This window comes from Reinekea sp., assembly GCF_982785585.1.
In genome coordinates, this window is the sequence record NZ_CEYAVF010000033.1 from 1 (window position 1) to 43,028 (window position 43,028).

41 protein-coding genes are annotated in these 43,028 nt (G+C 54.9%); 14 read left to right on the top strand and 27 right to left on the bottom strand.

The window, feature by feature from the left end:
- The 5 genes from AC4FIC_RS12450 to cysM all read right to left on the bottom strand — a co-directional run.
- The coding region (locus AC4FIC_RS12450) for a hypothetical protein (protein ID WP_476195046.1) at positions 1-245 on the bottom strand (245 nt) is incomplete at its 3' end.
- A gap of 174 nt (positions 246-419) precedes the next feature.
- Positions 420-1,229 carry a nucleoside triphosphate pyrophosphohydrolase gene (gene mazG, locus AC4FIC_RS12455; protein ID WP_100257615.1) on the bottom strand — a complete coding sequence of 270 codons (810 nt, stop codon included), beginning with the start codon at positions 1,227-1,229 and terminating at the stop codon, positions 420-422.
- A 14-nt stretch (positions 1,230-1,243) separates the two neighbouring features.
- Entirely contained in the window at positions 1,244-3,487 is a 2,244-nt protein-coding gene (relA, locus tag AC4FIC_RS12460) for a GTP diphosphokinase (protein ID WP_193437341.1), read from the bottom strand.
- A complete protein-coding gene (locus AC4FIC_RS12465; RefSeq protein ID WP_100257617.1) occupies positions 3,481-4,746 on the bottom strand; it encodes a class I SAM-dependent RNA methyltransferase in 1,266 nt (421 codons plus the stop codon). The genes relA and AC4FIC_RS12465 overlap by 7 nt, the downstream gene beginning before the upstream one ends.
- Positions 4,743-5,636 (bottom strand): cysteine synthase CysM, encoded by an 894-nt coding sequence (gene cysM / locus AC4FIC_RS12470; protein ID WP_100257618.1) that lies wholly within the window; start codon positions 5,634-5,636, stop codon positions 4,743-4,745. Before cysM ends, AC4FIC_RS12465 begins: the two co-directional genes overlap by 4 nt.
- A gap of 285 nt (positions 5,637-5,921) precedes the next feature.
- Here cysM and AC4FIC_RS12475 point away from each other — a divergent pair, with 285 nt between their 5' ends.
- On the top strand, positions 5,922-8,777 hold the full coding sequence (locus tag AC4FIC_RS12475; RefSeq protein WP_476195048.1) for a response regulator: 2,856 nt from the start codon (positions 5,922-5,924) through the stop codon (positions 8,775-8,777).
- Positions 8,778-8,834: 57 nt separating this feature from the next.
- Here the strand turns inward: AC4FIC_RS12475 and acpS are convergent, their stop codons facing one another.
- The 9 genes from acpS to AC4FIC_RS12520 form a co-directional block, all read right to left on the bottom strand.
- On the bottom strand, positions 8,835-9,206 hold the full coding sequence (acpS, locus tag AC4FIC_RS12480; RefSeq protein WP_100257620.1) for a holo-ACP synthase: 372 nt from the start codon (positions 9,204-9,206) through the stop codon (positions 8,835-8,837).
- Positions 9,203-9,895 carry a DNA repair protein RecO gene (recO, locus tag AC4FIC_RS12485; protein WP_100257621.1) on the bottom strand — a complete coding sequence of 231 codons (693 nt, stop codon included), beginning with the start codon at positions 9,893-9,895 and terminating at the stop codon, positions 9,203-9,205. The genes acpS and recO overlap by 4 nt, the downstream gene beginning before the upstream one ends.
- Before the next feature lie 2 nt (positions 9,896-9,897).
- Positions 9,898-10,806 carry a GTPase Era gene (gene era, locus AC4FIC_RS12490; RefSeq protein ID WP_100257622.1) on the bottom strand — a complete coding sequence of 303 codons (909 nt, stop codon included), beginning with the start codon at positions 10,804-10,806 and terminating at the stop codon, positions 9,898-9,900.
- A gap of 1 nt (position 10,807) precedes the next feature.
- The gene (gene rnc / locus AC4FIC_RS12495; protein ID WP_100257623.1) at positions 10,808-11,488 is read right to left on the bottom strand and encodes a ribonuclease III; all 681 of its coding nucleotides are present in this window, start codon (positions 11,486-11,488) and stop codon (positions 10,808-10,810) included.
- A gap of 2 nt (positions 11,489-11,490) precedes the next feature.
- On the bottom strand, positions 11,491-11,856 hold the full coding sequence (locus AC4FIC_RS12500) for a DUF4845 domain-containing protein (RefSeq protein WP_100257624.1): 366 nt from the start codon (positions 11,854-11,856) through the stop codon (positions 11,491-11,493).
- Positions 11,857-11,884: 28 nt separating this feature from the next.
- Entirely contained in the window at positions 11,885-12,988 is a 1,104-nt protein-coding gene (gene lepB, locus AC4FIC_RS12505; protein ID WP_227003662.1) for a signal peptidase I, read from the bottom strand.
- 189 nt (positions 12,989-13,177) lie between these two features.
- Complete coding sequence (lepA, locus tag AC4FIC_RS12510; RefSeq protein ID WP_100257625.1) at positions 13,178-14,980, bottom strand: translation elongation factor 4; 1,803 nt, start codon at positions 14,978-14,980, stop codon at positions 13,178-13,180.
- A gap of 197 nt (positions 14,981-15,177) precedes the next feature.
- Positions 15,178-16,560 carry a Do family serine endopeptidase gene (locus AC4FIC_RS12515; protein ID WP_476194276.1) on the bottom strand — a complete coding sequence of 461 codons (1,383 nt, stop codon included), beginning with the start codon at positions 16,558-16,560 and terminating at the stop codon, positions 15,178-15,180.
- Between the two features lie 87 nt (positions 16,561-16,647).
- Entirely contained in the window at positions 16,648-17,127 is a 480-nt protein-coding gene (locus AC4FIC_RS12520) for a SoxR reducing system RseC family protein (protein ID WP_100257626.1), read from the bottom strand.
- A gap of 202 nt (positions 17,128-17,329) precedes the next feature.
- Between AC4FIC_RS12520 and nadB the strand changes: the two genes are divergently transcribed.
- Complete coding sequence (gene nadB / locus AC4FIC_RS12525; RefSeq protein ID WP_273285166.1) at positions 17,330-18,931, top strand: L-aspartate oxidase; 1,602 nt, start codon at positions 17,330-17,332, stop codon at positions 18,929-18,931.
- Here nadB and AC4FIC_RS12530 read toward each other — a convergent pair.
- Entirely contained in the window at positions 18,918-19,376 is a 459-nt protein-coding gene (locus tag AC4FIC_RS12530) for a protein YgfX (protein WP_100257628.1), read from the bottom strand. The genes nadB and AC4FIC_RS12530 overlap by 14 nt on opposite strands.
- Positions 19,360-19,626, bottom strand: coding sequence for an FAD assembly factor SdhE (locus tag AC4FIC_RS12535; protein ID WP_452595865.1), 267 nt, complete (start codon positions 19,624-19,626; stop codon positions 19,360-19,362). Before AC4FIC_RS12535 ends, AC4FIC_RS12530 begins: the two co-directional genes overlap by 17 nt.
- A 69-nt stretch (positions 19,627-19,695) precedes the next feature.
- Here AC4FIC_RS12535 and ygfZ point away from each other — a divergent pair, with 69 nt between their 5' ends.
- Together ygfZ and AC4FIC_RS12545 are read left to right on the top strand one after the other, a co-directional pair.
- Entirely contained in the window at positions 19,696-20,574 is an 879-nt protein-coding gene (gene ygfZ, locus AC4FIC_RS12540; protein ID WP_100257629.1) for a CAF17-like 4Fe-4S cluster assembly/insertion protein YgfZ, read from the top strand.
- A gap of 33 nt (positions 20,575-20,607) precedes the next feature.
- On the top strand, positions 20,608-21,444 hold the full coding sequence (locus tag AC4FIC_RS12545; protein ID WP_100257630.1) for an HDOD domain-containing protein: 837 nt from the start codon (positions 20,608-20,610) through the stop codon (positions 21,442-21,444).
- Here AC4FIC_RS12545 and AC4FIC_RS12550 read toward each other — a convergent pair.
- A complete protein-coding gene (locus tag AC4FIC_RS12550; protein ID WP_337957395.1) occupies positions 21,430-21,744 on the bottom strand; it encodes a YkgJ family cysteine cluster protein in 315 nt (104 codons plus the stop codon). The two genes, AC4FIC_RS12545 and AC4FIC_RS12550, sit on opposite strands and share 15 nt — an antisense overlap.
- A 250-nt stretch (positions 21,745-21,994) precedes the next feature.
- Here AC4FIC_RS12550 and AC4FIC_RS12555 point away from each other — a divergent pair, with 250 nt between their 5' ends.
- Positions 21,995-22,765 (top strand): alpha/beta fold hydrolase, encoded by a 771-nt coding sequence (locus AC4FIC_RS12555; RefSeq protein WP_100257631.1) that lies wholly within the window; start codon positions 21,995-21,997, stop codon positions 22,763-22,765.
- Between the two features lie 125 nt (positions 22,766-22,890).
- Here AC4FIC_RS12555 and AC4FIC_RS12560 read toward each other — a convergent pair whose 3' ends face one another.
- Positions 22,891-25,023, bottom strand: coding sequence for a substrate-binding domain-containing protein (locus AC4FIC_RS12560; protein ID WP_100257632.1), 2,133 nt, complete (start codon positions 25,021-25,023; stop codon positions 22,891-22,893).
- A gap of 619 nt (positions 25,024-25,642) precedes the next feature.
- Between AC4FIC_RS12560 and AC4FIC_RS12565 the strand changes: the two genes are divergently transcribed.
- The 6 genes from AC4FIC_RS12565 to AC4FIC_RS12590 all read left to right on the top strand — a co-directional run bounded on the left by AC4FIC_RS12565 (position 25,643) and on the right by AC4FIC_RS12590 (position 33,894).
- A complete protein-coding gene (locus tag AC4FIC_RS12565; RefSeq protein WP_145980288.1) occupies positions 25,643-26,863 on the top strand; it encodes an NAD(P)/FAD-dependent oxidoreductase in 1,221 nt (406 codons plus the stop codon).
- A gap of 10 nt (positions 26,864-26,873) precedes the next feature.
- The gene (gene nirB, locus AC4FIC_RS12570; RefSeq protein WP_476194277.1) at positions 26,874-29,417 is read left to right on the top strand and encodes a nitrite reductase large subunit NirB; all 2,544 of its coding nucleotides are present in this window, start codon (positions 26,874-26,876) and stop codon (positions 29,415-29,417) included.
- Positions 29,418-29,448: 31 nt separating this feature from the next.
- Positions 29,449-29,790, top strand: a complete 342-nt coding sequence (gene nirD, locus AC4FIC_RS12575; RefSeq protein WP_100257635.1) for a nitrite reductase small subunit NirD — start codon at positions 29,449-29,451, stop codon at positions 29,788-29,790.
- Positions 29,791-29,805: 15 nt separating this feature from the next.
- A complete protein-coding gene (locus AC4FIC_RS12580) occupies positions 29,806-32,481 on the top strand; it encodes a nitrate reductase (protein WP_476195050.1) in 2,676 nt (891 codons plus the stop codon).
- 221 nt (positions 32,482-32,702) lie between these two features.
- On the top strand, positions 32,703-33,161 hold the full coding sequence (locus AC4FIC_RS12585; RefSeq protein ID WP_100257637.1) for a hypothetical protein: 459 nt from the start codon (positions 32,703-32,705) through the stop codon (positions 33,159-33,161).
- Positions 33,162-33,333: 172 nt separating this feature from the next.
- Positions 33,334-33,894, top strand: coding sequence for a hypothetical protein (locus AC4FIC_RS12590; RefSeq protein WP_476195052.1), 561 nt, complete (start codon positions 33,334-33,336; stop codon positions 33,892-33,894).
- Positions 33,895-33,936: 42 nt separating this feature from the next.
- Here the strand turns inward: AC4FIC_RS12590 and AC4FIC_RS12595 are convergent, their stop codons facing one another.
- Both AC4FIC_RS12595 and AC4FIC_RS12600 read right to left on the bottom strand, forming a co-directional pair.
- The gene (locus tag AC4FIC_RS12595) at positions 33,937-34,248 is read right to left on the bottom strand and encodes a YqcC family protein (RefSeq protein WP_100257639.1); all 312 of its coding nucleotides are present in this window, start codon (positions 34,246-34,248) and stop codon (positions 33,937-33,939) included.
- Between the two features lie 34 nt (positions 34,249-34,282).
- Positions 34,283-34,888 carry a MarC family protein gene (locus AC4FIC_RS12600; protein ID WP_100257640.1) on the bottom strand — a complete coding sequence of 202 codons (606 nt, stop codon included), beginning with the start codon at positions 34,886-34,888 and terminating at the stop codon, positions 34,283-34,285.
- 198 nt (positions 34,889-35,086) lie between these two features.
- Here AC4FIC_RS12600 and AC4FIC_RS12605 point away from each other — a divergent pair, with 198 nt between their 5' ends.
- The 3 genes from AC4FIC_RS12605 to AC4FIC_RS12615 all read left to right on the top strand — a co-directional run bounded on the left by AC4FIC_RS12605 (position 35,087) and on the right by AC4FIC_RS12615 (position 37,416).
- Positions 35,087-35,908, top strand: a complete 822-nt coding sequence (locus AC4FIC_RS12605) for a sterol desaturase family protein (RefSeq protein WP_227003665.1) — start codon at positions 35,087-35,089, stop codon at positions 35,906-35,908.
- 112 nt (positions 35,909-36,020) lie between these two features.
- Positions 36,021-37,049: a DUF3549 family protein gene (locus tag AC4FIC_RS12610; protein ID WP_273285190.1), complete on the top strand. Its 1,029-nt coding sequence runs from the start codon at positions 36,021-36,023 to the stop codon at positions 37,047-37,049.
- Positions 37,036-37,416, top strand: a complete 381-nt coding sequence (locus AC4FIC_RS12615; RefSeq protein ID WP_273285192.1) for a YchJ family protein — start codon at positions 37,036-37,038, stop codon at positions 37,414-37,416. The genes AC4FIC_RS12610 and AC4FIC_RS12615 overlap by 14 nt, the downstream gene beginning before the upstream one ends.
- Positions 37,417-37,448: 32 nt before the next feature.
- Here AC4FIC_RS12615 and AC4FIC_RS12620 read toward each other — a convergent pair whose 3' ends face one another.
- The 7 genes from AC4FIC_RS12620 to AC4FIC_RS12650 form a co-directional block, all read right to left on the bottom strand.
- Entirely contained in the window at positions 37,449-38,165 is a 717-nt protein-coding gene (locus AC4FIC_RS12620) for an SDR family NAD(P)-dependent oxidoreductase (RefSeq protein ID WP_100257643.1), read from the bottom strand.
- A 249-nt stretch (positions 38,166-38,414) separates the two neighbouring features.
- Positions 38,415-39,002: a cytochrome c3 family protein gene (locus AC4FIC_RS12625; RefSeq protein WP_100258763.1), complete on the bottom strand. Its 588-nt coding sequence runs from the start codon at positions 39,000-39,002 to the stop codon at positions 38,415-38,417.
- Between the two features lie 25 nt (positions 39,003-39,027).
- Positions 39,028-39,480 (bottom strand): nitrate reductase cytochrome c-type subunit, encoded by a 453-nt coding sequence (locus tag AC4FIC_RS12630; protein ID WP_100257644.1) that lies wholly within the window; start codon positions 39,478-39,480, stop codon positions 39,028-39,030.
- A gap of 9 nt (positions 39,481-39,489) precedes the next feature.
- Positions 39,490-41,985, bottom strand: coding sequence for a nitrate reductase catalytic subunit NapA (gene napA, locus AC4FIC_RS12635; protein WP_100257645.1), 2,496 nt, complete (start codon positions 41,983-41,985; stop codon positions 39,490-39,492).
- Positions 41,982-42,344 (bottom strand): chaperone NapD, encoded by a 363-nt coding sequence (locus tag AC4FIC_RS12640; protein ID WP_490359419.1) that lies wholly within the window; start codon positions 42,342-42,344, stop codon positions 41,982-41,984. The genes napA and AC4FIC_RS12640 overlap by 4 nt, the downstream gene beginning before the upstream one ends.
- A 12-nt stretch (positions 42,345-42,356) precedes the next feature.
- Complete coding sequence (gene napF / locus AC4FIC_RS12645; RefSeq protein ID WP_158524365.1) at positions 42,357-42,896, bottom strand: ferredoxin-type protein NapF; 540 nt, start codon at positions 42,894-42,896, stop codon at positions 42,357-42,359.
- A 2-nt stretch (positions 42,897-42,898) separates the two neighbouring features.
- On the bottom strand, positions 42,899-43,028 hold a 130-nt coding region (locus AC4FIC_RS12650; RefSeq protein ID WP_476195054.1), incomplete at its 5' end, for a periplasmic nitrate reductase, NapE protein.

The window sequence follows — 43,028 nt, forward strand, 5'->3', positions numbered from 1 at the left end:
TCTTCCGACATATCCACCGACACCAACTCGGCACCCGGCATCGCATTCAAGACCTGCTCCCGGGCATAGTTCAAGAGATCCGCGGCATGGTCGCCTTCCCGGGCAAAATGGACACTGAACTCGGTGCCGGCCAAATCTGCAGTTTCAACATGGAAGTCACTGCCGGCAATACGTTGCGCAACTTTTTTAACGTCGACAGCCTGGCGCTCTGTGACTTTAAAAGTCAGCGAAAAATGATGCTTCATAATAGGTTACGTCATAATAAATATAGGCTTAAGCATAACGAATCGATATAGATTAAGCCAGTTCCGGAGCCAATCTGGGCCAGTTGCCGGCCAATTATATTGGCCCAACTGCGGAGTACCCCAGCGAGAAATCAAGCTGCTGCTTAAGTCGAGGGTGCAATTCAGCTAGTGGGTCTATTTGCGCTCCAAATCCTTCGCTTCACGCCAAAACGCATCCAGACTGTCCAGCTCAAAATCAGGCCAAGATTGGCCGCTGCCACGGACCCGATCCTCAACATGACCGAAACGTCGGCTAAACTTCTGATTGGTTCGGCGCACCGCCTGCTCTGGATCCAATCCAGTATGGCGGGCGACATTGGCCAGAACGAAGAGCAGATCACCGAGTTCGTCCTCGATGGCATCGGCATCTCCGGAGGCGATCGCTTCTTTGAGCTCTGCCAACTCTTCATCGGCCTTGCTCATTACATCGGCAATCAGCGGCCAATCGAAACCGACCCGCGCCGCCTTCGCCTGCAATTTTTTAGCCCGCAACAGACCGGGCAAGGCCAAGGGCACATCATCGAGCACGCGAGCATTAGCCGGCTTCTTCAGACCCTTCAAGCGCTCCCACTGATCGTTCACGGCACCGTCGGTTATAGCTGAGGCGCCGGCTCGACTGGCCAGAGAGCCATCGGGAAAGACGTGCGGATGACGATAAACCAGCTTGGTCACCAGCCCATGGACCACATCATCGAGCGAGAAATGGCCCTCTTCGGCGGCAATTTGGGCATAAAAAACCACCTGAAACAACAGATCACCCAACTCTTCGGCCAGATGAGGCAAATCATTGCGTTCGATGGTGTCGATCACCTCATAGACCTCTTCGAGCGTGTGGGGGACAATCGATGCATAGGTCTGTTTGATATCCCACGGACAGCCATCCACCGGGTCGCGTAACCGCGCCATCAGGGTCTGTAAATCCGCATAGTCGAAGCGTGCCGTCATCTGCCTAACTCCAATCAATGAATTTTTGGGTACACGCGCCGAACATCGGCGACATTGGCAACCTTTGACAACAGTGCCATAACCCGGCCCAAACCGTGCAAGTCTTCGACCTCCACGGTGAGTCTCATTTCCACTGTGTTGTCAGCCTTATTCGACAAGCTGTTCATGGAGATAATATTAACCCCTATATTGGCCAGCACCGTCATCATATCCTTGAGCAGACCGGTTCGATCATAGGCGACCACCAACAACTCGACCGGATAGGTGGTGCGTACCTCGCCACCCCAGGACACGTCCAGAATCCGTTCCGGTTCAATGGCTTTCAACTGCAGCAGGTTCGAGCAATCATCGCGATGTATCGATACCCCGCGGCCCACGGTAATAAAGCCTTCAACCGCATCGCCCGGTACCGGTTTGCAACAATTGGCGATGGTCGTTAAGAGATTTCCGACGCCATGAATCACTAAATCGCTTGAATGGTTCTGCTTTTTCGGCACCGCTAAATTAATGGCTTTAACCTTGGGCGGATTGACCATGTCTTCGGCGTGATGCACGACATGCATCAGGCGCACATCGCCAGCACCCAAGGCCGCAAAGAGATCGTCGTCGCTGTGGAAATTGACCAGCTGGGCCAGCTGTTTCATATCGATCTTATCGATATTGAAGCGGCGCAGTTCGCGCACCAACATGTCTTTGCCGTCGCGGATATTGATGTCCCGGTCCTGCGATTTAAACCAATGCTTTATTTTCGCGCGCGTCCGGGATGAGCGCACAAAACCCAGATCGGCGTTCAACCAATCGCGGCTCGGTGTAGCCTCATTGCCGGTCAAGATTTCTATCTGGTCGCCAATGCTCAGCGGGGTATTCAGCGGGACAATGCGGCCATTAACCTTGGCACCTCGGCATCGGTGACCAATATCGGTATGGACCTTATAGGCAAAATCAATTGGCGTAGCACTAGCTGATAGGTCGACAACATGGCCCTCTGGCGTTAACACATAGATACGATCGACGGTGACTTCGGCGCCCAGTTCCTCGACCATCTCGTCGATACCACCAAGTTCATCATGCCACTCCAACACTTGACGTAACCAGGCGACCTTCTCTTCGTAGCCGCGTGATTGAGAACGCTTAGCATCGGTGCCCTTGTAGAGCCAATGGGCACAGACGCCCAGTTCAGCGTCCTCATGCATATCGGCGGTCCGAATCTGTATTTCGACGACCTTACCTTCCGGGCCAATTACCGCGGTGTGCAATGAGCGATAGCCGTTTTGCTTAGGCGAAGCGATGTAGTCATCAAACTCACGCGGGATATGACGCCAGAGTGAGTGCACGATACCGAGCACCGAATAACAGTCGCGCACGGCGGGGACGAGAATGCGAAAGGCACGAATATCATAGACCTGGCTGAAGCTAATATTCTTGCGCTTCATTTTTCGCCAGATCGAATAGATGTGTTTGGCGCGGCCTTGAATCTGCGCCTTGTGAATATCGGCCGCTTCGATTTGCTCGGTAATCAAACTCTGAACTTTCTCGATATAGTCCTGCCGGTCGAGCCGTTTTTCATCGAGCAACTGGGCGATTTTCTTATAGTCTTGCGGCTCCAGATAACGGAAGGCCAGATCCTCAAGCTCCCACTTCAGGTGGCCAACGCCGAGCCGATGAGCCAGGGGGGCATATATATCAAAAACCTCGCGGGCGACCTTGTAACGGCGCGCCACCGGGGCGTTTTTGACGGCCCGAATGGCACAGGTGCGCTCGGCCAATTTAATCAGCGCCACGCGCACATCATCAATCATCGCAACCAGCATCTTGCGAACCGCCTCGCCCTGGGTTTCGGTTTGCCCGAGCACACTCGATTTGGTCGACTTTTGTTGCCGATGGATCGCAGCCATGCGCGCCACGCCATTAATCAGGGTGGCAACCTTAGGGCCGAACTGATCCTTAACGGTGTCCAACTCCAATTCTTCTTCACGTACCGTACGATATAAGATTCCGGCCACTATGGCGTCCTGGTCGAGGCTCAGGTCCGCCAGAATCTCAGCCATTTCCAGACCGGTTTTAAAGGCCGAGGCGTCTGTGCCCCAATCATTGGCGCGATGGTCGGCCTCTTGTTCGGCGGTGCGAGCAATACGGCAGGCGCGCAGCAGTTGCTCTTCGTCTACGATCGTGGCTTTGCTTTTTACTCGTTCCAGCCAGGCATTTAGGTCGACGGTTCCGTCGCTGAACACTGGCTGATCTTCACGTACTTTCAAGATTTGGCTCGCTTTTCTAAGTAGACCATCGTCTCAATATGACGAGTTTGGGGAAACATATCGATTAGGCCGATTTTCCGAACCCGCCACTTCGCGTCGACCAAGAGCGTTAGGTCACGCGCCAAGGTCGCCGGATCACAGGACACATAAAGGATCTTTTTCACCGAGGGTATCTTCTTCAACACCGCACAAAGAGCTTCAGCGCCCGCTCGGGGTGGATCGAGTAGCATTACCGTTGGCTCAAAGCTGCGGACCGCGGCCAGCTTGGAGAGATCTACCGTAAAGAGATCGGCCTGTTCAAACAGAACCTGCGGACGACCTTGCGCGGCACTAGTCGCCTGCGTAATGGCCGAATGGCTGGCTTCCAAACCCAAGCAAGCTGCAACCTCATCGGCTAACGCCAGACTGAGATTGCCATTGCCACAGAACAGGTCGAGCAGGCGATCGGTAGCGGTCAATTGCAGCCATTGACGCGCCTGTGCAATCATCTGCTGATTTACCGAGCGATTCACCTGGGTGAATTCACCGGGTAAGGCGGTCACGGTTGCCGCGCCGGCCTGATAACTGAGCGCTTGAGTGGACCACCAGCCCTGGCTATTCGACCAGAGGTAAAAGTCCGCACTGGCGATCGGCTTGCCGTCCAAAACCACAACCCCGATCTGGCCTTGATCGTCCACCACCAGTTCAAATTGCACGATGCCGACCATCGGGGCTGACGCCACTAAGGTCTGATAGGCCTGCTCCAGCGCCGGCGTTAACACCGGGCACTGAGCGACTGGAACCAGCCGATTACCCTTCTCGGCGTGAAAGCCAACCTGGCCCTTCTTGTCGACATGGAATCGGGCTCGATGGCGATAGCCATAGGGCTCCGACAGCAATGGCTCAGACCAGGCCTGCTCCTTAAATCCATTTCGACGTAAATGATCACTTACGGTCTGCTGCTTAACCGGCAATTGATTGGCGTGCTGCAGATGTTGCAGCTGGCAGCCGCCGCACACGCCATAGAGTTTGCAAGGTGCCGCCAAACGCACTGGGCTGGCAGTGATAATACTGGTACTGCGGCCTTGCCATAGCTTGCTGCCCGCCTGATCGATCGTCGCGACGACCTGCTCACCGGGCAAGGCATTGGCGACCATTACCACGCGCCCTTCGTGACTGGCAATGCCGCGCCCATCGTGGCTATAGCGCAGAATATCCAGGGTTAACGGCGCTGGTAACGGTTTTGAACTGGCTTTGGAAAATTGATTCGGTTTGCGCTTCAACTGTTGTATACCCCGGTTGATAAATAGCGGTCGCCACGATCGCACACTATGGCAACAATTACGGCATTATTTACCCGTTCTGACAAGAGCAAGGCACCGGCGATCGACCCCCCGGAACTGACCCCGGCGAAGATGCCTTCCTCGGCGGCTAGGCGTTTCATGGCGTGCTCAGCGCTTGACTGGTCCATATCGATAATACTATCGACGCGCTGGGCGTCAAAGATGGACGGCAGGTAGGCCTCCGGCCAACGTCGAATGCCCGGGATTTGGGCGCCATCGGTCGGTTGCAAGCCAATAATTTGCACCGCTGGATTCTGTTCTTTCAGGTAGCGTGAGCAACCCATAATGGTACCGGTGGTACCCATGGAGGCAATAAAATGCGTCACCTGCCCTTGGCTGTCCTGCCAAATTTCCGGCCCGGTGCTGAGGTAATGTGCCTGTGGATTGTCCGGATTACTGAACTGATCTAGCACGATCCCCAAGCCTTGGGCCTGCATGCGTTGGGCCAAGTCGCGGGCATGTTCCATGCCCTCTTGCGCACTCACCGAGATGATCGAGGCGCCGTAGGCACGCATGCTCGCGCGCCGCTCTTCGGACTGATTGGCCGGCATGATCAGCGTCATTTTATACCCCATGATGGCCGCAGCCATGGCCAAGGCAATACCGGTATTGCCACTGGTCGCTTCGATCAGCGTATCGCCCGGACTGATCTGGCCACGCAATTGGGCCTGACGAATCATATTCATGGCCGGCCGATCCTTAACCGACCCGGCTGGGTTGTTGCCTTCTAGCTTGGCGAGAATGGTATTGCTCGGATTGGGGTTCATTCTTTGCAACCGCACCAACGGGGTGTGCCCGATAAAGTCTTCAATGGTGGGAAATGGGCTCATCTGACTTCCAAATTCAGTAATCTCCACCCTATTGTAGCTTGTTATAACTCAAAGAAATAATAACCAAAGGGCACAACTTATCGAATTTGGGTTATTAGCCGCCCCAGCCGAAGCGCAAAGCCACCAAACCAAACAGTGGACGTTTAATTCACCGGCCATTTGCCACAATTAACGGCAAATTCTCCTCCATTTTTTGCACTTGTGGACCATAATAATACAGCTTGCTGGTCTCTCCCGATAACAACCGGCTACCTGATTCGGTGTTACAACAAGATAAGGCTGGATATGAACGCCATGGGTCTGCAGAACCGACTGCTCTACATTTCACTGATTCCTGCCCTATTTCTGGGCCTGCTGGCCCTTGGCTGGTTCACCCTGACCGACATCCAACATCAACAACAGGCTTTTATGGAACGCTCCGAGGCCGTGGCCAACCGCCTCGCCGACACCCTGTCGTTGCCGGTAGCTCAGACCGACACGCCGCTACTCGATGCCTTGATCCGCAGGGCGCTCAATGAGCAGGATGCACGTTCAATTCGGCTCTATAATGCATCGACCTCAGAGTGGCTGGTATCGGGCCCAAATCCCATGGGGCCGGCCTATCCCTTTGCCATCGGCGATACGCGGGCCACCCGCCTGTATATCAGTCACGCCAGCTATCGATTTCTGGCGCCCATCTTAGCGCCGCAGGATATAGAGCTGCGCACGGCGAACCCGCAGCCGATTGCCTGGGTGGAAAGCGAGTTCGACTATGCCAATACCCGGGTCGGCCACTACCAATCCATACTGCTTAATCTGACCCTGCTGCTGGCCACCCTCTTTATCATCGCCGGTATTGCCTTCTATCTGAATCGAGCCATTATTCGGCCGGTGCACCATATGATTCGGACCGTCATTGAGATTCGCGAGGGCAACCTGGAGTCTCGGGTGCCGACCCATTCCAAGGGCGAACTGCGCGAACTGGAGGTGGGTATCAATGCCATGGCTGAAACCATCAAAGATGCCTACAACGAGATGCAAAATAGCGTCGAACAGGCCACCTTGGATCTGCGTGAAACCTTAGAAACCATTGAGATTCAAAACATCGAGTTGGATATGGCCCGACGTGACGCGCAGCGGGCCAACCAGGTCAAGACTGAATTTCTGGCCAATATGAGCCACGAAATCCGCACGCCGCTTAATGGCATCCTCGGCTTTGCGCGTCTCTTGGGTCGCTCGAATCTGACCAAAAAACAAGCGGATCAGGTCGACACCATCATGTCGTCATCGCAGGTCCTGTTAACCATAATCAATGATGTACTGGATTTCTGTAAGATAGAGGCCGGTAAACTGACCCTGGATAATCGCAGCAGCAATCTTCGTGTCGCCATCGAGGAGGTCTTGGCGATGCTCAATCCGGCCTCAGCGGCGAAAAACCTAGAGGTGGTGTCGCTGTTCTATAACGATGTACCCGAACAACTTATCTTTGATCCATTGCGGCTGAAACAGGTGCTCACCAATCTAATCAGCAATGCGATCAAATTTACCAACGACGGCAGCGTGGTGGTGCGCACGATGATCGAACAACATCAGGGCCATAAGGTTACGGTCCGCGTGAGCGTGACAGATACCGGCATTGGCTTGACCAAGATCCAACAGAAGACCCTCTTTCAGGCCTTTTCTCAGGCGGATTCGTCAACGGCCCGAGAATTTGGCGGAACCGGCTTGGGCTTGGTTATTTCCAAGCGCTTGGTTGAGCAGATGGGCGGCGATATCGGCCTGGAAAGCCAGAAAGACAAGGGCTCAACCTTTTGGTTCAATATTCGCGCCGACATCGCGCCGGCGGTGCAGCAACCGCCAAAATTAACGGCATTGGTCGGCCTTACGGTTGCTGTGGTGGAACAACGGGAAATGTCTCGCTTAGCTTTCCGCCATCAGTTCGAAGGCTGGGGTGCCATGACCTTCGAACTCAATACGCCGGCTGAATTGATTGCTCACCTGGAACAGAATATATCACCCAGACCCAATATAGCCGTCATTGCTCTCGCGCAGCAGCCAACAGACGACGAACTCTGTCGTGCGCTCTTCAAGATCGAGCGCGACCTGGCCTGCCCAGCGTTGGTTATTGCCGATGGCAGCGACGACGATATAAGCGCCCGCTTAGTTGAGCAGGGTAGTCAATTTTACCTGACCAGCCCGGTCCGAAACAGCGATCTATATCAAACCGTTAAACAGATGATTACACCGCATATCGATAACCCAAATGCAAAGACTGAGCTGCAATTGCGCGATCTGAAGTCAACTATTAAAGTATTGGCGGTCGATGATAATGCCGCCAACCTCAAACTGATTGTCACCCTCTTAGAAGATATTGGGGTCGCGGTCGATGCCGCCGCCGGTGGCGAAGAAGCACTCAACAAGGCCCGAGTCCAAGCCTATGATCTTATCTTTATGGACATTCAGATGCCAACAATGGACGGTTTAAGCGCGACGCGCCAAATACGCAAAATTGAGCTTAAGCCGCAGCGTGTTCCGATCGTCGCTTTGACCGCACACGCCCTGGCTGACGAACGCGAAGCGATGTTATTGGCCGGCATGGACGACTATTTAGCCAAACCAATCGATGAAGACCAGTTGCACAAGACCCTATCGAAATGGACTGGTGTCACGCTTCTGGCGCCACAAGATCAGACCGAACCGTTCGAACAAGAGGATCAGCCAGCGGTCCGACTCGAACCGATGTTAGTCGCCGAGCAGCCGGTCGACCTGGTGAGTGGCCTACAAAAGGCCAATGGCAAACTCGGCTTGGCCAAAGATATGTTTGCCATGCTAGCGGATTCGTTGAGTAACGATCAGGCGCAGATCAACCTGCTCTATCGTCAGGATAATCTAACAGCGCTGCTGGAAAGGATTCATCGATTGCATGGGGCCACTCTCTATTGCGGTCTTCCCAGGTTGCAAATGACGCTTAAGCATGCCGAACAGCTGCTCAAACAGGATCACCGTTCTGGGCTTGATGATGCCTTGGTGATGTTAAATCAGGAGATCGAGAGTGTAGCGCGTTGGGTGGGTGAAAACGATGTCGATCGAGGCTTTGAGCGGGCGCTTAAGGTCTATGCCCTTCGGCTCAACGCCTCGGCTAAAACAATGCCAACGCTCTAGGCTAAAAGCCATTGTTCGGCGCATAACCCAGCGACCGTGCGTCGGCTAATAAACCGGCTAGAGGAGCACGGCAAAGGCCACGGCATAGTCTTGTTCGTCGCTGAGACTGATTTTAGCCTGCGTCGCGCCCAAGGCGGTTAGCCGCTCAAGTGCCACTCCCCTGAGCGTCACCTCCGGCTGACCGAATGTATTGGGCAGTATTTCCAAATCGACAAAGCGCACGCCCTGCCCGATTCCGGTACCCAAGGCTTTGGCGAGGGCTTCTTTGCCAGCAAAGCGATTGGCCAAAAAACTGATCGCTTGGTGCCGTTGATGAAAAATTTGCTGCTCAGCCGACGACAGGATCCGCGCGACAAAACGCTCACCCTGTCGGTCATAGACCGTCTTGATACGTGAAATCTGGACTATATCGGTGCCAATGCCTTTCATTTGGACGATTCTCGATGCGGTGCCGATGTGGCGATAGACCACTTGCGGCTAAATAGAGCTTGGGGCTGAAGGATCGCCTCGATCTGCTGCTGCTGACATTCCCGAGCGAGGGTCAGCGCACCAGCTATATCATAATCGGCGCGTGCCACACTGAGCAATTGGGCCCCGGTGTAACGCCCATCGGCACTTGGATTAAAGCCGCTATTGGCCATGAAATTATAGCGCTGCTGTTCGACAATGGCCTGAGAGTTTCGGTCGGCGCGATAGTCAAGCGCATGCCCAATCAACTGCAGGACCCGCTGTTCAAAAAACCGCAAGGCTGCCTGGACCCGAATGCGCACTTCAAGATGCGCCAGGGTGGCCAGGTAACTGCCGTATAGGGATTCATCCACCAGCGCAGTAGGGACGAGGCGGTAGACCAGTTCATTAACATAGAGCCCGATCAGCCGTGCTTCGTTATGGCGAATCAACAGCGACTGGGTGTAGCGGAAGTCGCTTGCCGAAAAGTAACCCTTGGCTTGGGTTACTTTAATCTCAAACGGGCGGAATGCCTCCGGGCGGCTGTTGCGCATATGGCAGCGGATCCGGCCGCATTTTTCGGTCATCAATTCGACCAGAAAATCCGTTTCCCGATAGGGCCAGGCGTGGATCAATAGCGCCTCGGTGCGGACAACACGTGCGAACGCCATGATTACTGGTCGTAGTAACCGAGACTTTTCAGCGCTCGTTCGTCGTCGGCCCAGCCGCCCTTTACCTTCACCCACAGGTTGAGCATCACCTTGGTTTCGAACAAGTTTTCCATATCGACACGGGCTTCTTGGCCGACTTTTTTAATTCGCTCGCCCTTGTCACCGATCACGATGCGCTTTTGTCCTGAGCGCTCAACCAAAATCAAACCGTGGATATGCAGAATCCGGTCTTCAAACTCAAACTGTTCAATTTCAACGGCCGTCGAATAGGGCAGCTCGGCACCCAACTGGCGCATGATTTTCTCACGGATGATTTCGGCGGCCATAAAGCGCTGGCTGCGATCGGTAACCTGATCTTCGGGAAAATGAAACAGACCCGCCGGTATTTTTGCACTCAAGACTTTGATCAGGGTATCGAGGTTGTGGCCCTGCAGCGCCGACACCGGTATCACATCGGCGAAGGGGTATTTTTTATTGACCTGCTCAAGATGCGGCAACAAGGACTGCTTGTTTTCCAGATGATCCACCTTGTTGATAATCAAGATAACCGGTGCCTTGATGCCATCCAGCTTATCGAGCACCCATTGATCTTCATCGGACCAGACGGTGCGGTCAACCACCATCAAGACAGCATCGACATCATTCAGGGCTGAGTCCGCCGCCTTGTTCATCACCCGATTAATGGCCTTTTCCTGGCCACGATGCATGCCCGGGGTGTCAACGAAGACGATTTGGGTCTGCTCTTCGGTCCAGATGCCGGTAATCTGATGACGAGTGGTTTGGGGCTTGCGCGAGGTAATGGAAATCTTCTGACCTAAGAGATGGTTCATCAGCGTCGATTTGCCAACATTCGGTCGTCCAACGATGGCGACAAAGCCACATTGGGTATCCAGGGTAAACTGTTCGGTCATCTTATTGGTCCTCGCCTAATGCTTTTAACGCGGCCTGAGCCGCTTCTTGTTCGGCGATGCGCCGACTATTACCCACCCCAACAAAGGGTTCCGCCATCGTTTCAACCGCGCAATGAACCGTAAACTCTTGTTGATGGGCCTCACCGGCAATGGCCGTGACCTGGTAATCAGGCAGTGGCATTCGACGTGCTTGCAGGTACTCCTGCAATTTCGTTTTGGAATCTTTAATGTTTTCGCTTAGATCTAGGCGGGACAGGCGATCCTCGTACCAGCTTAACAGCACCCGCTGCGCCTGAGCCAAATCGGCGTCCAGACTGATGGCACCGATGATCGCTTCGACGCCGTCGGCGAGAATGCTGTCGCGCCGGAAACCGCCGCTTTTAAGCTCACCGCTGCCTAACTTGAGGAAATCACCCAAATTAAACTCTCGGCCCAACTCGGCCAGCGTTTCACCCTTGACCAATTGGGCCCGCAGACGCGACATCTGACCTTCTTTGGCATTAGGGAAACGCTCGAATAGGGCTTGGGCTATGGTGCAGTTCAAGATTGCATCACCGAGAAATTCCATCCGTTCATAGTTCTTGCGGGAAAAACTTCGATGCGACAGGGCCTGCTCGAGCAGCTCTTGATCTTGAAAGGTGTATTGAATCGACTTAAAGAGGCGTGGATAGTGGGTTAACAAGGCTACAACTCATATTCTTGATGGAAAGACATAACCACATCAACATTCAAAAACAGATGTTCGCGTTTTTCATAGTTGAGCACCACAACAGGCGGACTTTGGCGTTTGTCGTAGGTGAGTTCTTTTTTTAAATCAATGCGAATACCATTGATTTGCATGTTTTTGGCCACCCGATCGAAGAATTCAGACTCGGAAAAACCGGTGGCAGTTTGGCCTGCCAACGCGTTCCGGATCGTCTTATTCAGGGTCTGATGATCATAATAAACTCCGGACATCTTGACGAGCAGCAAGCCGGTGAACAGCACCAACGCAGTTAGGAACACAACGCCCCACAGTGACATACCGCGCTGTCGGTGCAAACTCTTCATGTTTGTCTCCTGCCTACTGTCCGGTCAATTATTGGATAAAGCCCGTGCGGGCAAAGCTGGGGTAGAACCCCTGCCAATGCATCCAGATAACGAAAGCTTGGCCCAGAATGGAATCTTCGTCAACAAAACCCCAGGCATTGTTGCCATTGTTGCTAAAATCGCCGGTTTGCAGCCGTCGAGTGCCTTCCCAATAACGGGCATCCTGACTGTTGTCGCGGTTGTCGCCCATCACAAAGTACTTACCTTCAGGCACCGTAACACCATTGATCGGCAACCATTCATCGGGACGGCGTATCGCTCGAGACTGATTGTTGTAGATCTGGTGCTCACGACCGAACAGATTTTCACTGTAGAGGTTATATCGACCGGCCTCATCGGTGCGTTTTTCAATCAGGTCTTTAGGCACCACCTCGCCATTGACGCGCAGGATCTTGCGAGAATAATCGTACTGAATCAGGTCACCCGGCACACCGATCACCCGCTTGATAAAATTCTTATCCGGCTCATGGGGTGGTTTAAAGACGATCACATCGCCTTGCCGGGGCGTCCCGATTGGGATGATCACCTTATTGGAAATCGGCATGCGGATGCCATAGACAAAGCGATTGACCAGAATAAAGTCACTGATTTCAAGAGTTGGCTTCATAGACCCAGACGGAATTTGAAAGGGCTCGAGCAGAAAACTGCGCAAGACAAACACGAAGACCAGGATGGGGAAAAAGGCCCGGCTATTTTCAATCAAACCCGGTTCCAATGTGGCCGTGTCAACGGTCTCCTCAAACTCGGGAATCTGCACGCTCGCCCGCTCTAGGATGGCCAGACGGGTCTTGCGGGTAAGGCGGTAATCAAGGAGATAGACGAAGCCGGTAAAGCCGGTCGCACCAATCATCAGCAAGGCAAAATCAAAGCCTTGGGTGATGGTCTGCCAGATCAGATAACCGATCAGAGCCACCAGGGCATAGCCCAAACCGCGCTCAAGTGGCGTAGACGTGAACATCTGCTGCAGCGACATTTCGGTGACGTCAGACTCGACCGTGAGCTCAGCCAAGCGTTTTCGATAGCTGAGAAACACTAAAGCCGTCAATACAGTACCTAACAGTAAGACTAGGGCGGATAAGCCATACAAACTCATTCATTCTCCTTAAAAGTAGGTTCTAGCCCACCCTTAGCAAATTAAGACGTCACTCTAGTGGCGGGCATTCAGTGCGCAGAGTGCCCTTGGTCATATAAATTCGCTGCAATGGGCCTGTTTACACAAGGCTGCGAACCCTTTAGGTGACCCACCTTTCTCTTTGTATTGGCCACCATCGGTAGCTTCAGCCTAGCTATCAATCTTCAACACGGCTAGGAAGGCTTCCTGAGGAATGGATACCGAGCCGACCTGTTTCATGCGTTTCTTACCGTCTTTTTGCTTTTGCAGCAGTTTCTTCTTGCGCGATATATCACCGCCGTAACATTTGGCAATAACGTTTTTGCGCAGCGCCTTAACCGTGGTTCGAGCGACCACATTACTGCCGACCGCGGCTTGAATGGCCACATCGAACATCTGACGGGGAATTAGTTCCTTCATCTTGTCGCACAGGCTGCGACCGCGGCGCTGGATCGTGTCGCTGTGCATGATGATCGCCAACGCATCGACGCGCTCACCATTGACCAACACGTCCAGGCGCGTCAGACGCGAGTCTTCGAAGTGATCAAAGCTAAAGTCGAGCGAGGCAAAGCCCCGACTGACTGATTTTAATCGGTCAAAGAAATCCAGAACCACTTCGGCCATGGGCAAATAATAGCTGAGCGACACCTGGCCACCGATATATTGCATCTCACGTTGTATACCGCGCTTTTCGATGCACAGGGTGATCACGTTACCAACGTGCTCTTTAGGAACCAGTATGTTGGCCAACACGATGGGTTCACGAAATTCTTGAATATTATTAGCTGCCGGTAACTTAGACGGATTGTCTACCATCACCACGGTACCATCGGTCTTGAGAATCTCGTATACCACGGTCGGAGCGGTGGTAATTAGATCGAGATTGTATTCCCGCTCGAGGCGCTCCTGGACAATTTCCATATGCAACATGCCAAGGAAACCACAGCGAAACCCAAAGCCCAAGGCATCGGAACTTTCTGGTTCAAAAAAGAGCGAAGCATCGTTGAGCTGCAACTTATTTAAGGCATCTCGAAATGCTTCAAAGTCGTCTGAGGTGACCGGAAACAAGCCCGCATAGACCTGCGGCTTAACCTTCTTGAAACCGGGCAATTGAGCCACATCGGGGGTATTATGTGCGGTAATGGTATCCCCGACGGGGGCGCCCTTAATTTCTTTGATGGAGGCGCAGATGAAACCGACTTCGCCGGCTTTCAACTCCTTAGTATCGGTCATCTTGGGGGTAAAGATACCCAGACGATCCACTACGTGGGTGCGTCCGGAACTCTTGATTAATATTTTCTCGCCCTTCTTGAGCACGCCATTTTTGACCCGCACCAAGGAGACAATACCGAGATAATTATCGAACCAAGAATCGATAATCAAGGCTTGCAGGTCTTCTGTAAGATCGCCTACCGGCGGCGGAACCCGACGCACAATTTCTTCCAAGGCGTCTTGGATGCCAATACCGCTCTTGGCCGACAAACGCACCGCGTCGTGGGCCTCAATGCCGATAATTTCTTCAATTTCATTGGCGACTCGATCCGGCTCGGCCTGCGGCAGATCCATCTTATTCAATACCGCAACCACTTCCAAACCCTGTTCGATCGCAGTGTAGCAGTTGGCGACCGACTGGGCTTCAACGCCCTGGGCGGCATCGACCACTAAGAGGGCACCTTCACAGGCGGCCAAGGAGCGCGACACTTCGTATGAAAAATCGACATGGCCAGGCGTATCGATAAAGTTCAGCTGGTACACCTTACCGTCTTTGGCTGGGTAATTCAGGGTGACACTCTGGGCCTTGATGGTGATGCCCCGTTCGCGTTCGATATCCATGGTATCGAGCACCTGGGCCGCCATATCGCGGTCGGCTAGGCCACCGCAATGTTGGATAAAACGGTCAGCCAGGGTCGATTTACCATGGTCGATATGGGCAATGATTGAAAAATTGCGGATATGGGATAAATCGCTGCTCACGTAGGCGTTCACTTGCTAAAAATGGGGCGGCGAGTTTAAACCATTTCACCTGCGAACACTATCGTCAACGGGGCAATAAACTCGATATAAGCCACAGCGGGGGCTGGTGCGGTGGCATGGACTGCAATTGCTGAGGGGCTTAAAAAAACCAACGGCCGAACGTCAGGACCCTGCGCGGTGGCAGGGCCTTAGGTTATTTACTTGGTCGGGATGGCCAGGTAAACAATGTTCTCGCCCCGCAAAATGCGCACCGCTACCGCGCCATTTTCAGGCAAATCGGTCACAATGCGGTCAAAGTCGCCCTTATCGCGGACAAACTCATTCCTCATCATGGTAATGATATCCCCCTTGCGCAGACCGGCGCGGAGAGCCGGACCGTCGAGTATATCTAACACCACCACGCCATTTCGCTCACCGGCATCTTCGATGATAATGTTCAGTGGGTTGTCCGCTTGCGGTTGGGCTGGGGTAACGCTCCGGGCCATGGCTTGCGGATTAAACACGCCGATTTTAACGGTCAGAGATTTATTTTTGCCGGCCCGAACCACCTTGACCTCAACCTCAGCACCGGGACTGATCACGCCGACTAGAGGTGGTAAGTCGGAATAGCGCTTGATCTTAATGCCGTCAAACTCAACCAGCACATCGTCAGCTAATAAGCCCGCGTCGGCGGCGGGGCTACCCTGGATAACTCGCGCTAGCAGTGCACCTTCGGGTCGCTCCAAACCGAGGGACTTGGCCAGGTCAACATCATCATTAAAAGGAGGGTACATTTCGACCCCAAGCCAACCGCGCAGAACCGAGCCATTTTCTTTCAATTGCTCGGCAACATTCTTGACAATGTTAATCGGTATCGCGAAAGAGACACCCATGAAACCACCCGAACGGGTATAGATCTGCGAGTTGATGCCAACCACTTCACCCTTGAGATTAAACAAGGGCCCACCGGAGTTACCGGGGTTGATCGCGACATCGGTTTGGATAAAGGGCACGTAGCGGTCACTGCCGCCCAATGCACGACCCTTAGCACTTACGATGCCTTGGGTGACGCTGTATTCGAAGTTAAAGGGCGAGCCGATGGCCAAGACCCATTCGCCGACCTTCAACTCATCGCTGTTGCCAAAGGTCACGGCCGGTAGTTTGCTGGCCTCGATCTTCAGTAAGGCCACATCGCTGGCCGGATCGGCCCCGATCACCGTGGCGGCATATTCGTCCCCATTGGTGAGGCGCACGTTGACCTCGTCGGCACCCTCGATGACATGATTGTTGGTCAAAATATAGCCATCAGCAGAGATAATGAAGCCCGAGCCCAAACCCTGACTGGGTTGCGGGGTATTGAATTCAAAGCCTTCCGGGAGTTGATCGCCGAAGAAGTAGCGAAACAATTCTGGGATATCTTCCTGAGTTTGACCTTGGGAATTGGTCATACGACTGGCGACGGTGCTGATCTTCACCACCGAAGGGGACTGTTGCTCAACTAGGACTGTGAAATCGGGCAATACCACCGTGGCGGAATATGCCAGGGTACTGGCCAGAAAAGCCATGGCCGCCAGGAAGGCGACTGGTAATCGATGCTGCATAGGTTGTACTCCAATTCGACGATGTTTCGCGCTGTAGAGTACGGCCAGAAGCTTGCCGTGGGCTGCCGCTTTACATCTGATTTACACCTAGGTCATCGGGCTTGACGCGATTAGGTCCGGACTTTTACGCAACCCATGCAGCCGAACTATTTGCGGCACCAAACGGGTGTATTTATCAAAGTGAATGCGACTTAAGGCCAGATAGGATAGACCGAGGCAGGCGATCAAGCAGAGCAATTGGATCGGTTCTGACAAACCCAGCCAAACCGCCAAACTCAGACCTAAAAAAGCGTTCAGTAAGGGCACTAAATAGACTAATAGGGCGACCACACTGAGCGTATCTGGCGTCATACCTAGGTCAACTCGCGTACCGACCTCGGCACCAAGCACGGCAGGCACCTTAAAATGATTTTTCTGCTGCTGAGTCGGGGCATCACCCCACTCACTCATAAGCGCTTGGCCGCAGCCTTGCCGGGCGCTGCACGACCCGCAGGCCGAGGTCTGCAACACTTCCACCACCAACCAGTCGGCGTTGGCGGCCACGACGGTACCCTGTTCAATTATCATTGCAACTGGCCCTTAACTTTACTGCATCTTATAGCGCGGGCGAGGCAATCGACAGCACCTAGGCACTTTTTTTCGCCCTAAATCCATATGTCATAACAAAATGACCACTCAAAAGGGACGTAACAGTGACTTTTGCGGTAAATCAATACCCAAGCGCCCGCCCTATACCTTATGATTGATCTTATTTTGGAGGCTTTAGCCCATGTCTGTGCGCCTTGCGACCGATGTTTTGATTATTGGCTCTGGAGCGGCCGGTTTAACAACCGCGCTCAGCTTGCCCACCTCGATGAACATCCTGGTGATCAGCAAAGGAAAGATCGGCACCGGTTCCACTGCCTGGGCTCAGGGCGGTGTCGCTGGGGTGCTGGACGAGGTCGATTCAGTTGATCAGCATGTCCAGGACACCCTCAATGCTGGCGCAGGCCTGTGTGATCCAGCCGCCGTGCGCCATACCATCGAGCGCTCCAGCAGTGCCATCCATTGGTTGATTGAGCAAGGCGTGCCGTTCACTCGGGTCGATGGCTCCGATGTCGAATTTCATCTGACCCGGGAAGGCGGCCACAGTCAACGGCGCATTATTCACGCCGCAGACGCGACCGGTCTGGCCATTTCCGAGACGCTGATCAAACGCGTCCGACAGGCGCCCAATATCCAAATATTGGAGAACCATGTCGCCATTGATCTGATTACCACCGAGAAACTCGGCCTTGTCGACCAGGAAAATCGCTGCGTTGGGGCCTATATTCTCGACACCCTGACCGACCAGGCGGTTACCATTGGCGCCCGCTTTACTGTGCTCACCAGCGGCGGGGCCAGCAAGGTCTACCTGTACACATCCAATCCGGATGGCGCGACCGGTGACGGCATTGCCATGGCTTGGCGAGCGGGGTGCCGGATTGTTAATATGGAGTTTAATCAGTTCCATCCGACCTGTTTATTTCACCCCAAGGCCAAATCCTTTTTGATTTCCGAGGCGCTGCGCGGTGAAGGCGGGCTCCTCAAGCTGCCCAATGGCGAACGCTTTATGCAGCACTTTGATGAACGGGCCGAATTGGCCCCCCGGGATATAGTCGCCCGAGCCATTGACCATGAGATGAAACGTCTGGGCGTCGACAATCTGTATCTGGATATTTCTCACAAATCGCCGGACTTTATTAAAAGCCATTTTCCGACCATTTATCGCCGCTGTCTGGAATATGGCTTCGATATGACCAAGGAGCCCTTGCCGGTTGTCCCGGCGGCACACTATACCTGCGGCGGCATCCGCATCGATGCTCAGGGCGCAACCGATTTGGCCGGCCTGTTTGCCGCCGGCGAATGCACCTATACCGGATTACACGGCGCCAATCGCCTGGCCTCCAATTCGCTGCTCGAATGCATCGTTTATGCCCAGGCCGCTGCGGAACACATTCAAGTGTCCTCGGCCACTCAGTTTGATCCGGAAAAACTGCCCTTATGGGATGAATCGAGAGTCGGAGATTCCGATGAGAAGATTGTGATCACCCATAACTGGGACGAATTGCGCCGCTTTATGTGGGATTATGTTGGCATCGTGCGGACCGACAAACGACTGGAGCGCGCCAAGCGACGAGTGGGATTGCTTAAGCAAGAGATTAGCGAATATTATTCGAACTTCCGTGTCACGGCCGATCTATTGGAGCTACGCAATCTGGTTGTGGTCGCCGAATTAATTATCGAATCGGCGCTGTCACGCAAAGAAAGTCGCGGCTTGCACTTCACCCGCAGTCATCCAGAGCTCAGCGATCAGGCCCAGATCACCGTCCTGTCACCTAAAAAAGCCTGAGCCATGCGCCATCTGGCAAATGTTGACGGTCCTGGGCGGCGCGCAATGTCGGTTGCATTACCCGGAAGCCCATATTCAAGGCGCGCCAGCTGGCCGCGCTGACGCTGTCCTGCCAGATGGTGAGGGTCAGTCGCTGACCGTCGTCTTGGCTTAGTTCAAGCTGCATAAAAGCGTGAGATAAGCGCCCTTCACCGTGCCATTGAAAGCGCTCTATGGCCGTGTCGGTCGATAACTGGACGCCATCGAGTGCCAAACGAATCCGCTTCGCTCGATATTCCGCAGACCAAAAAAAATGCCCTAAGAAGGGCAACGTGAACCACAGTAGATGGGTCGTTAGCGGCCAAGACAACAGAGTCGAGAGCACCATGCCTTGGAAAGTTGCCAGCCAAAGGTATCCGGCGCGTCGGTTGGGCGCACTGATACCAGCCTCAATGACTACGGGCATTATCCAAAACCAATTCAACAATGCGCTGAATTTCACTATCGGCCGATTTAGATTTTTCCAGAAACCAATTAAACAGGTCCTGATCTTCGCAATCGATCATGCGACGATAGACCATTTTATCCGTTTCATTAAGAGCGCTGTAATGATTTTCAGTAAAGGGTAATAACAATACGTCCAACTCCAGCATCCCGCGTCGGCTGTGCCAAACCAGTCGGCGTAGCTGTTCTGCTTGTTTTTCTATAGTGTCCACTGTCAATTATCCAATTAGGGCCTATTATAGGCCTAAGTTTAACACCAACAGGTAACCAAACCGAGCCTTATGAAGCAAATAACCGCCTATCCGCTGGAGCATCTCGCCGTACTCACCATCAGCGGTAAAGACACCGTGAAATTCCTTCAGGGCCAATGCACTCAAGACATCAACCTGCTGATTCCTGAGCAGGCCAGCCCCGGCGCCTTCTGTAACGCCAAGGGTCGCGCCATCACCAATGTCTGGTTGATTCGCAGCAAGGCTGCCGAGCCGATTATTCACCTCTGCTGTCATCGCAGCAGCGCCGTCCGCTTGGCAAAACATTTGAGCCAATACATCGCTTTTTTTCGCGGCACGCAGTTGACCGATAATTCTGACCGGTTTGAGGGCTTTGGACTGCTCGGTGAGTCTGGCGAGAACTGGCTCACAACTCTACCCGAGGAGGCCACGGGCCGCTTTCAGTGCCAAGCGCCAGACGGTCGTTGGTTGGTTTGGCTGGATAGCGATGCGCAGTTTTATCAGTCGGTCATGGACCATCTGTTGCCATTAATGGCCAGCGACAGCGGTGTTTGGCAGGCCGCTGATATCACCAGTCAAACGCTCTGGCTGACCGACGACCAGGCCGAAAAGTGGATTCCGCAGAATTTCAGCCTGGACAAACAGGGCGGTATTTCGTTCAAAAAAGGCTGTTATACGGGACAAGAAGTCATTGCCCGGCTACATTTTAAAGGGGCCAGCAAAAAAAGCCTCTGTGCCTTGCGCTGGTCCGGCCAAGTGCCATCGGCCGATGGCAAGATATACCAAGGCACTGTAGCCATCGGGGATATAGTACAGGCGGGCGCTACTGAAACGTCACAGTTAGCCTTAGCGATTCTCAAAATCGGACCCGATCACCCCACTCTTTATGCTGATAACAATCAGCAGGTTGTAGCAGAGCGACTAGACTGAGATTTAACAATCTTATGGAACCTAATCGGCAGCATGAGTTACTTAGTTGAAACGATAGCGAATGACATCTTGGCCGCCTTACAAAACGACCGGCTGACCCTGCCTAGCCTGCCGGAAGTGGCGTTAAAGGTTCGAGATGTCGCTGAATGCGACAATTCCACCATCCTAAACCTGACCGAAATCATCGCTCAAGATGCCGCCTTATCGGCGCGCATTATTCGCGTAGTCAATAGTCCGCTATTGCGGGCGCCACAGGAGGTCAATGATCTCACCGTCGCGGTCAGTCGACTGGGCATGCATTACACCTCAAATCTAGCGATCGGCCTGGCCATGGAGCAGATGTTTCAAGCCACCAGCGAGATGATTGAAAAGCGCCTGCGGGCCTTGTGGCAACTGACCGGACAAGTGTCCAACTGGGCGACCGTATTGGCCACGCACTGCCATCTAGTGCCGCCCGATGAGGCCCTGCTAGCGGGCCTTGTCCATCGTTTGGGTGCGCTCCCCATCCTAGCCTATGCTGAAGCACGCGATGATTTAATTCAGGACAATATCACCTTGGGCAAGGTCATCGATCGGCTGCACGGGCCCTTGGGCTCCGCCATCTTAGAAAAATGGTCGTTTCCGCAGAAGCTCGCCGACGTTCCCCGACTGTACCGCAAAATTAGTCGGGCCTCATCGGTGCCAGACCCCGCTGGGTTGATCACCCTGGCCAATCTAATCCACAATCGGGACCGACACATTGGCTGGGGGCTCCAGAATTGGGAAGAATTATCACTGTTCAAAACCTTTAACCTGCCTACTGATAAAAAAGACCCACTCTATGCCCAGCTGGCAATCCGCGTGGCACAGAGCAGCTCAGCCTTTTTCTAGGGCTAGCCATTCATTTGAACAGTGCGGCTGAGGTTGATTTTCCTCAGGTATCAGCCCTTCTAGGGTCAACATAATCTGCATCGCCTCTTGTTGGCTCGTGCCACAAAAAGCCACTTCTGGCCTAAAGTCCGCACAAACTTGGGGTCTGCGCGGGTCGCCAAATAGCTGGCATCCCAGGTGTCGATCCAGATGCACACAGGCTACACCCGCAGGCTTACCCTGTGGCATGCCATAAAATGGTTGCTTAATCGCCGGCGCAATACAGCAGGCGCCACACTTTTCTCGACATTCCATAACCATTCCTAACCTCAGTGTGTAATGTTAGCGCCTTACGCCCTATCCGCACTCGAGCAGTCGAGGTGATTTTATCCTCTGACGTAGCTGCGTTGTCGATCGGCGCTACTATAGCCAGTATCCGGTTGGGCTGCTAGGCCAGCATAGCTCGACGCTTAACCGTCAACCTCGGGGTGCATGGGTCGGCCAAATAGCAGATGGCTTTTAAAAATTTCGCTCGGTAAACTGCTGCGACTCTTCGCATACTGGTAGCACAATGATTTACAGCGAAACATTAGGCTCGGGCCCGGATCTAATCTTCCTTCATGGCCTATTCGGTGCCGGTGACAACTGGCGCAGTATTGGCCGGCAACTGAGTGACCGGTATCGGGTACATCTGCTCGACCTGCCCAATCACGGGCGCTCGCCCTGGCTGGATGATCCGACCTTGGTCAATCTCGCCGCGGCGGTAAATGACTGGATCGACCATCAAGGTATCGAACGCTACCGACTGCTTGGTCATTCACTGGGCGGTAAGGTCGCCATGCAATTGGCTCTCAACGAGCATGTTGGCGAGTTGACGCGACTGATCGTAGTCGATATAGCGCCCAAGCCTTACCCACCGCACCATCAAGACATCTTTTTGGCGCTCAAGCGCGCCGACCTGGCTACCCTACCCGATCGTAAAGCCGTAGAGGCCGATATCGCCGATCTGGTGACCGATGTTGGCGTGCGCCAGTTTTTGTTAAAAAGCCTTTATAAACAGGACGGCAAACTGGCCTGGCGCTTTAATCTCTCGGTCTTGGAGTCACGTTACGAGAGCATTGCGCAGGCACCAACCACGACTCAGCCCTTTGACGGCCCAACGCTCTTTATCAAAGGCATGAACAGCCACTATATAGCCGCCGAAGACCAAGAGTTGATCCGCTCGATGTTTCCCCAGTCGAGCGCCAAACTGATCGAGGGCGCCGGACATTGGCCCCATGCCGAAAAACCGCTGGTCTTCGGTAAATTATTGACTGACTTTTTAGCCAAGGAAAATATCTGATGGCCGGATCCAGCCTGTTTATGCTGCTTGATGTTATTGGCCTGATGACCAAGGTTGCTGCGCCTAAGTCCAGCGAAGTGACCAGTCGGCGCGCTTGAGACCGGCACAACAATCCCCATTCACACCTAGGATTTAGGCTCGACGAGATCAATCGAACCGGCCTCAAAGCTCTGATGACGAGCGGCCGGTTTCAGTAGCGCACGAAAACCATTGCCTTGTGCCGATTGCACCTCAATGGTCCAAAACAACTTCTGTGATAAGAGATTGTAGACTATATGCATACCCAAGCCGCTGCCGCCCTTGCCACGCGTAGTGGTGAAAAAGGGATCGAATATCTGCTTTACAGTCGCTGCATTGGCGCCCTTACCGTTATCCTGAGTACTCAATTCAAATCCCGATCGGGTCTTCTTCAAACGCATCTCGATGGTACCGGCCAGCTCACCGTCATCGAAGCCATGGACTAAGGCATTCATAAACAGATTGGTCACCACCTGAGCAACCGCCCCAGGGTAGGTGTCGACCACAATGCCCGACTCAAAGTCGGTTATGAGCTCAACCTGGGTGCCCTTCAACTGATGGCGCAAGCTAACCAAGACGCTGGTCAGGTAGTCACCCAAATCAAAGATTCGTTTTGCCTCGCCAGTTTGGTCAACCGACACCAACTTAAAGTTCGAAATAAGGTTGGCAGCCCGGCTTAAACTTTGAAAAATAATCTCGGCGTATTCGATCGCGTCGGTAAGGTAGGCGTCAAAGTTCGATCGGGTCATACTGTTGTTTGAAATTTGTGTCTGCAATGCATGGGTCGCCGTTAATAACGATGAGGCGGCTAACTTGCCGGTACCGATCGGCGTATTGATTTCGTGCGCTACGCCACTGACCAGACTGCCCAACGATGCCATGCGGGCGTTCATTTCATTGAGTTGACGATAATGCTCGCTAGTACGCACCAGCGCATCGGCGTGCAAAACCTCGGACAGCTGGACGCCGATAACCTCAATAAATTCGGCTGCATCCGGAGCACAGCTGGCCACCATATAGCCAAAGTGCTCGTCATCGAATTCCAGCGTACAGATTAAAGAGTAGTTGCCCGAACTAACGGGTTCTAAAAAGGACAGCGGGATCATCGGCTGAGCATAGGGTGTGTTGGTGCCCTGCCCAGCCAAATTTATTTCGCTGAAAAACCGACTGCCATCTTCCGGATGGGTCAGCAAAAAAAGCGAAAGCTGATCAACTTCCAATTCCGCCAAGGGTGCCTTGGCGCTGACCATCACCTCTGCCAGTGGCACCTGCGCCTTTAACAGCCGCAACAGGTCGAGTTTGCGTGATTTATTATCCCGTTGATATATTAGCGCCCACTGCTCCGACAGGTTTTGATCGTGATTACTGACCGTAGGGGGCGAATTGTCGGTGGTTTCCCGAAAGACCGGCGCGCCTTTGACCACCCGGTCTACCAGCCGCTGACTAGGTTTGACCAGCAGTGCCAAGGCCTGCTCCCCAGCGAGCTTGCCCAAGGCTTTGGCTGGAAAGTGCACGGTGGTCAATCCCGGGAGCATGGCGGCGGCATATTCGAAATCATCGTAACCGGTCACCCAGCACTGTCCTGGGCATTCGATCCCGTGCGCCTTAAGACTGTCGAGCACACCCTTGGCGCTCAGATCGTTGCCGCACACTATGACATCGGCCCACGACCCGGCGGCGAGATAGGCGTCAATCAGGGTGCGCGCGGCAAAGGTGGTGAAATTACCGACCAGCACCTCAATGTCAGTGCTCGAACGACCGGACTCTTCGAAGGCGCGATACAAGGCGTGCTGACGAATCTGACTGTCGACATTGCCCACCGGCCCACTCAGATACAAAAACCGGGCGGTAGAGCGGCGTGCCACAATATCGACCATTAGCTCATACATGCCGTCGAAATTATCGACCAAGACATTGGCCACGTCGGGTACCGCGCTGCCGATATTTACGATTGGGATACCCTGATAGAGGGCGAGTATTTTTTCATAGCTGCCATTGCCCGACACATAACCTAAACCGCCGCCATAACCGATCAACACCGACGGCTGCAGCGCTCGAAACTGATGATGGATCCAAAGACAGCGATCCAGTTGCGCCGCCGATTCCGGCAAATATTGCAGCGGCGCAAAGATGACCCTTATCGCTTGATCGGAAAATGCTTCGGCAATGCCGCTGCAGATGCGCTGCTCAATTGTATGAATAAAGGTTGGAACCAATACCAAGGCTATTTTATCGGTCAAGGAAAACACCTCATGGGTCGGGCTAAACTCTTGTCTTGATTGCTGACCGGCGCGGACCTAACACGCCGTTTAAAAAAACGGTGCTGATGAATTTCGCAGACAGCACCGATACTAATCTGAATACCCTAGACCATGATCGGCACAATGCGAGCATCGCCTGGCTTCTACCCTATAAAAATCGTCCTACGTTGCAGCAGACTTTGCCGCTTCTGAGGTGTGAGACTTTACTTGGGCGTTGGGGCCGACCAGACCTCGGTTGTTAATAACCCGGTAGCTTCCGCAACGGCTGGCGATGACCTGTTGTGCCCAAAGTACGGGCTGCGGGCTGAGATCATTAGCGTTCCGGGTTCGCTCCATCGGGCACCACTAAGGCCCAATACCACCCTATAACGCCCATTAATAGTGCATAAAACCGACCAGCTTAAACAAAACACAACGTCTGGGCGCCAGATACCCCCAGAGGAGCGACCTGAACAGAACTGGCACGACCTTCGCTAAGTAATTTACTGCGCAACGTGGCCTTAGGTTTGGAGGCATGTTGCGCTTAGGTACGTTATTTTTGAATTGAGCATTGGCGCTCTTGGGTTTTCCCGAGGGCGTTTTTTTATGGGTGTTATTTATGTTTTCAGACCTGGCTAACAATCCTCCGGACGATACCTTGCTGATCATTGGTTTCGGCATGGCCACGGCGCGCCTGCTAAATCGCTTGGCCGATTTGGGCTACCCGGGTCCGATTTGCGTGGTCAGTCGCGAAAAAAATGTCGGCTACAATCGCATTCAACTAACGCCTTGGTTGGCAAACCCGGAGGCCGATATTGACCTCAATCTGGTCAATGCAACAGTGCTGGCGCGGTTAAACATTCGCATCCTAGCCCAAACCGATGTGGTCTCCTTCAGCGCCGATTTACATCGGGTTCGGTTGAGTGATGGCAGCGAAATGCCATTCGCTCGCGCCGTAATAGCCACCGGATCTCAGCCTGTTCTACCGGAGTGCGACTTTAGGTCGCAACCGGCCATCCGCGCATTTCGTACCCTGGAGGATGGCTATTTCCTCAGGGCGCTGCCTGAGCAATCCCATGTTGCGGTATTGGGCGGTGGCTTGCTCGGCCTAGAAGCAGCTTGGGGGCTTCGTCAACTCGGTCACCGGGTAACCCTGATCCACCGCAATAACCATTTATTGAACCGTCAGCTCAGTGCGCCCTTGGCCGCGCTCTTGGCCAACAGCTTTGTTAAGGCCGGCATCACGTTGCGTCTGAAGCGCCAAATTCGCGCCATCGACAGCGACCCACGCTTGGCCAGCATCACCCTTGATAACGCTGAAGCCCTACCAGTCCATTGCCTGATCGCCGCGGCGGGCATCCGTCCCAATATCGACTTGGCTCAGCGCGCCGGGTTGGCCACAGGGCAAGGCATCCAGGTTAATGAGGCTCTGCAAACCTCTGCTGGCCATATTTTCGCGCTCGGTGAGTGCACCGAATTTGCCGCTCAAACCTTCGGACTGGTGGCCCCAGTCTATGCCCAGGCCGAAGTATTGGCGCAGCGCCTGATGGGCGGGGCATCCGAGTTCGCGTTAACCCAGACCGATACCCGATTAAAGATTTCCGGCTTAGATGTTTTCTCAACCGGGCAGATCAATCACCCCAAAGCACAGGTACTCAGCCTGGTCGATCAGTACCAACAACGCGGCCGTACGCTGCATTTTCTCAACCATCGACTCATTGGTGCAGAGCTGTTGGGTGACCTCAGCCTGGCCAATTATTGTCAGGATTTAATTCAAACCAAACACCCCATCAGCGACCCCCGAGATGTGATCTTGGGTCGCTTGCAGAACGCTGCCTGAGGATAAAACAATGCACAGTACACAAAAGAAGAACCTGGTCATCATTGGCAATGGCATGGTCGGTCATCATTTTATCGCGCAGTGGCAGAAGCAGGCGGCCGCCGCCGGTTGGCAACTGCATATCATTGGCGCCGAACAGCAATCGGCCTATGACCGAGTGCATCTGTCAGAATACTTCCAAGGTAAGGGTCACGCCGATCTGGCCTACTGCCAGGAAGACGATTACCGTGCCCTGGGCTACAAGACCTATTTGGGTGTAACCTGCACCGAGATCGATCGGGCCCAGCGGAGAGTGCAACTCGATAACGGGATGAGCCTAGACTACGATAAGTTGGTCTTGGCCACCGGCTCCTATCCCTTTGTGCCACCGATACCCGGCTACCAAAATGCGCGCAGCTTTGTCTACCGTACCCTGGACGATCTCGATGCGATTGCGCAGGCCGCGCAGGGTCGCTCCACTGGCGTGGTGATCGGTGGCGGTCTGCTCGGCCTGGAGGCGGCCAACGCCTTGAAATCCTTGGGCCTGAAAACCCATGTCATCGAGTTTGCCCCGCGTCTGATGCCGGTCCAGTTAGATGACCCGGCCGGTGCCCTGCTAAAAACAAAGATTGAACAAATCGGCGTGTCGGTTCATACCCAGACCGGTACCCAGGCGATCGACGTCACCGACGACGATCGCCTGCGGCTCACCTTTGCCAGCGGTGAGCCGTTACTGACCGATGTGCTGGTATTTTCTGCCGGTATCCGCCCGCAGGATGCAGTCGGCGGTGCCTGTGGTTTGCAGGTTGGTGAGCGCGGCGGCATCGTGATCAACGATCACTGCCAAACATCCGATGCCGACATCTACGCCATTGGTGAGGTCGCGCTCTGGCAAGAGCGCATCTACGGACTTGTGGCACCCGGTTATCGCATGGCCGAAACCGCTGCACAGTCGATCGCCGAGGTTGAGGTAAGCGCCTTTCTCGGCGCCGACATGAGCACCAAACTTAAGTTACTCGGGGTCGATGTTGGCTCCATTGGGGATGCCCACGGCCAGTTGCCGGGTGCCCTGTCCTTCCGTTACAGCAACGAGGCCAAGGGCGTTTATAAAAAGATCGTGACCACGGCCGATGGCAAGAAATTACTCGGTGCCATGTTAGTCGGTGATAACAGCGCGTACGACACCCTACTGCAATACCATCTCAATGATATTGACCTGCCCGCCGAACCCGATAGCCTAATCTTGCCCAACCTGGCCAGCAACGCGGCACCGGCGTTAGGGGTAGATGCCCTGCCAGACGGCGCGACCATCTGCTCGTGCCTCAATGTCAGTAAGGGCGATATCATCGCGGCCCTCGATGGCGGTTGTGCGTCGACGGCCGAGGTCAAGGGTGCGACCCAAGCCAGCACCGGGTGCGGCGGGTGCGCTGCCATGCTTAAGGAGGTTGTCGATAAGACCTTGGCCGCGCGCGGCGTGGCGATTGACACCTCAATCTGTGAACATTTTTCGCACACTCGCCAGGAGCTCTATCACCTGGTGCAGATCCACGACCATCGCTCGTTCGATGCTCTGATCGCACAACATGGCACCGGCCTCGGCTGTGAAATCTGCAAACCCACGGTGTCGTCGATTCTGGCCAGTCTCTACAACGAGCCGGTGCTCGATCCGGCCCATGTCAAGTTACAGGATACCAACGATACCTTTCTCGCCAATATGCAAAAGGACGGCACCTACTCGATTGTGCCGCGTATCGCCGGTGGCGAAATCACCCCCGCAGGCCTGATCAAGATCGGCCAGTTGGCGCAGGAATTCAACCTCTATACCAAGATCACCGGCGGCCAACGGATCGATATGTTCGGGGCCCAGTTGCATGAACTGCCGCTGATCTGGCGTCAGTTGGTCGACGCCGGCTTTGAAACCGGACAAGCCTATGGCAAGTCGGTCCGCACGGTAAAAAGTTGTGTCGGTAGCACCTGGTGTCGATTTGGTGTTCAGGATGCCGTCAATATGGCGATCCTGATCGAGAATCGTTACAAGGGTTTGCGCGCACCCCATAAGCTGAAGTTCGCGGTCTCTGGCTGCACCCGCGAATGTGCCGAAGCACAGAGTAAGGATGTTGGCATTATTGCCACCGAAAACGGCTGGAATCTCTATGTCGGCGGCAATGGTGGGATGAAGCCACGCCATGCCGATCTGTTCGCGACCGATCTCAATGACGTCGAACTGATACAAACCATCGACCGCTTTTTGATGTTCTATATTCGCACCGCCGATCGGTTACAACGCACCGCCCGCTGGTTGGAAAACCTCGACGGCGGACTGGACTATCTCACCGAGGTTATCCTCAACGACTCACTGGGTTTGGGCGATGATTTGCAAGCGCAGATGCATCGCATTGTGGCCACCTTTGAATGTGAATGGACTTCGACCCTCAACGATCCGGAAAAACTCAAACGCTTTCGAACTTTTGTAAACAGCGATGCGCGAGACAGCAATATCGTCTTTGTCGAGGAACGCGCTCAAAAACGGCCCGCAACCGACGCTGAAAAAATATCACTGATCGCCACGAGCTGAACGAACCATCTGCCACCTGAGGAGAAATACCATGACCACGATAGACAATAAAGAATGGCTACTGGCCTGCACGAAGGCCGACTTGGTGGCCCAGTCCGGCGTTGCCATATTGGTTAAAAATCAGCAAGTTGCGTTATTTTATTTGCCGGAAAACGACACCATCTATGCCTTGAGTAACTACTGTCCGTTCAGCCGGGCCAATGTTATCGCACGCGGTATTATCGGCGATCTCAAGGGCCAGCTGGTCGTGGCCAGTCCGATCTATAAACAACATTTTTGCTTGCTCAGCGGGGCCTGTCTTGAAGACAGTCAGGTTGCCTTGAACGTCTATGACGTAAAGGTTCAAGACGACCTTATTCAGATTGCCCTCTAACCGAAAAGAGATCTTATGAACCAGACTGGCCTAAAAACAACCTGCGCCTATTGTGGCGTCGGCTGCGGTGTCACGGTGCCGACCGAAAACGACCGTCGGGTCAACGTCAGTGGCGATGCACAGCACCCGGCCAATAGGGGGCGGTTGTGCGTTAAGGGTACCCATCTGGGGGATGTCTTACCGCTTAAGGATCGCTTGCTGATACCCAGCGTGCACGGCGAACCGGTCAGTTGGGATCTGGCCAGCCAGACCATCGCCGATAAGATCCGCCAGGCCCAGGCCCAGTATGGTGCCAACTCGGTGGCCTTTTATCTCTCCGGCCAACTGCTCACCGAAGACTATTACGCCGCCAATAAGCTGGCCAAGGGTTTTTTAGGCACCGCCAATGTCGACACCAACTCGCGTCTCTGCATGGCGTCGGCGGTGGCCGCACACGTGCGCGCCTTCGGTGAGGATGCCCCGCCCAGTTGCTATGAGGATGTGGAAATCGCCGACCTGGTGGTGGTGACCGGATCCAACTTGGCGTGGGCCCATCCGGTTTTGTTTCAACGTTTGCAAGCCGCCCGCGCCGAGCAGCCGAGTAAAAAAATGGTGGTTATCGATCCCCGCAAGACCGCCACCGCCCTGGAAGCGGACCTGCACTTGGCGATCAAACCCGGCGCCGATGGCCAGTTGTTTAATGCCTTGTTGGTCTATCTGGATAAGCATCAGGCCTGCGCTAGGGAGTACATCGCCGAGCACGTCAGCGGTTATGCACAAACCCTGGCCGCGGCGACATTGGATGTGGGTACCGATAGCCGCATCCAGGCGGAATTGTGCGGCCTACCCGAAGCGGATCTGTTGGCATTCTTTGCCCTGTTCGCCCAAACCCCTAAAACCACTACCCTATGGTCGATGGGCATCAATCAGTCGGAGTCTGGGGTCGATAAAAGCAACGCCATTATTAATGTTCATCTGGCCACCGGCCGCATCGGTCAACCCGGTGCCAGCGCCTTCTCGATCACCGGTCAGCCCAACGCCATGGGCGGTCGGGAGGTTGGGGGCCTGGCCAACCAGTTGGCCATCCACCGCGGTTTCGATGCCGACAGCATTGCCCAGGTCGGCGCCTTTTGGCAGGCCAGCCATATGGCCCAAAAGCCCGGCCTCAAAGCCGTGGATCTGTTCGATGCCTGCCTGGCCGGTGACATCAAGGTGTTATGGATTATGGCCACCAACCCGGTGGCCAGCCTGCCCGACGCCAATAAGATTCGCGCCGCCTTGGCCCAGGTCGAGACGTTGATCGTCTCCGAAGTCGTGCAGTCGACCGATACGCTCGACTGTGCCGATATTCGCCTACCGGCCCTAGCCTGGGGTGAAAAGGACGGCACGGTGACCAACTCCGAGCGCACCATTTCCCGTCAACGGCCCTTCTTAATAGCCCCAGGCCAAGCCCGGGCCGACTGGTGGGCGCTCGCCACGGTGGCACAAAAACTGGGTTTCACGGACGCCTTTGCTTGGCACCATGCCCATGAGATCTTTCGTGAACACGCCCGACTCAGTCGCCTCAATCGCGCCACCGCGCTGAGCTTTGACCTGTCGGCCGTGGCCGACCTGAGCCTGGCCGAATACCAAGATTGGTTGCCCCAACAGTGGCCCCTTGATGGCACAACTCGAACACCCCGGCTGTTTGGCGATGGCCAATTCCCGAGCCACGACGGTCGCGCCCAGATGGTGCCGATCAGTCCGATCTCGGTCGACCAACCGGACGGCGGGGACTATATTTTAAACACCGGTCGCCTGCGCGATCAGTGGCATACCATGGCCCGCACCGGCTATGCCATGGCGTTAAACCAACACAGCCCGCAGTTTGAACTGCATATCCACCCGAACGATGCCGAGCACAATGCCATCGTCAATGGAGACCTGGTTGCGGTCCGCTCCGATCTGGGCAGCTTTTACGCCCTGGCCCGGATCGACGCCGCACAGCAGCCATCGGAGCTGTTCGCGGCCATGCATTGGAACCGCCAGTTCGCCAGCCACGGTGGCGTCGCCAATGTGATTGCCAGCCGAGTCGATCCTATTTCCGGCCAGCCGGCCAGCAAGCACGCCCGGGTACAGCTGGCCAAACAAACCAGCCAGGCCAACGGTTTTCTCTTTATCGGCGACGGTCAACCCGCACCGGATTGGCTCAACGAGCTGCTATGGTTTAAGACCCACACGCGCCAAGGTACCCTGTACCGGTTTTTTAGCCTGCAGCAATCTCTGGCCGACTTTATAGCATTGCGCAGTCAGGACGGCACACCCTGCACGATGAGCCTGACCGACAGCAGTCAACAATCGGCGCAATGGATTGGCCAGGACGCTGGCGGCTTGCAGTTTTGGCTCAGTATCCATCGCGCAGCCACGCCATGGCCCGACAGCCTATTTCTCGATCGAGCCGCCGAACAGCCAAACCCAGGGCTGAGCCTCAATGCCCTATTGACCGGACAGCAGGACGATGCCCCGATCCGTGGCAAGATCGTCTGTACCTGTTTCTCGGTAACGGACAGCCAAATCACCGACTTCTTGCAGAGCCATGCGCAAGCGAGTTTGAGCACACTGCAAACGGCCCTCTGTTGCGGTACCAATTGCGGCAGCTGCCTGACCGAGGTCAAGACGCTGGTGAAGGACAAGGCGAGCGCCCAAACGGCATCGGCAGACGCGCTCTGCTAAGCCCGCGACCGGTACTAGAAAAAAGTTTGCGACCCATGCACGCGGATAAACAATACCCTATCTAAACAATCAACCTTGATCCGCCAACCTTCTTTACAGCGGCCTGACATGGCGCGAAAATTCGCCCTGCCGGTTAGATGGCGTTTTCAACCGGTACAACAGTTTGTGATTATAAAAAAATCACATTATCTAAATATTCATTTTGGTACTGGAGTTATCATATGAACCTTTCTCTAATTAAACCCCTAACCCTAACGGCATTGGCCCTGGTTTTTTCCGGCACAGCCATCGCCTCCGACCAGTCAACCTATACCGCCTGGTCATGGCAACGCGGTAACACGGTCAACATCCCAGAAGCTCGGGTCGCTCAGCTTTGTGGCGATATAGACGGCTGTGAAGTTCGCATTGCCATGTACAACTGGGACGGCTCCGGCCGCACCGCGTCGCGCAGCTCACTATTTTACTACAACACCCGCAACCGCGCCTGGCGAGCTGAGGCCGGCGATCGGGCCGGCACCAGCAACAACAACCAAACCGAACACGTGATGAACGCCTGGTCCTGCTACTTCACCGATGGCAACTATTCACAGTGGTACAACCATGGCGATCTGGACGGGAACTTTGCGGTACTGTCTTGGAACCAATACAACGCGACTTGTCGCGTCACCCTGGTCGATTAGCCTAAGGCTTTAGCGTGCTAGCAAGCGGTTAAAAAATCGAACGCAAGGGTTAATCAACTGGATTGCGATGTAGTTGGCCAGAGCGAGGGCAGCGCAATCCGGTTTAACTTAGTCAGCAAGTAAGACAGTCAGCAAACAAGACGATTGGCAAACTAGGAGGGCCGGCAAGCAGATGAAATTAATGTTAACTTTTTTGGCGCTACTCGGTGCCGGCGCCATGCTGCTCCTGACACTAATTTGGCTTGGGCCGGGAAGCGCTGCGCCCAATCTCGAGGCACCGCTGGTTGAAAGAGCTGGCCCCCTAAAACGGATCAGTGCTTGGCAGGCGGCGTCAGACTCGGCACCGACCGCAGTGCCAGATACGCCCGTTATTGCCGACTCGCCAGGGCTCGACGTGGCCGACCGTCAAACCTGGACCATGGTGCCGGATGACAGCCACGATTGGGCACCGGACGGCGGATATAGCCCACACGAGCCAACGCCCGAGAACGCCGACATGCTCGCCTGGGGGGAGCGGGCCGAAGAGGTTAATTTGCCCACGACCCTCTGCTGGGGCGGGAGTTGCGCCGACGAACGACATCTAGATGTGCAGCCAGACCCGGTAACGGCGGAACAGATCGATCAGGGCTGGTTGAATGTTGAGGCGCTCCCGCCCCTGTTCGAGGTCACGGACGAAAGCGGTCCGTCTGTGATCACCGGTCGCTCGGGGCTGCCCGAGCCTGAGCGCGACTAAGTACCCTAGGCCTGGCTTAGACTGCCGACAAGCGCATTGAGGTTAGGCCAGCGCCCGATCCAGATCGCGCACCAACGCAATCAGCGTGGTGACCTTAGCACCCTCAGCCTTTAGTGCCTCCTCCGCATAGGGTGCCACCTGCGCACCCATCGGCATGGGCCGGCCGGCATCGATAAGCGCGCGCAAGCGGGCGAGATAAATCCATTGTAACCATTCTAAAAAGTCCATGCTGTTGATACAGAATGGGTCGGTACTCATCATCGCCTCGGCTGAGGGGGCCATACTCTGCCACCGGCCGTCGCGCATCATAAGCGCCTGTATCTCATCTAATATTACACTAATCGATTTGGACATCTTTCCCCCTGACTCTGCGCTAGCGGTACAAAACCTAATTTAAAAAATTGTCGATACCGGTAAAGATAATTTCCGCCGCCATGGCCGCGAGAATAAGACCGCTCAGCTTGGAGAGTATATTCAGCCCGGTGCGACCGAGCAGTTTTTCGATGCTACCGGAGATGAACAACATGCCAGCCACTGCGAACAAGGCCGTTACCATGCCCAGTAGACCGACCAGGCTTTCCGTCATGGATGGTAACTCGGCACCCAACACCAAAATGGTACCGATGGTCGCGGGACCGACGATGATCGGAATGGCCAAGGGCACAACGGACACATCATCGCGTTCCTCGTTCGGCAAACCCTTGGCATGTGATCGGGTGCCGTGATTCACCAAACTGACCGCGGTTAAGAACAGCAAGGCGCCCGATCCGATCCGGAAGGAGTCCAGCGTGATGCCAATAAGCTCGAATAGGGGCGTGCCGACGAAGAACAGTACCGTTCCGATACCGCCAGCGACCAGGGTCGCACGGATCGCGATATGGCGTTTGGCGGCCTGACTTTCGCCATGGGTCAAGACCAAAAACATCGACACCACAAAAAAGGGAGCAAAGAGAAACAGGAACTTAATCGCAATGGAGATATAAAGATTAAACATACAACCTCGACCGGGCCAGTAATGAGAGGGGCGGCAATATATAGGGTTAATTGGCCGCAGGACAGTGCTTGTTTGGTTATTTCATTTGTTACGTCACTCTAGCACAGCTCGGCGTGCGATCGATTCAAAAGTTGGGGCTGTTCAAGCGCTGCAACTGGGTATATTATATAAAACTAATATATAGCGGAGTACAGGCCCATGTTGGTCGAACAAGCAATGCTCTTTCGCCTCTCAGCCTTTGTGCTAATCCTCTTTTTGATGCTCAGCTGGGAAAGCTGGCGTCCGGCGCAGAGCGGCTATGGCCGCGGCCAGGCTCGCTGGCGCAATAATCTGGCGCTGGCCCCGATCAACATTGGCGCAGCCGCCCTGCTGGGTCCCTTGACGGCCGTCAACGCGGCGAGCTGGGCCCAAGCCGAGAACTGGGGCCTGCTGCCTCGACTGATCGACAATCCATACGTGCTGATAGGGCTGGCCATTGTGTTATTGGATCTGGCGATCTATGCGCAACATCGCTTGGCCCATCGCTTACCCTGGTTTTGGCGCTCACATCGGGTCCACCATGCCGATCCGGGCTTCGATGTGACCACCGCGGTCCGCTTTCACCCGCTGGAAATCCTAGTCTCAATCCTGATCAAGACCGTGGTTATTGTCCTGCTCGGGGCACCGGTGGTGGCGGTTATCCTATTCGAAATATTGCTCAATGGCATGGCCATGTTTAACCATGCCAATGTCAATCTCTCGGCTCGGGCGGAAAAGACCGTGCGCAGCCTCTGGGTGACCCCGGCCATGCACCGCATTCATCATTCCCTGCGCGCCCGGGAACATCACTCTAATTTCGGTTTTAGTCTGTCCGTCTGGGATCGCCTGTTTAAGACCTATACAGCGAGTGCGCACGCAACACCGATCCAAATCGGTCTACGCGCTTATCCGAGCCTGGCACAGACTAGTCGCCTCTGGTCGATGCTCGGTTTACCCTTCCAATCAAAGTCCAGAGCGCAGCGCTCGGGGCCGTCCTCGTAAGGACGGTGGCATTAACGCAGATTGCCTATTTGCTTGAGTTCGAGCGGTTAGGGTCGACTCCCGCATAGCGCTCGCTATAATGGCGATTTGATTATGACAGGACACCTGCGCCATGAACGTACCCAGCCTGTCCGGCTTCTTAGCCCTGAGCGACGCAAAGTATCGCTTGTTTGACCTCGGCACCCAACTGCGACCCTTGCCCGACGACAGCCTCGCGAGTCTGGACCAGGGTCTGCCCTACCCCTATCCCTATCTGGGTTACGGCTGGCTGGTGATCTTTAGTTGGCACCCCCAGGTGAGCGAACAAAATAGCCTCTGGTTTCTCAAATTGCCACTCGATGAGCAGGGCATTGTCTCCGCCGCCGCGCATGGCGAACTGGTCAACCGCCTGTATCGCTCGTTGCAAACCGATGACGCGCAAGAACGACAACGCCTGCTCACGGACCATCTGTTTCACTTTAAACCCGATACCGACAAGATGGCTGCCCTGCACGCGACGGCCACTGCCCTATTGGGTCTGCCCGCCAGTCAATATCTGCCCACGGCGGAGGAATTTTTACTCTCAAACAATGACGCCATCGACTGGCAGTCGATTGGCTTGCAGGGCATCGCTGACTTTGTCGTCCGGGCGAGCGAGGCAGACCTAGGCCAGCTGGCCGGTCGGCTAACGCCATTGGCTGAGGCACCCTTTATCGCCTTGACCGGACAATTGGAGCATCGCAACCTGAGCACATCCCTGGTGTCGGCGCTGATAGCCAAGGCCCAATTGGACCCAAATCAGATCGCCATCGAAAATGCCTGTCTCAGGGCCTGCTCTCAGTCGACCGACGCCCAGCTTTGTCAGGCGCTGATCGACCGTCGGTTGTCCGCTCCGGACGTGAGTCTGGAGTTTCTCTTGATCGTGCTGAGTCGCTACAGCACCCTGCTACAGGACACTGACCGAGCGTTGTTAATCATGGATCAACTGGCCCAGCTGGCCGATGCCGACGGTTTTCACCGCCTGGTCACCCACCTGGTGATGCAACCGGGTCTGGCGCAGTTGATGCGTACCCTACTCGGCCACCCGCGCCTGACCCCAGCCTTGGCTAATGCGATCGCCCTGCTGTTGCAGACCCAGCGGAGTCGCCATGTCCAACACTGAGGCCTGTCCCTGCGGCCTGGAGGCGAGCTATCTCAGTTGTTGCGGTCGCTTTATTGACCTGGGCGCACCCGCTCAGAGCGCCGAACTGCTGATGCGCAGCCGATACAGTGCCTTTGTCCGCGCCAATCGGGCCTATCTGTTAAAGAGTTGGCACCCCGATACTCGCCCGGACCTAGACCAGGCCGAACTGGACCGAGGTGAGTGGCTCAAATTAGAAATTTTGACCGTCAAACCCGGACTGAAAAAATCGATTGTTGAGTTTAAGGCCTACTATCTCGAGGCGGGGGTGCAACGCTGTTTGCATGAAACCTCCTTGTTCAAAAAGGTTAAGCAGCGCTGGCATTATGTTGAGGCATTGGCCGAGTAAGTGGCGTGGTTCAATGGTTCGCGCCAATCGGCCTAGTAGCCAGACACATCGAGTACCTCGGTATGGCTCACCGGTTCAGCCAAACGCCGATAGATATTCTGCGCCACGGTTTCAGGCGCCGCTAACTGGCCATTCTGGTGCAATTGGATAAAACTCTGTACCTGACTGAATTGCGCCACACTGGCTTCGCGCAAGGTGGCTTGCATCTGCGTCGCCATAACACCCGGGTCCAATATTGCGCACTCGATCGGCAGAGGCTGCAAACTCTGCTCCGCGGCCATAACCCGTAAGAAATGATTCACCCCGGCCTTACTGGCGCAGTACAGGCCCCAACCGTCGATGGCGCTGTGCGCCGCCCCAGAAGAAACAAAGGCAGCCACTTTTCGAGCCGGGTAGGCCCCAAAATGATATTGGTAACGGCCAAGGATCGAGATCGGCACGGTGAAATTGACATCCAGATGTTGCCACCACTGTTTGGGCTCACTTAAGGCTAGGGGACCAATGGGGCCGATCGTCGCGGCATTAATGATCAGCTGAACCTCATCCCAGCGCTCGCGCGCCAGGTCGGCCAGCATCCGATCGACGGTATCGATAGCCGCTTCACGGCGTGACATATCGAGCTCAAGGTGTTCGTCTCCGCTGCCGGAACGAGACAATTCCAGCACGGTAAAACCCTGCTGCTGATAAAGCGCTAACAGGGATTTACCCAGGCCGCGTGACCCGCCAATTAAAATACAAACCTTTGCCATGCCGTGTCGCTCCACTTTATTGCCTCACATTACTGAGCCCAAAAATCACCCTATTCCCCGCCCAATGCAGCCTTGGCGCCGGACAACACTATAGTACTGCAGATGAAAGTCTAGTCGAATTGGCCCCCTCTAAGGATCCCAGGCAAGGCTCCAATTGAGGGCACTGGATGCCGCATGAGGGCTCGGGAGGCTCATCAGCCGGACAGAGTCCGGATTGACCATGGGCTCATGTATCGCCCGATTGGCCGACTACTCCCAACCGGGGACGCCGCTCATATCGGGCAGGTGATGGGCAATGCCCTTGTGGCAGTCGATACAGGTCTTATCGCCGCTGGCCAAGGCTGTGCTGTGTTGGTTCGAGGCACGTTCGCTTTGGCGGGTAAAGTCCATCGCAGCGAACTCGTGACAGTTGCGGCATTCCAATGAGTCGTTGGCTTTAAAGCGCGCCCATTCATGCTCGGCCAACTCACGGCGCTTGGCCTCAAACTTCTCCCGCGTGTTAATAGTACCAAAGACCTTACCCCAGACTTCTTTAGAGGCCTGGATCTTACGCGCGATCTTGTAGGTCCATTCGTGCGGCACATGGCAATCGGAACAGGTTGCGCGGACGCCGGAACGATTCGAGAAGTGGATGGTTTCTTGTAATTCAACATAGACATTGGTGCGCATCTCATGACAGCTGATGCAGAATGCTTCGGTATTGGCCGCTTCGAGTGCGGTATTAAAACCACCCCAGAAGATAATCCCGGCGACAAAACCGCCCAGGGTTAAAAAGCCCAAGGAATAATGGCTGGCTGGCCGTGCCAAAACCCGCCAGCTGGAAATTAATAGAGACATAAAGCGGCTCCACATATACTTCTCCTTAATGGCTGGCGCCGGCTTTGAGAAACAGTTCATCCATGCTGATAAAGTCGTTTTCAATAAGCAGCTTGACCGACTGTTGTGAGGCATGGCATTGGGTACAAAAATAGCGATTGGGCGATACATCGGCGAGAAAATTACCATCTCGATTCATAAAGTGAGTCACCGATATCATCGGTGCCTGCGAGTCGGCGACGCGCAAACGGTTATGACAGGACAGGCATTTATTCACCTTTAAATCGATCTGATAACCGGCGATCTTATGCGGTATGGTCGGTGCCGCCATCGGATAATCCCGCACCCGACGCTGGTCGTTATTTATTTCGTCGGCCATGGCCGGCGGCTGCGCAGTGTCGAGTAGCTCCGCTGAGCCGCGCAGGGTGGCGACCTGATTATCAGCCTGGGCAAGACTCAATAGGACCAGCAGACTACAGAGGGCGAATCGTTTTTTCATTGGGATCTCCTATACCTTAGCCACTTTGACGGCACATTTTTTATAGTCAGTCTGTTTGGAAATCGGATCCATGGCATCCAAGGTGCACTTATTAATCAGCTGACTGGCATCGAACCAGGGCACGAAGATCAAGCCTACGGGCGGTTTATTGCGGCCACGCGTTTCCACTCGGGTGCGGATTTCGCCCCGCCGAGACGCCACGCGAATTTCATCACCGCGCCGCAGGCCGCGACTGCGAGCGTCGTCTGGGTGCATATAGCAGAGTGCATCGGGCAGGGCGTTATACAACTCCGGCACACGCTGGGTCATCGAACCGGAGTGCCAATGCTCGAGCACGCGGCCGGTCGATAACCAGAGATCGTATTCGGCATCGGGGCTTTCTGCTGGTGGCTCATAGGGCAGCGCAAAGATAATCGCCCGGCCGTCTGACTTACCATAAAACTGCACGCCTCGACCCGGCTCAACATAGGGGTCATAGCCTTCGCGAAAACGCCATTGGGTTTCCTTGCCCGCCACCACCGGCCAACGCAGGCCGCGTTCTTCGTGGTAGCGATCGAAGGGGGCCAGGTCGTGACCGTGACCGCGCCCGAACTCGGCGTATTCTTCAAACAGGCCCTTCTGCACATAAAAACCGAAGGCGTCGGCCTCATCATTGGCGTATTTTTTGTCGACCTCATCCAGGCCAAAACGGTCAACTGTGCCATTGCGAAACAGCACATCGAACATCGACCGGTCCTTGTAGTCTGGATTCGCCGCCAGCAGCTCGGCCGGCCAAACGTCTTCCATGGTGAAGCGCTTGGCGAACTCCATAAGTTGCCATAGATCGGAGCGTGCTTCGCCCGGTGCTTGGGTCAACTGGTGCCAGAATTGGGTGCGCCGTTCGGCGTTGCCATAGGCGCCCTCCTTTTCCACCCACATGGCGGTCGGCAAAATCAAGTCTGCCGCCTCACAGGTCACGGTTGGATAAGCATCGGAGACCACGATAAAGTTTTCCGGATTACGGTAACCGGGATAGGTTTCCTCCATCATGTTGGCGGCCGCCTGCATGTTATTGTTCACCTGGACCCAGTAGCAATTGATCTTACTGTCCTTAAGATGGCGGTTTTGCAGCGCGGCGTGGGCACCCACCTTGGACGGCACAGTGCCTTCCGGCAGGCGCCATATTTTTTCGGCCCGCAGGCGGTGGGCTGGGTTAGTCACGACCAGGTCTGCGGGCAGACGATGGGCGAAGGTGCCCACTTCACGCGCCGTGCCGCAGGCCGAGGGTTGCCCGGTCAGGGAAAAGGGGCTGTTGCCCGGTGCGGATATTTTGCCGGTGAGCAGGTGCAGGTTGTAGATCATATTGTTCATCCACACTCCTCGAGTGTGCTGATTAACGCCCATGGTCCAGAGAGACATCACCTTGGTCTTCGGATCGGCATAGATGTCGGCCAAGGCGCGCAAGGCCGGTTCCGAGACGCCCGATTCCTTGGCGGCATAGGCCAGGGTATAGGGCTTAACAAACGCCGCGTAGGCTTTAAAATCGATGCTTTCAGAGTCGTTCGCCGTGGCGGCGTTTTTCGCCTGCTGCTCCAATGGGTGCTCCGGCCGCAGGCCATAGCCAATATCGTCGGTGCCCTTGCGGAAGTTAACGTGCTTGGCAACAAAGTCCTTATTGACTCTATCATTCTCAATAAGGTAATTGGCCAAGGCATTAGCGATGATCAGATCGGTTTGCGATTTGAACACCATCGGGATATCGGCCAGATCAAAACTGCGATGTTGGTAAGTCGACATCACCACCACCTTGACATGAGGATGCGAGAGCCGACGATCGGTAATGCGGGTCCACAGAATTGGATGCATTTCGGCCATATTCGAGCCCCATAAGACAAAGGCATCGGCGTGTTCGAAGTCGTCATAGCAGCCCATCGGTTCATCGATGCCGAAGGTGCGCATAAAGCCGGCCACGGCCGAGGCCATACAGTGGCGCGCATTGGGATCGAGATTATTGCTGCGGAAACCGGCTTTCATCAGCTTGACCGCCGCGTAGCCCTCCCAGACGGTCCATTGACCCGAACCGAACATGCCAATGGCCTCAGGACCCTTGGTCTTGAGTGTGGCTTTCCATTTCTCGGCCATAGCATCGAACGCCTCATCCCAAGACACTGGCGTAAATTCACCGTTCTTGTCATACACGCCATTGGTTTTGCGTAACAGCGGTTGGGTCAAGCGATCGCGGCCATAGATGATTTTGGCGAGAAAATAGCCCTTGATGCAATTAAGACCCCGGTTCACCGGTGACAGTTGATCGCCATGGGTGGCGACCACCTTGCCGGCCTTGGTACCGACCGAGACCGAACAGCCGGTGCCACAAAAACGACAGGGTGCCTTATCCCATTGGATTTGATTTTCCGCACTGCTGGTGATCAGGTTGGTGGCCTGGACGGGCATCGATAAGCCCGCAACTGAGGCGGCTACGGCCGCGGCTTGCGCCTTAATGACGTCACGGCGGGTCAGCTTCATAGGGTGCTCCTAGCGATAATCTGGGCTGGGTCGGGGTCGGCTTTACCGAGTATCAGACTCGACATTTCAATTTCCTGATTGAGGTACTCAGACGCTTCGGTATGGTGTGCCACCAGGGTCGCGCTGAGCACGCCCTCGATAGTCTGCAGCGCCTCGATTTGCTGCATCACCTGACGGGCGGTCGGCGCACCGATGACCAGTACATACTTGCCCAGTTCGTCCTGTACCACGCGTTCAACACCCGCCAGGGTGTCCATGGCCAGCTCAATCGCCAGACGATGCTCTGGCCGGCCGTGCAGGATCACGCTGACTATGTGTTCTTCATCCGTACCGGTATTCAGGGCTACTGCGTTTCTCATCGGGGTTGCATCCTATCGGTTCGAGCCCGCTGCAGAGGTCTCCAGCGGATTAATGAACAAGCTGTTGACCGGGCAGACCGACACGCATTCGCCACAGGCCACACAGACGTCGGGGTTAAACACCGGTTGCGGTGTGGTCAGCGTGATCGGAAACTCGATAGCCTGGAGATCACAGGCATCCTTACAGGCCTGACAGGTCACGCCCTGATTGGCCAGACAGTCACCACTCACGCTGACCTGCCCCATCGGCCAGGCCGGTGCTCCGGGCTGCAAGGCCTGTGGCTGGCAGGCACTGATACAGTCGCCACATCCGGTGCACCCGGCGGCGGAGAAATTTAGCTCCGGAAAACCACCGTCGCCGCGCACGATGATCTGGCTCGGGCAGGCCCTAAGGCAGGCTTCGCAGCGGCTGCACAGGTCGATAAAGTCGGCCTCCGCCCGGGCGCCGGGCGGACGGCAGGGCACGAGCGATGCTGTCCGGCCGGGGTGCAGCAGGCGTTTAAACAGGCCGCGGCGCGCGGCATTGGTGGGCAAGTAAGCTGACGGCGCCACCCTCAATAGGTGCTCGGACCGAGTAACAGCTGCGACATCCAGATGGCCAACCCGTAACCGCCCACCAGAACAATGGTCATAAAGGGAAACAAAAACACCGTTATAAATAGGAAGGCTCGGCGCTCATGCTTT

Excerpts from the sequence above, each read along its gene's own strand:
- mazG (WP_100257615.1), bottom strand. The coding sequence starts at position 1,229 with ATGACGGCACGCTTCGACTATGCGGATTTACAGACCCTGATGGCGCGG.
- cysM (WP_100257618.1), bottom strand. The coding sequence starts at position 5,636 with ATGAGCCCATTTCCCACCATTGAAGACTTTATCGGGCACACCCCGTTG.
- AC4FIC_RS12475 (WP_476195048.1), top strand. The coding sequence starts at position 5,922 with ATGAACGCCATGGGTCTGCAGAACCGACTGCTCTACATTTCACTGATT.
- acpS (WP_100257620.1), bottom strand. The coding sequence starts at position 9,206 with ATGAAAGGCATTGGCACCGATATAGTCCAGATTTCACGTATCAAGACG.
- recO (WP_100257621.1), bottom strand. The coding sequence starts at position 9,895 with ATGGCGTTCGCACGTGTTGTCCGCACCGAGGCGCTATTGATCCACGCC.
- era (WP_100257622.1), bottom strand. The coding sequence starts at position 10,806 with ATGACCGAACAGTTTACCCTGGATACCCAATGTGGCTTTGTCGCCATC.
- AC4FIC_RS12500 (WP_100257624.1), bottom strand. The coding sequence starts at position 11,856 with ATGAAGAGTTTGCACCGACAGCGCGGTATGTCACTGTGGGGCGTTGTG.
- lepB (WP_227003662.1), bottom strand. The coding sequence starts at position 12,988 with ATGAGTTTGTATGGCTTATCCGCCCTAGTCTTACTGTTAGGTACTGTA.
- AC4FIC_RS12515 (WP_476194276.1), bottom strand. The coding sequence starts at position 16,560 with ATGCAGCATCGATTACCAGTCGCCTTCCTGGCGGCCATGGCTTTTCTG.
- AC4FIC_RS12520 (WP_100257626.1), bottom strand. The coding sequence starts at position 17,127 with ATGATAATTGAACAGGGTACCGTCGTGGCCGCCAACGCCGACTGGTTG.
- nadB (WP_273285166.1), top strand. The coding sequence starts at position 17,330 with ATGTCTGTGCGCCTTGCGACCGATGTTTTGATTATTGGCTCTGGAGCG.
- AC4FIC_RS12530 (WP_100257628.1), bottom strand. The coding sequence starts at position 19,376 with ATGCCCGTAGTCATTGAGGCTGGTATCAGTGCGCCCAACCGACGCGCC.
- ygfZ (WP_100257629.1), top strand. The coding sequence starts at position 19,696 with ATGAAGCAAATAACCGCCTATCCGCTGGAGCATCTCGCCGTACTCACC.
- AC4FIC_RS12545 (WP_100257630.1), top strand. The coding sequence starts at position 20,608 with ATGAGTTACTTAGTTGAAACGATAGCGAATGACATCTTGGCCGCCTTA.
- AC4FIC_RS12550 (WP_337957395.1), bottom strand. The coding sequence starts at position 21,744 with ATGGTTATGGAATGTCGAGAAAAGTGTGGCGCCTGCTGTATTGCGCCG.
- AC4FIC_RS12555 (WP_100257631.1), top strand. The coding sequence starts at position 21,995 with ATGATTTACAGCGAAACATTAGGCTCGGGCCCGGATCTAATCTTCCTT.
- AC4FIC_RS12565 (WP_145980288.1), top strand. The coding sequence starts at position 25,643 with ATGTTTTCAGACCTGGCTAACAATCCTCCGGACGATACCTTGCTGATC.
- nirB (WP_476194277.1), top strand. The coding sequence starts at position 26,874 with ATGCACAGTACACAAAAGAAGAACCTGGTCATCATTGGCAATGGCATG.
- nirD (WP_100257635.1), top strand. The coding sequence starts at position 29,449 with ATGACCACGATAGACAATAAAGAATGGCTACTGGCCTGCACGAAGGCC.
- AC4FIC_RS12580 (WP_476195050.1), top strand. The coding sequence starts at position 29,806 with ATGAACCAGACTGGCCTAAAAACAACCTGCGCCTATTGTGGCGTCGGC.
- AC4FIC_RS12585 (WP_100257637.1), top strand. The coding sequence starts at position 32,703 with ATGAACCTTTCTCTAATTAAACCCCTAACCCTAACGGCATTGGCCCTG.
- AC4FIC_RS12590 (WP_476195052.1), top strand. The coding sequence starts at position 33,334 with ATGAAATTAATGTTAACTTTTTTGGCGCTACTCGGTGCCGGCGCCATG.
- AC4FIC_RS12595 (WP_100257639.1), bottom strand. The coding sequence starts at position 34,248 with ATGTCCAAATCGATTAGTGTAATATTAGATGAGATACAGGCGCTTATG.
- AC4FIC_RS12600 (WP_100257640.1), bottom strand. The coding sequence starts at position 34,888 with ATGTTTAATCTTTATATCTCCATTGCGATTAAGTTCCTGTTTCTCTTT.
- AC4FIC_RS12605 (WP_227003665.1), top strand. The coding sequence starts at position 35,087 with ATGTTGGTCGAACAAGCAATGCTCTTTCGCCTCTCAGCCTTTGTGCTA.
- AC4FIC_RS12610 (WP_273285190.1), top strand. The coding sequence starts at position 36,021 with ATGAACGTACCCAGCCTGTCCGGCTTCTTAGCCCTGAGCGACGCAAAG.
- AC4FIC_RS12615 (WP_273285192.1), top strand. The coding sequence starts at position 37,036 with ATGTCCAACACTGAGGCCTGTCCCTGCGGCCTGGAGGCGAGCTATCTC.
- AC4FIC_RS12620 (WP_100257643.1), bottom strand. The coding sequence starts at position 38,165 with ATGGCAAAGGTTTGTATTTTAATTGGCGGGTCACGCGGCCTGGGTAAA.
- AC4FIC_RS12625 (WP_100258763.1), bottom strand. The coding sequence starts at position 39,002 with ATGTCTCTATTAATTTCCAGCTGGCGGGTTTTGGCACGGCCAGCCAGC.
- AC4FIC_RS12630 (WP_100257644.1), bottom strand. The coding sequence starts at position 39,480 with ATGAAAAAACGATTCGCCCTCTGTAGTCTGCTGGTCCTATTGAGTCTT.
- napA (WP_100257645.1), bottom strand. The coding sequence starts at position 41,985 with ATGAAGCTGACCCGCCGTGACGTCATTAAGGCGCAAGCCGCGGCCGTA.
- AC4FIC_RS12640 (WP_490359419.1), bottom strand. The coding sequence starts at position 42,344 with ATGAGAAACGCAGTAGCCCTGAATACCGGTACGGATGAAGAACACATA.